52 protein-coding genes (1 of these 52 running past the window's edge) are annotated in these 57,671 nt (G+C 38.9%); 45 read left to right on the top strand and 7 right to left on the bottom strand.

Annotation, left to right across the window (positions count from 1 at the left end):
* From AB3I00_RS06625 to AB3I00_RS06615, 3 genes are all read left to right on the top strand, one after another.
* Positions 1-341: the 3' portion of a hemolysin family protein gene (locus AB3I00_RS06625; protein WP_002315296.1), read on the top strand. 1,036 nt of this gene lie to the left of the window's left edge; only the last 341 of its 1,377 coding nucleotides appear in the window; its start codon lies off the left edge, out of view; the stop codon is at positions 339-341.
* 395 nt (positions 342-736) lie between these two features.
* Entirely contained in the window at positions 737-2,317 is a 1,581-nt protein-coding gene (locus tag AB3I00_RS06620; protein ID WP_002343012.1) for a peptide chain release factor 3, read from the top strand.
* Between the two features lie 291 nt (positions 2,318-2,608).
* Positions 2,609-2,860: a hypothetical protein gene (locus AB3I00_RS06615; RefSeq protein WP_002315293.1), complete on the top strand. Its 252-nt coding sequence runs from the start codon at positions 2,609-2,611 to the stop codon at positions 2,858-2,860.
* Between the two features lie 40 nt (positions 2,861-2,900).
* On the opposite strand, the gene AB3I00_RS06610 is transcribed toward AB3I00_RS06615, so the two are convergent.
* Positions 2,901-3,221 (bottom strand): DUF1827 family protein, encoded by a 321-nt coding sequence (locus AB3I00_RS06610; RefSeq protein WP_002315292.1) that lies wholly within the window; start codon positions 3,219-3,221, stop codon positions 2,901-2,903.
* Positions 3,222-3,504: 283 nt separating this feature from the next.
* Complete coding sequence (locus AB3I00_RS06605; protein ID WP_368024971.1) at positions 3,505-5,739, bottom strand: AAA family ATPase; 2,235 nt, start codon at positions 5,737-5,739, stop codon at positions 3,505-3,507.
* A 476-nt stretch (positions 5,740-6,215) separates the two neighbouring features.
* On the opposite strand from AB3I00_RS06605, the gene AB3I00_RS06600 reads away from it, so the two are divergent.
* The 6 genes from AB3I00_RS06600 (at position 6,216) to AB3I00_RS06575 (ending at position 11,958) form a co-directional block, all read left to right on the top strand.
* Entirely contained in the window at positions 6,216-6,482 is a 267-nt protein-coding gene (locus AB3I00_RS06600) for a phosphocarrier protein HPr (RefSeq protein ID WP_002287602.1), read from the top strand.
* Positions 6,482-8,209: a phosphoenolpyruvate--protein phosphotransferase gene (gene ptsP / locus AB3I00_RS06595; protein ID WP_002341270.1), complete on the top strand. Its 1,728-nt coding sequence runs from the start codon at positions 6,482-6,484 to the stop codon at positions 8,207-8,209. The genes AB3I00_RS06600 and ptsP overlap by 1 nt, the downstream gene beginning before the upstream one ends.
* A gap of 170 nt (positions 8,210-8,379) precedes the next feature.
* Positions 8,380-9,426 carry a glycosyltransferase family 4 protein gene (locus AB3I00_RS06590; RefSeq protein WP_002315289.1) on the top strand — a complete coding sequence of 349 codons (1,047 nt, stop codon included), beginning with the start codon at positions 8,380-8,382 and terminating at the stop codon, positions 9,424-9,426.
* 16 nt (positions 9,427-9,442) lie between these two features.
* Positions 9,443-10,666: a glycosyltransferase family 4 protein gene (locus AB3I00_RS06585; protein ID WP_368024970.1), complete on the top strand. Its 1,224-nt coding sequence runs from the start codon at positions 9,443-9,445 to the stop codon at positions 10,664-10,666.
* Between the two features lie 88 nt (positions 10,667-10,754).
* Positions 10,755-11,642, top strand: coding sequence for an NAD(P)-dependent oxidoreductase (locus tag AB3I00_RS06580; protein WP_002341272.1), 888 nt, complete (start codon positions 10,755-10,757; stop codon positions 11,640-11,642).
* An 85-nt stretch (positions 11,643-11,727) separates the two neighbouring features.
* Entirely contained in the window at positions 11,728-11,958 is a 231-nt protein-coding gene (locus tag AB3I00_RS06575; protein ID WP_002287607.1) for a YkuJ family protein, read from the top strand.
* 56 nt (positions 11,959-12,014) lie between these two features.
* Here the strand turns inward: AB3I00_RS06575 and AB3I00_RS06570 are convergent, their stop codons facing one another.
* Positions 12,015-12,980, bottom strand: a complete 966-nt coding sequence (locus AB3I00_RS06570) for a GIY-YIG nuclease family protein (protein ID WP_002343008.1) — start codon at positions 12,978-12,980, stop codon at positions 12,015-12,017.
* Positions 12,981-13,285: 305 nt separating this feature from the next.
* Here AB3I00_RS06570 and AB3I00_RS06565 point away from each other — a divergent pair, with 305 nt between their 5' ends.
* The 21 genes from AB3I00_RS06565 to AB3I00_RS06465 all read left to right on the top strand — a co-directional run bounded on the left by AB3I00_RS06565 (position 13,286) and on the right by AB3I00_RS06465 (position 29,556).
* Complete coding sequence (locus tag AB3I00_RS06565; protein ID WP_002310362.1) at positions 13,286-13,726, top strand: MarR family winged helix-turn-helix transcriptional regulator; 441 nt, start codon at positions 13,286-13,288, stop codon at positions 13,724-13,726.
* A 9-nt stretch (positions 13,727-13,735) separates the two neighbouring features.
* Positions 13,736-14,698, top strand: coding sequence for a beta-ketoacyl-ACP synthase III (locus tag AB3I00_RS06560; protein WP_024635879.1), 963 nt, complete (start codon positions 13,736-13,738; stop codon positions 14,696-14,698).
* Between the two features lie 53 nt (positions 14,699-14,751).
* The gene (locus tag AB3I00_RS06555) at positions 14,752-14,976 is read left to right on the top strand and encodes an acyl carrier protein (protein ID WP_002287614.1); all 225 of its coding nucleotides are present in this window, start codon (positions 14,752-14,754) and stop codon (positions 14,974-14,976) included.
* Positions 14,977-15,082: 106 nt separating this feature from the next.
* Positions 15,083-16,000 (top strand): ACP S-malonyltransferase, encoded by a 918-nt coding sequence (fabD, locus tag AB3I00_RS06550; protein WP_002341275.1) that lies wholly within the window; start codon positions 15,083-15,085, stop codon positions 15,998-16,000.
* Between the two features lie 11 nt (positions 16,001-16,011).
* Positions 16,012-16,749, top strand: coding sequence for a 3-oxoacyl-[acyl-carrier-protein] reductase (fabG, locus tag AB3I00_RS06545; protein ID WP_002341276.1), 738 nt, complete (start codon positions 16,012-16,014; stop codon positions 16,747-16,749).
* An 18-nt stretch (positions 16,750-16,767) separates the two neighbouring features.
* Positions 16,768-18,003 carry a beta-ketoacyl-ACP synthase II gene (gene fabF / locus AB3I00_RS06540; RefSeq protein ID WP_002344091.1) on the top strand — a complete coding sequence of 412 codons (1,236 nt, stop codon included), beginning with the start codon at positions 16,768-16,770 and terminating at the stop codon, positions 18,001-18,003.
* 2 nt (positions 18,004-18,005) lie between these two features.
* Positions 18,006-18,482, top strand: coding sequence for an acetyl-CoA carboxylase biotin carboxyl carrier protein (gene accB, locus AB3I00_RS06535; protein WP_002341278.1), 477 nt, complete (start codon positions 18,006-18,008; stop codon positions 18,480-18,482).
* Positions 18,483-18,506: 24 nt separating this feature from the next.
* Entirely contained in the window at positions 18,507-18,926 is a 420-nt protein-coding gene (gene fabZ / locus AB3I00_RS06530; protein ID WP_002310367.1) for a 3-hydroxyacyl-ACP dehydratase FabZ, read from the top strand.
* 7 nt (positions 18,927-18,933) lie between these two features.
* Positions 18,934-20,313 (top strand): acetyl-CoA carboxylase biotin carboxylase subunit, encoded by a 1,380-nt coding sequence (locus AB3I00_RS06525; protein WP_202765263.1) that lies wholly within the window; start codon positions 18,934-18,936, stop codon positions 20,311-20,313.
* Positions 20,314-21,183 carry an acetyl-CoA carboxylase, carboxyltransferase subunit beta gene (accD, locus tag AB3I00_RS06520; RefSeq protein WP_002310370.1) on the top strand — a complete coding sequence of 290 codons (870 nt, stop codon included), beginning with the start codon at positions 20,314-20,316 and terminating at the stop codon, positions 21,181-21,183.
* A complete protein-coding gene (locus tag AB3I00_RS06515; protein WP_002310372.1) occupies positions 21,176-21,961 on the top strand; it encodes an acetyl-CoA carboxylase carboxyl transferase subunit alpha in 786 nt (261 codons plus the stop codon). The genes accD and AB3I00_RS06515 overlap by 8 nt, the downstream gene beginning before the upstream one ends.
* A gap of 227 nt (positions 21,962-22,188) precedes the next feature.
* On the top strand, positions 22,189-22,716 hold the full coding sequence (locus tag AB3I00_RS06510; RefSeq protein WP_002310373.1) for a YqeG family HAD IIIA-type phosphatase: 528 nt from the start codon (positions 22,189-22,191) through the stop codon (positions 22,714-22,716).
* Positions 22,713-23,822 carry a ribosome biogenesis GTPase YqeH gene (gene yqeH / locus AB3I00_RS06505; protein ID WP_002310374.1) on the top strand — a complete coding sequence of 370 codons (1,110 nt, stop codon included), beginning with the start codon at positions 22,713-22,715 and terminating at the stop codon, positions 23,820-23,822. Before AB3I00_RS06510 ends, yqeH begins: the two co-directional genes overlap by 4 nt.
* A 15-nt stretch (positions 23,823-23,837) precedes the next feature.
* Positions 23,838-24,149: a ribosome assembly RNA-binding protein YhbY gene (gene yhbY, locus AB3I00_RS06500; protein WP_002315279.1), complete on the top strand. Its 312-nt coding sequence runs from the start codon at positions 23,838-23,840 to the stop codon at positions 24,147-24,149.
* A gap of 9 nt (positions 24,150-24,158) precedes the next feature.
* Positions 24,159-24,809, top strand: a complete 651-nt coding sequence (locus AB3I00_RS06495; protein WP_368024969.1) for a nicotinate-nucleotide adenylyltransferase — start codon at positions 24,159-24,161, stop codon at positions 24,807-24,809.
* A complete protein-coding gene (yqeK, locus tag AB3I00_RS06490; RefSeq protein WP_002314176.1) occupies positions 24,793-25,386 on the top strand; it encodes a bis(5'-nucleosyl)-tetraphosphatase (symmetrical) YqeK in 594 nt (197 codons plus the stop codon). Before AB3I00_RS06495 ends, yqeK begins: the two co-directional genes overlap by 17 nt.
* A 24-nt stretch (positions 25,387-25,410) precedes the next feature.
* On the top strand, positions 25,411-25,767 hold the full coding sequence (gene rsfS, locus AB3I00_RS06485; RefSeq protein ID WP_063607045.1) for a ribosome silencing factor: 357 nt from the start codon (positions 25,411-25,413) through the stop codon (positions 25,765-25,767).
* 1 nt (position 25,768) lies between these two features.
* Entirely contained in the window at positions 25,769-26,509 is a 741-nt protein-coding gene (locus AB3I00_RS06480) for a class I SAM-dependent methyltransferase (protein WP_002315278.1), read from the top strand.
* Between the two features lie 219 nt (positions 26,510-26,728).
* Positions 26,729-27,880 carry a nucleotidyltransferase gene (locus AB3I00_RS06475; RefSeq protein ID WP_368024968.1) on the top strand — a complete coding sequence of 384 codons (1,152 nt, stop codon included), beginning with the start codon at positions 26,729-26,731 and terminating at the stop codon, positions 27,878-27,880.
* A gap of 130 nt (positions 27,881-28,010) precedes the next feature.
* The gene (locus AB3I00_RS06470; protein ID WP_002290860.1) at positions 28,011-28,730 is read left to right on the top strand and encodes a YebC/PmpR family DNA-binding transcriptional regulator; all 720 of its coding nucleotides are present in this window, start codon (positions 28,011-28,013) and stop codon (positions 28,728-28,730) included.
* 178 nt (positions 28,731-28,908) lie between these two features.
* Entirely contained in the window at positions 28,909-29,556 is a 648-nt protein-coding gene (locus AB3I00_RS06465; protein ID WP_002290861.1) for a hypothetical protein, read from the top strand.
* Between the two features lie 82 nt (positions 29,557-29,638).
* On the opposite strand, the gene helD is transcribed toward AB3I00_RS06465, so the two are convergent.
* On the bottom strand, positions 29,639-31,918 hold the full coding sequence (gene helD / locus AB3I00_RS06460) for an RNA polymerase recycling motor HelD (RefSeq protein WP_002342240.1): 2,280 nt from the start codon (positions 31,916-31,918) through the stop codon (positions 29,639-29,641).
* Positions 31,919-32,195: 277 nt separating this feature from the next.
* On the opposite strand from helD, the gene AB3I00_RS06455 reads away from it, so the two are divergent.
* From AB3I00_RS06455 to AB3I00_RS06435, 5 genes are all read left to right on the top strand, one after another.
* Positions 32,196-34,019 (top strand): heavy metal translocating P-type ATPase, encoded by a 1,824-nt coding sequence (locus AB3I00_RS06455; RefSeq protein WP_368024967.1) that lies wholly within the window; start codon positions 32,196-32,198, stop codon positions 34,017-34,019.
* Positions 34,020-34,065: 46 nt separating this feature from the next.
* Complete coding sequence (locus tag AB3I00_RS06450; RefSeq protein ID WP_002287649.1) at positions 34,066-34,245, top strand: 2-hydroxymuconate tautomerase; 180 nt, start codon at positions 34,066-34,068, stop codon at positions 34,243-34,245.
* A 335-nt stretch (positions 34,246-34,580) separates the two neighbouring features.
* Positions 34,581-36,524, top strand: coding sequence for a threonine--tRNA ligase (thrS, locus tag AB3I00_RS06445; RefSeq protein ID WP_002290867.1), 1,944 nt, complete (start codon positions 34,581-34,583; stop codon positions 36,522-36,524).
* Between the two features lie 221 nt (positions 36,525-36,745).
* Positions 36,746-37,594: a MurR/RpiR family transcriptional regulator gene (locus AB3I00_RS06440; RefSeq protein WP_368024966.1), complete on the top strand. Its 849-nt coding sequence runs from the start codon at positions 36,746-36,748 to the stop codon at positions 37,592-37,594.
* Positions 37,595-37,899: 305 nt separating this feature from the next.
* Positions 37,900-40,053, top strand: a complete 2,154-nt coding sequence (locus AB3I00_RS06435) for a penicillin-binding protein 2 (RefSeq protein WP_002341286.1) — start codon at positions 37,900-37,902, stop codon at positions 40,051-40,053.
* A 303-nt stretch (positions 40,054-40,356) separates the two neighbouring features.
* Here the strand turns inward: AB3I00_RS06435 and AB3I00_RS06430 are convergent, their stop codons facing one another.
* On the bottom strand, positions 40,357-41,169 hold the full coding sequence (locus AB3I00_RS06430; RefSeq protein WP_002314169.1) for a Cof-type HAD-IIB family hydrolase: 813 nt from the start codon (positions 41,167-41,169) through the stop codon (positions 40,357-40,359).
* A gap of 292 nt (positions 41,170-41,461) precedes the next feature.
* On the opposite strand from AB3I00_RS06430, the gene AB3I00_RS06425 reads away from it, so the two are divergent.
* Entirely contained in the window at positions 41,462-42,898 is a 1,437-nt protein-coding gene (locus tag AB3I00_RS06425; protein ID WP_002310391.1) for an NCS2 family permease, read from the top strand.
* A 169-nt stretch (positions 42,899-43,067) separates the two neighbouring features.
* Positions 43,068-44,264, top strand: a complete 1,197-nt coding sequence (locus AB3I00_RS06420; protein ID WP_002290958.1) for a multidrug efflux MFS transporter — start codon at positions 43,068-43,070, stop codon at positions 44,262-44,264.
* 60 nt (positions 44,265-44,324) lie between these two features.
* Here the strand turns inward: AB3I00_RS06420 and AB3I00_RS06415 are convergent, their stop codons facing one another.
* Positions 44,325-44,510 (bottom strand): YjzD family protein, encoded by a 186-nt coding sequence (locus tag AB3I00_RS06415; RefSeq protein WP_002290959.1) that lies wholly within the window; start codon positions 44,508-44,510, stop codon positions 44,325-44,327.
* A 229-nt stretch (positions 44,511-44,739) separates the two neighbouring features.
* Here AB3I00_RS06415 and dnaE point away from each other — a divergent pair, with 229 nt between their 5' ends.
* From dnaE to pyk, 3 genes are all read left to right on the top strand, one after another.
* Positions 44,740-48,051, top strand: a complete 3,312-nt coding sequence (dnaE, locus tag AB3I00_RS06410; RefSeq protein WP_368024965.1) for a DNA polymerase III subunit alpha — start codon at positions 44,740-44,742, stop codon at positions 48,049-48,051.
* A gap of 167 nt (positions 48,052-48,218) precedes the next feature.
* Complete coding sequence (pfkA, locus tag AB3I00_RS06405) at positions 48,219-49,181, top strand: 6-phosphofructokinase (RefSeq protein WP_002310395.1); 963 nt, start codon at positions 48,219-48,221, stop codon at positions 49,179-49,181.
* Positions 49,182-49,254: 73 nt separating this feature from the next.
* Entirely contained in the window at positions 49,255-51,039 is a 1,785-nt protein-coding gene (gene pyk / locus AB3I00_RS06400; protein WP_002290965.1) for a pyruvate kinase, read from the top strand.
* A 34-nt stretch (positions 51,040-51,073) separates the two neighbouring features.
* On the opposite strand, the gene AB3I00_RS06395 is transcribed toward pyk, so the two are convergent.
* On the bottom strand, positions 51,074-51,976 hold the full coding sequence (locus tag AB3I00_RS06395) for a LysR substrate-binding domain-containing protein (RefSeq protein WP_002329064.1): 903 nt from the start codon (positions 51,974-51,976) through the stop codon (positions 51,074-51,076).
* 185 nt (positions 51,977-52,161) lie between these two features.
* Between AB3I00_RS06395 and AB3I00_RS06390 the strand changes: the two genes are divergently transcribed.
* The 5 genes from AB3I00_RS06390 to AB3I00_RS06370 all read left to right on the top strand — a co-directional run bounded on the left by AB3I00_RS06390 (position 52,162) and on the right by AB3I00_RS06370 (position 56,939).
* Positions 52,162-52,731 (top strand): DUF177 domain-containing protein, encoded by a 570-nt coding sequence (locus tag AB3I00_RS06390; protein ID WP_002290967.1) that lies wholly within the window; start codon positions 52,162-52,164, stop codon positions 52,729-52,731.
* Between the two features lie 57 nt (positions 52,732-52,788).
* Positions 52,789-52,968, top strand: a complete 180-nt coding sequence (gene rpmF, locus AB3I00_RS06385) for a 50S ribosomal protein L32 (protein ID WP_002290970.1) — start codon at positions 52,789-52,791, stop codon at positions 52,966-52,968.
* 169 nt (positions 52,969-53,137) lie between these two features.
* Complete coding sequence (gene gndA, locus AB3I00_RS06380) at positions 53,138-54,559, top strand: NADP-dependent phosphogluconate dehydrogenase (protein WP_002290971.1); 1,422 nt, start codon at positions 53,138-53,140, stop codon at positions 54,557-54,559.
* Positions 54,560-54,750: 191 nt separating this feature from the next.
* A complete protein-coding gene (locus tag AB3I00_RS06375) occupies positions 54,751-55,437 on the top strand; it encodes a response regulator transcription factor (RefSeq protein WP_002290973.1) in 687 nt (228 codons plus the stop codon).
* On the top strand, positions 55,434-56,939 hold the full coding sequence (locus AB3I00_RS06370) for a HAMP domain-containing histidine kinase (protein ID WP_002310397.1): 1,506 nt from the start codon (positions 55,434-55,436) through the stop codon (positions 56,937-56,939). Before AB3I00_RS06375 ends, AB3I00_RS06370 begins: the two co-directional genes overlap by 4 nt.
* The last annotated feature ends 732 nt before the right edge of the window (positions 56,940-57,671 follow it).

Genomic DNA, 57,671 nt, shown 5'->3' with positions numbered 1-57,671 from the left:
AAGTTGAGAATCTTTATGAAAAAATCGATGAACACGAATATATTATCCAAGGACGAATGCTGATTGATGAATTCAATGAAGCTTTTGACAGTGATTTGCATATGAGTGATGTAGACACGATGGCTGGTTATTTGATTACAGCATTAGGCATGATTCCAGATGAAGGAGAAAAGTTATCGTTTGATGTCGATAATATTACGCTGGTTTCTGAAGAAATGGAAGGTTCTCGAATCCTTAAAATCCGTGTCATTTTTCATGATCCGGAAGAAACAGAAGCGGAACCTGAAGAAGAACGCCGATACTTCAGAAAAGAATTCGAAGATGACGAACCAAGAAGATAATTGGAAACTTGGTTATAAAAGAAAGACGTGTTGCTTGAATAAACAAGCAACATGTCTTTTCTTTAGTCAGCTGACAAAAATATTTGACTCTTATGATTTGGTGGCTTTTTCATTCGCTGAATCCATGCTATACTGATTCAGTTGTAGTAATTAACAGAGGTTGTAAAAAAGCTGGCCTGTATCAAGTAATAATAACAGCCAAGCAAAAACAGCTTCTCCTGTTTTTGGGTTGGTGGGGATTATTACCGATGCAAGCTTTTAAACACCGTTTACTCGGAAAAAGGGACGGCGACACGGCTTTTGCCACAGCCCTATATGAAATTGTCTTTCCTTAAGAGAACAGACAATCTGTCTAGAAAATATAAATAATTGAATGGAAGAAATGGAGTTAGGTTATGAATAATCCAGAATTAAAGCAGCAAGTGGACAATCGCAGAACATTTGCGATCATTTCCCATCCGGATGCGGGGAAAACAACGATTACAGAACAATTACTATTGTTTGGTGGAGCTATCCGTCAAGCTGGAACTGTAAAAGGAAAGAAAACAGGTAATTTTGCCAAATCAGACTGGATGGAAATCGAGAAACAACGTGGAATATCTGTCACTAGTTCTGTTATGCAGTTTGATTATCAAGGAAAACGAGTAAATATCTTGGACACGCCAGGACATGAAGATTTTTCTGAAGATACTTACCGTACTTTGATGGCCGTGGATAGTGCGGTCATGGTAATCGACAGTGCCAAAGGGATTGAAGCACAGACAAAGAAATTGTTTCAAGTGGTTAAAAAACGTGGCATCCCGATTTTTACTTTTATCAACAAACTAGATCGTGATGGTCGCGAACCATTAGAACTGTTAGAAGAATTAGAAGAGTTGTTAGATATCGAGTCTTATCCGATGAATTGGCCAATTGGTATGGGAAAAGGTTTAGAAGGTCTTTATGATATTTACCATAATCGTGTAGAGTTTTATCGTCCGGAAAATTATCAAGGAGAACGTTTAGTAGAATTGGATGAAGATGGTCTGCTTCCTGATAATCATCCTTTAACTGAAAATTCCTTATATGAACAAGTTTTAGAAGAAGTAGAACTACTTAAAGAAGCTGGAGATGCATTTAATCAAGAAAAAATTGCTCGTGGCGATCAGACACCAGTATTTTTTGGTTCTGCATTAACTAATTTCGGTGTACAGACTTTTTTAGAAACTTTCGTTGAATTAGCACCAGCTCCTTATGGGCATAAAACACAAGATGATCAGATGGTAAGCCCTTATGAAGAAGAATTTTCAGGTTTCGTATTCAAGATACAAGCAAATATGAACCCAGCCCATCGTGACCGAATCGCTTTTGTCCGAATCTGTTCTGGAACATTCGAGCGAGGAATGGATGTCTGGTTAGAACGTACAAATAAAAAATTGAAATTAAGCAATGTTACGCAATTTATGGCAGATTCGAGAGAGAATGTCGAAAAAGCAGTAGCAGGTGATATTATCGGTGTATATGATACTGGTAATTATCAGATTGGGGATACATTGTTCGAAGGTAAACTAAAAGTTGCTTATGAAGAACTTCCTTCATTTACTCCAGAGCTGTTCATGAAAGTGACTGCTAAAAATGTCATGAAACAAAAATCCTTCCATAAAGGAATCTATCAATTGGTTCAAGAAGGAGCGATTCAGCTTTATAAAACATATCTAACGGAAGAATATATCATTGGGGCTGTTGGTCAGTTGCAATTCGAAGTATTCCAATATCGTATGTTAAATGAGTACAATGCAGAAGTCATCATGTCTCCGATGGGGCACAAAATTGCTCGCTGGATTGATCCGGAAGATTTGGATGAGAAGATGAGTTCAAGCCGTAATATCTTAGCGCGTGATCGTTTTGATCAGCCGTTGTTCTTATTTGAGAACCAATTTGCGGAACGTTGGTTTGCGGATAAATATCCTAATGTAAAATTAAAAAGTTTGATGTAAAGAGGTTGTAAAAAAATTGCGTTGCATCAAGTAATAAAGAAAGCCAAACAAAAACAGTTTCTCCTGTTTTTGATTTGGTTGAATACCGTTTATCAAGAAACCACGAGTCTGCCACTCAGTTTCAAGTGCAAATAAAAAATTTTGAAAATAAATTCTTATACTTTGTTGATAGCCGTGACGGATTTTCCGTTACGGTTCTTTTTATCATTTAAAACTATAAAAAATGTCTAATCTAAAAAAATATAAAAATTACTTTGCGTACATACTATTAAAGAGAGGAGGGTTTGTGAAATGGAAACAGAATGGCAAAGGCGTCAAAGAAAAAAACAGAAAAAAGCAGAAATGTTACGATTATGTCGATTGTTGGATGTAAAAGACTGGGACAAAAACGAGCAGATTGCACAAGAAGTGCGATCAATCATCCAGAAAGAAGAAAAAGTAAAAAATAAAGATACGAGTAGATCAAAAAATGAAAAGAGAAAGACACAAAAGAAGCGTAAAAAAATAAAGAGCCAGAAAGCAAAAGAAACAAATGAGGCGTGAATCGTCTCATTTGCTTCTTTAATTATGTTCAAAAAGTTGATTAAACGGCTAACGTCGCGCCTAATTCGTGTTTTGGAATAGAGATTTCAACAAGCCCGGCCAATTCGATTACTTTGATTTCATCCTCGTGGTAAACAGCATCTTTGATTTTATCCAAGAAATAATTTTTAGCTTCTTCAATTTCTTTCGGCTGGATTTTACGTTTATCATTGATTAACAAAATTTCATTATGTTCAGGGGCTTCAGTGTAGACAATAGTGGTATTTCCGGCTGTGTAGACTTTGACCAGATGGGCATCAGTGTTTTCAAGCTGGTTCAATACAAGACGGGAATGGCTGTTTGTTACATTTACCAATTTCATGGCGCTCACCTCTTTTATGTATTTTTAATTGCTTGTTTCTCTTATTATAATTTCTTTTTTATAAAATGAACAGTATTTTGACTTTTCTGAAAAAAGAGAGCGTGGGACAAAAGTAAAGAACACTTTTATCTCACGCTCTAAACACGTATAAACGGCGGAAGCAGAAGCAACTCCTTCGGAAATAAGCTGAAATTCACAAAAATTTGAAAAGCAATTTTCGTGAATTCCTTCTTATTTCTTGGAGTTAAACGCTTCTGTCCCAGCCTCTATATACATACTAGGTTTACTCAGCCGTTTCTTCGGTTGATTCTTTTGCTAAACGTTCTGGTTTAGAAGTCACGATGATTTTTCCATCCTTATCCAATTTTGCTTTCAGCTCGTGAATAGAAGGGTGGTCAAGGTAAAATTCAGCGATGCCATCTTCGATTTGTTCTTGGATTGTTCGTCGAAGGGGACGAGCACCCATGGATGGATCATAACCTAAGTCAACTAATTTTTCTTTGACATTCGTAGGAACTTCGATATGAAGTTGCTGTGCTGTCAGCATTTGATTGACATCGTCTAGCATCAGTGTAACGATGGTCATCAAGTTTTCTTTTGACAAAGCACTGAATTCGATGATTCCGTCAAAACGATTTAGAAACTCTGGTGTAAAGTAATTATTCAATTGATTTAATACCGAACGAGTAACACCTTCACGTGCCGCACCAAAGCCAACATTTGCTTCTACTTTACCAGTACCGGCATTACTTGTCATAATGATGATCGTATCTTTAAAGCTGACGGTTCTTCCTTGTGCGTCCGTCAATCGGCCATCATCTAAGATTTGCAAGAACATGTGCAAAACATCTGGATGAGCTTTTTCAACTTCATCTAATAAGACAAGACTGTAAGGATTTCTCCGAACTTTTTCTGTTAATTGACCAGCTTCTTCGTATCCAACATAACCTGGAGGAGAACCAATCAATTTAGAGACACTGTGTTTTTCCATGTATTCAGACATATCGAAACGAATCATTGAATCTTGTGAACCGAATAATTCATAGGCAAGCTGTTTGGCAAGTTCTGTTTTACCTACACCGGTTGGTCCGACAAATAAGAAGGAGCCAATTGGACGATTCTGTTTGTTCAATCCAACACGGTTTCGGCGAATTGCTTTCGCTACACGGTCTACAGCGTTATCTTGACCAATGACATGAGCCTTCAAGTCATCTGCTAAGTTTTTCAATTGTGTCTGTTCTTTTTCTTTTAATTCACCCACCGGAATACCTGTTCGTTGTTCAACGATTTTTTCCATATCTTTTTCGGTGATGACAGGTGTTTCTTCTTCAGTGAGCTGGCGTTCTTTCATTTTTTGAAGTTTGTTGATCTGGTCACGGTAATAAGCCGCTTTTTCGAAATCTTCTTCTCGAGAAGCAAGAACTTTTTGTTCTTCCGCTTCTTGCAGTTTTTTCTCGATCGTTTTAGGATCAACGATTTGGATCGTTAAATTTTTCTTAGAACCTGTTTCATCTAGCAAATCGATGGCTTTATCCGGCAAGAAGCGATCTTGGACGTAACGATTGGATAAAGTTGCGGCTGCTTCGATGGCTTCATCAGTATATTTTACATGATGATAGTCTTCATAACGTTTTTGCAGTCCTTTCAAGATACTGATCGTTTCTTCGACAGTTGGTTCATCTACTCGTACCGGTTGCATACGACGCTCTAAGGCAGCATCTTTTTCGATGATGCGGTACTCGTTTAAGGTAGTAGCACCAACCATCTGCAATTCTCCTCGAGCTAAAGCAGGTTTTAAAATATTACCAGCATCCATGTTTCCGTCGCCTGCGGAACCAGCGCCGACGATTTCATGCACTTCATCTATAAATAGGATCACATTTTCTGCTTGACGAATTTCTTCAATCAATTTTTGCATACGTTCTTCAAATTGACCTCGTATACCAGTACCTTGGACTAAGGATACGACATCTAAACGAATGACTTCTTTGTCCATTAATTTTTGTGGGACATCGCCATCTACGATTTTTTGTGCTAACCCTTCAACAACTGCTGTTTTACCAACACCAGGTTCACCAATCAAGACAGGGTTGTTCTTAGTTCGGCGATTTAAAATTTCGATGACACGTTTGATTTCATCATCACGACCGATCACAGGGTCGATATCCCCTTGTCGAGCTTGTTCAGTGATGTTGATTCCGTATTCTCCTAGTAAACCTTCCGTATTTCCTTGAGGTGGTTGTCCACCATTGAAGTTGTTGTTTCCACCAAATTGTGTTGGCGGTGTTTGCTCATAGTTTCCTTGCTGTTGCATTTGGCGAGACATGGAACGGAAAAGATCGTCCAAACTGCCAAATCCAAATGGGTCGTTTTGGGCCATACTAGTTAGACCTCCATTTTGCTGATTTTTGATTTTTTGATAACAGCTCTGACAATAATCAAGTTGTGTCCGCTGACCATTGACAGTGGCATACAAGTGAATCGTTGCCTCATTCTTGCCGCAGTTTTGACAAAGCATGAATCATTCACGTCCTTTCACAAAAATGGGTACATCCATATTTTACATCTCGTTTTTCATGAGGTAAAAGAATAACCCCTATTTTTTAGGGATTTATGAGGTAGTAAAGGTAAAATGTCTGTTGACCATTCCTGACCTTTGATTCTTATTATACTAAAAATCGAAAGGGAAGCAAGTAATTCGTTTCATATAAAAACAAAGAAGGTCAAAGGAAAGAATGATGAACGTCAGGAGAAGAGAGAGCGACAAGAAAAAGAAAATAAACACGTTTGTTATAAAATGTGAAGAAAAGGATGAAAAAGAATCCGGAATAATTTGAATACTTTTATCTGAAATTGAATGAAAACTGTTGTATCTAACGAAAAAAAATGTTAATCTTTACAGATGAAAGGGTGACACTTGTTAGGATTCTCTGAATTACTAAAAAAGAAAACCCTCACATAAAAACAACACTCACTTAAAGGAGACCGATTAATATGGAAAAGAAAGAATTTCACGTAGTAGCAGAAACTGGGATCCACGCACGTCCAGCTACATTATTAGTACAAACAGCAAGCAAATTTAACTCTGATGTAAACTTAGAGTATAAAGGTAAATCAGTAAACTTGAAATCAATCATGGGCGTTATGTCTTTAGGTGTAGGTCAAGGTTCTGATGTTACTATCACTGCAGAAGGTGCTGACGAAGCTGACGCAATGGCAGCAATCGTTGAAACAATGAAGAAAGAAGGCTTATCTGAATAATGGTTGAAATGCTAAAAGGGATTGCCGCTAGTGACGGTGTAGCCGTTGCAAAAGCTTACCTGCTAGTTCAACCGGATTTAACATTCAGTAAGGCAACAGTAGAAGATACTGCGGCTGAAGAAGCTCGTTTGGATGCTGCATTAGCTAAATCTACTGAAGAATTGCAGCAAATTCGTGAAAAAGCAGCGCAAAGCTTAGGTGAAGCAGAAGCGCAAGTATTTGATGCCCATTTGATGGTTCTTTCAGATCCAGAAATGGTAGGTCAAATCAAGCAAAACATTAAAGACAACAGCGTAAATGCTGAATCAGCGCTAAAAGAAGTAACGGATATGTATATCGGTATGTTCGAAGCAATGGAAGACAATGCTTACATGCAAGAGCGTGCTGCAGATATTCGTGACGTTGCTAAACGTATTTTAGCGCACTTATTAGGCGTTACTTTACCAAATCCATCAATGATCAACGAAGAAGTGGTCGTTGTTGCACATGACTTGACTCCAAGTGATACAGCACAATTAGATCGCAATTTTGTAAAAGCGTTTGTAACAGATATTGGTGGACGTACTTCACATTCTGCTATCATGGCACGTTCTTTAGAAATCCCAGCGATCGTTGGGACAAAAGAAATCACTGCTAAAGTCAAAGAAGGCGATATGTTGGCTGTTAACGGGATCGAAGGCGATGTGATCATCGATCCTACAGAGGAACAAAAAGCTGAATTTGAAAAAGCAGGTGCGGATTACGCAGCACAAAAAGCAGAATGGGAAAAACTAAAAAATGCAGAAACTGTCACAGCTGACGGCAAGCATTTTGAATTAGCTGCAAACATCGGAACACCAAAAGATCTAGTTGGTGTTCATAACAATGGTGGAGAAGCAGTTGGTCTGTACCGTACTGAATTTCTATATATGGATTCTCCGGACTTCCCAACAGAAGATGACCAATACGAAGCTTACAAAGCTGTATTAGAAGGTATGGAAGGAAAACCAGTTGTTGTTCGTACAATGGACATCGGCGGGGATAAAGAACTACCATATCTGCAATTACCTCATGAAATGAATCCATTCTTAGGATATCGTGCATTACGTATCAGTTTATCTGAACAAGGTGACGAAATGTTCCGCACACAAATGCGTGCATTACTTCGTGCATCTGTTCATGGTAACTTACGTATCATGTTCCCTATGGTAGCTACGCTCAAAGAATTCCGCGCAGCAAAAGCGATCTTTGAAGAAGAAAAACAAAAATTGATCAGTGAAGGCAAGGAAGTATCTGATACAATCCAAGTCGGCATCATGATTGAGATTCCAGCAGCAGCAGTCTTAGCAGACAAGTTTGCAAAAGAAGTGGATTTCTTCTCCGTAGGTACGAACGATTTGATTCAATACACAATGGCAGCAGACCGTATGAATGAACGCGTTTCTTACTTGTACCAACCATATAACCCATCAATCTTACGTTTAATCAAAAATGTAATTGATGCAGCACACGCTGAAGGAAAATGGGCAGGTATGTGTGGAGAAATGGCTGGAGATCAAACCGCTGTTCCGTTGCTAGTAGGTATGGGTCTAGATGAGTTCTCAATGAGCGCGACATCTATTCTTAAAACACGCAGTTTAATGAAACGCTTGGACACAGCGAAAATGGCTGAACTTGCTGATCGTGCATTGAAAGAATGCGATACGATGGAAGAAGTCGTTGAACTTGTTCATGAATATGTAAAATAAACAACGTATCAAAAACTGGTGTAGCTTGTAAAAGAGCTACGCCAGCTTTTTTGTTTTCTGTTCTTTTTTAAGAAAACGTTTTTGTCAGCAAGATTAGACAAAAATAGGGCTTAAGTTTGAGTGACAGTTTGGAGGCTATGTTATACTATATAAATGAAGGGGGACGTAAGGTGAAGGTATTATTATATTTTGAAAGTGAAAAGATGCTTGCAAAATCTGGCATCGGGCGTGCGCTTGATCATCAAAAACGTGCTCTGACGGAAGTCGGTATCTCTTATACACTAGACGACAAAGATGATTATGACATCCTGCACATCAATACATACGGAATCAATAGTCATAATATGGTCAATAAAGCCAGAAGAGAAGGTAAAAAAGTTGTCTATCATGCGCATTCAACAGAGGAAGACTTCCGAAATTCCTTTATCGGATCGAACCAGCTTTCTCCTATTGTAAAAAAATATTTGGTGGGATTGTACCAAAAAGCGGACTATTTGATCACGCCAACACCTTATTCAAAACAGTTGTTGGAAAGCTATGGTATCCGTGTACCGATTCAAGCTATTTCCAATGGGATCGACCTAGAGAAATATCGCCCTGATCCAATGAAAGAACAAAAGTTCAGAGAGTATTTCAAACTATCTCCGGATCAAAAAGTAATCATTTGTGTCGGTTTGTTTTTCGAACGTAAAGGAATCATTGATTTCGTAGAAATTGCTAAGAAGATGCCCGACTATACATTCATTTGGTTTGGTCATGTTCCGATGTACTCGATTCCTCGAAACATCCGGAAAATTGTAAAAGAAGACCATCCTGAGAATGTTCTGTTTCCTGGATATATACGAGGGGAAATCATCGAAGGAGCATATTCTGGTGCAGATCTATTCTTTTTTCCTTCTTATGAAGAGACGGAAGGAATTGTTGTTTTAGAAGCTTTAGCAAGCAAGCAAAATGTACTTGTTCGAGATATTCCAGTGTATAATGGCTGGTTAGAAGATAGCAAGAACTGCTATATGGGGAAGACAAACGAAGCGTTTATCCAACTGATTCAACAGATTACCAATGAAGAGCTACCGAGTTTGACACAAGCCGGTTATCAAACAGCAAAAGAACGAAGTATCAATAAAATCGGTGAAGAACTAAAAAACGTATATGAAAGTGTGCTGAATGAAAAAGTCTCTAGCAAATTAAAAAAAGTACATCAGACAAAGGACTAGTTTGGAGGCGAAAAACATGAAAATCGGCTTTTTTACCGATACCTACTTTCCGCAAGTCAGCGGAGTGGCTACATCGATCAAAACATTAAAACAAGAATTAGAAAAACATGGGCATGAAGTCTATATCTTTACGACAACCGATCCTAATGCGGACAAGTTGGAAAAAGATGTGATTCGAATGCCAAGTGTACCGTTTATTTCTTTCAAGGATCGAAGAGTTGTTGTTAGAGGCATGTGGTATGCTTATTTGGTTGCCAAAGAACTAGAATTAGATCTGATCCATACCCATACAGAATTCGGAGCAGGAATACTCGGGAAGATGGTAGCTAAGAAGTTGAAAATACCCCTGATCCATACTTACCATACGATGTATGAAGATTACCTTCATTATATCGGTAAAGGAAAAGTAATCAGGCAATCCCATGTAAAATATTTATCCAGATTATTTGCCAATCATACGACAGGTGTAGTCTGTCCAAGTGAACGTGTTATTGATACATTACGTAGCTATGGTGTAGTAGCACCGCTTCGTGTGATTCCTACTGGTATCGACATTGAGAAGTTCAAACGTTCTGATATCACTCAGGAGGATATCAACAAATTAAGGGAGTCGTTAGGACTTCAGGAAAATCATCTGATGATTCTTTCTTTAAGCAGGATTTCTTATGAGAAAAATATCCAAGCATTGGTTAACGGATTTCCTCAGGTTATCTCGGCTTACCCTAATGCCAGATTAGTTATTGTAGGAAAAGGTCCTTATGTAGAAGAGTTAGAGGAATTGATTTCCGAACTGCAGTTAGAAGAATTTGTGCAGTTCACAGGAGAAGTGAACAATAATGATGTAGCCCTTTATTATAAAGCGGCAGATTATTTTGTCAGTGCTTCTACTTCAGAGACACAAGGGCTTACTTATACCGAAGCGATGGCAGCCGGCACGCCTTGTGTCGTAGAAGGAAATGCTTATTTGAACCGATTGTTCGATCATCCTTCATTAGGGAAAACTTTTGAAACCGATGAAGACTTTGCACCCGCACTTATTGATTATATTTCCAGTGAAGTCCCTAGAGATTCGAAGGTTTTAGAAGCCAAACTTTATGACATTTCGTCTACTCATTTCGGCGAAGCCATGATCGAATTTTATCAAGATATGGTTGTTTACCATGAAGAAGAGATGCGAAGAAAAGAAGAAGAAGATTCGATTGAACGAATCAAAATCAAATTAAATTCATTTAAAAGATAAAATTCAAACATTTTTTATAAAAAAATCCTTGTTTCTAGCGTATACTAGCATAGAAGCAAGGATTTTTGATTTTTAGGAGGTCGAAAGAATGAAACTAGGTTTTATCGGAACAGGCGTTATGGGAAGTGCTGTTGTACGCCATCTACTAGAAGCAGGTCACGAAGTCGCTGTTTATAATCGGACAAAAGCAAAAGCTGATCCTTTAGTAACAGAAGGAGCTGTCTGGGCGGATACACCAAAGGCTGTAGCAGAACAAAGCAATATTCTGTTCACAATGGTAGGTTATCCTAAAGATGTAGAAGAAATCTACTATGGAGAATCGGGGATTTTTTCTGCAGATGTCTCAGGACGTATTTTAGTTGATTTGACTACAAGTACACCAACTCTGGCAGAAAAAATTGCAAAAACAGCAAAAGAAAAAGGTGCAGATGCGTTAGATGCACCGGTGTCAGGCGGTGACTTAGGAGCAAAGAATGGCACACTGACAATCATGGTAGGTGGAGAAGAATCGGTCTATGATCAAGTACTTCCTTTATTCAAGGAATTTGGTACGACATTTACATTGCATGGCTCTGCTGGGAAAGGTCAGCATACGAAAATGGCCAATCAAATCATGATCGCAGGCACGATGACAGGAATGACGGAAATGCTTGTCTATGCACAAAAAAACGGTCTCGATTTAGAAAAAGTGATTGAGACACTTTCGGGAGGAAGTGCAGCTAACTGGTCTTTAAGTAATTATTCCCCACGTATCTTGAAAGAAGACTACACGCCTGGTTTTTTTGTCAAACATTTTATCAAAGATTTAAAGATTGCATTAGAAGAAGCAGAAAAAATGAACCTTGTATTGCCAGCAACCATCCAAGCATTGAAACTATATGAAGAGTTGGCAGATAAAGGTTTTGAGAATGACGGAACACAAGCGTTGATCAAACTTTGGTGGCCTGAAGGGAAAATACCAGAAAAAAAATCATAAAAAACGAGTTTTTTTAGAGAAAATCAATGCAAGTAGGCTATGCTTTTGATACAATATAACAGAAATAAGAAAAGGAGGACCTCCGATGACACATTCACAATTAGTCGCAATCATAAAACGACTGGAGGCTATGGTCGAGTCAGCAGATAATGAACTGCAAGTTCGCCGTTTTGAAAAAGAAGGCGTAGAAAAGTGTACAGTAACTTATGATAAAGCGACCGATACGTTTGAATTAACTGAAACAGATACTCATCAGCAATACGAATTCGATAATATCGATATCGTAGCGATGGAAATCTATGACTTAATCCAATAAATTTTAGGATAATTGACATTTGAAGTTGAAGATGCCTAAAAGAAGCCGAGAAGCAGCTAATTTAGTTGCTTTTCAGCTTCTTTTTTGTTTAATTGTTCCATTTCGATCTGTTCCTTTTCTAATTTTTTGCGGTAACTAATCAAAATTTGTACAGGATCGATTTCTTCTTTTGATAATTGGCGTTTCAAAGATAAATGAGCTTCTTTTTTTTCATAATAAAAGTCAGGTGGATTGTCCCCAGAAGCAATCATTGTTTCTGCAAGCTGTCCGTAACAAATAAGGTAGTGCTTTTTCTGACTTTCATCCGCTGCCAGTGGCATGCTGAATGTGAGGGATGGTGTTCTTAAAAACTGCTTTTGTTCTTGGATCCGTCTGATGAAATAAGTAACTAATTCGATATCTTTTTGAAGCATGCCAGCTTTTTCGAAATTCAGCTGATAGATGAAATGTTGTTGTCTCTTTTTCAAGTAAGTCAGCAGTTTTTTATTGCGACCCTGAAACAGTCCTTGGATCTCCTTCTTTTTCTGTTCAAAAGTCATTTCCTGTAAGTCTGGAAGCTGGACTCGCAAAGCTAATAAGCTGATTTCAGACAACCAAGGCATTTGATACGTTTCTTCCATTATACGCAAAATAGACGGCATTTTTTTATAGAGACGAAAAGGCCCGTATGTTCGAGCCGTAGGAGTATCTGTTAATACAAATCCCTTATTGGAAATATGTACATAATTGTAGTTACTGAAATAATTCATTTGTCGGTTATAAAAAGGACGGTAATGTTGGATCAGTTGACACTCAAGCAACAAAGCATCTAATTCTGTATCTACTACGACGAAATCAAAATCTGTTATATGATGAATCATACGTAATACTTTTTTTGAATGCTGTTTATTCTGATGAAAATAGCTGCTTACTCTATTTTTGAGCCGTTTTGCTTTACCAACATAGATGACCATCCCTTCTTGGTTTTTCATAAGATAGACACCCGGCAGCATGGGGAGATTTTTTATTTTTTCTTTTAACATAGGGTCTCCTTTCACGCTTTGAATAAAAAGACTATAACAAATTTTGAAATAATGGACAAGTTTTAGGAAATTGGATCATTCTATCAACAAGAAATACTTTGATAATCAAAATATGTCAGTATAATAGTTTTTCTAATAAAGTAAATAAAAAATGCTGATTTATCAGTTTTTTTAAATGAGTAAAATCTTAAAATAAACTCATATAGCAAAAAAATGAACTTTTACGGTTGCATTTTGAAAAAAGTTAAGATATAGTTTGAACATCAAAAGATTTGATAATCAAACTAATTAGTGGACGGTGGAACATGGAACCAGATTTAAAAACAGTAAATGATTATCTTGTTAGTGTCTTCAATGATATTTTGACAATCGAAGAGTCTGAGTTGAAAAAATCTCAATTCAAAGATCTGTCAATCACAGAGATGCACACGATCGAGGCAATCGGGATGTACAAGAAAAAAACAACTTCAGAAGTAGCCAAAGAACTATCAATTACTGTTGGGACCTTGACCACTGCTATTAACAAGTTAGTAAAAAAAGGCTATGTCGAACGTATCCGCAGTGAAGATGACCGTCGTGTTGTAAAGTTGGGACTAACGAAAAAAGGAAAGTTACTGTTTCGGGTCCATCAGCATTTTCATCGTGAAATGGTCAAGAACATCTTAGAAGGAATGGCTACGGAAGAACAGCATGCCTTGCTGGATGCACTGAAAAACTTGCATGACTTCTTGCAAGACTATAAGTGAGGATATTTAATGGAACAATTTGGAATGATTACTGCAACAGCCAGCGTCCTTCCTGAAAAGATCATTACGAATAATGATCTTTCCAAGATGATGGATACCTCGGATGAATGGATTTCATCAAGGACGGGTATTCGTGAACGAAGATGTGTAACAAATCAGGAGACATCTGATTTATGCATCTTAGTGGCGGAAAAATTGATGCAACAAAAAAAGCTGAACCCTAAAGATTTGGATTTTATCTTAGTAGCAACAATGTCGCCCGATTACACGACACCATCTGTAGCAGCACAAGTACAAGGAAAATTGGGAGCAGCTAATGCTATTGCTTTCGATATCAGCGCGGCATGCTCAGGATTTGTTTATGCGTTAAGCATGGCTGAAAAAATGATCCGCTGCGGCTCAACTAAAGGATTGGTAATTGGTGGTGAAACACTGTCTAAGCTAATCGATTGGTCTGATCGCACGACTGCTGTATTATTTGGTGATGGAGCAGGCGGGGTTCTCTTAGAAGCAAACCCACAAAAAAAATTGCTGAAAGAAAAATTAGCAACTGATGGTACCAGAAGTACCTCACTGACTGCTGGCTACCAGCAAAATAAAAACCCGTTCTATTCAGAAGATTCAGAAGGTTCGTATTATTTGCGAATGACCGGCAGAGATATTTTTGATTTCGCCGTTCGAGATGTTGCAAACAATATCCAAGAAGTCATGAAAGACACGCCAGTTGATTATCTGCTTTTGCATCAGGCAAATCTCAGGATCATTGAGAAAATCGCCCGAAAAGTAAAGATGCCGCAAGAAAAATTCCTGACCAATATGGATAAGTACGGGAATACCTCTGCTGCAAGTATCCCTATTTTATTGGATGAAGCAGTTTCTAGCGGAAAGATCACCTTGGGAAAACAACAGAAAGTAATATTTACAGGCTATGGCGGAGGTTTAACGTGGGGAAGTATCCTCATGGAGCTGTAAACTGTTAAATTATAAAAATAAAAAAGCAAACAATATCGGAGGAATATATTATTATGGTATTCGAAAAAATTCAAGAAATCATTGCAGAAGAATTAGGAAAAGAAACTGAAGAAATCAAATTGACTACTGACATCCAAGAAGACTTAGAAGCTGACAGCTTGGATTTATTCCAAATCATCAATGAAATTGAAGATGAATTTGATGTAAAAATCGAAACAGAAGACGGAATCAAAACGGTTCAAGATTTAGTGACTTACGTAGAAAAACAAACTGCATAATCATTAAAATTAGGTTGGGGGCTGGGACATTTCCTGAAATAGGGATGTCTCGGCCTTTTTGAATAAGAAGAATCAAACATATATTCTGGATATATTGGAGAAAAACATGAAAACAGCATTCTTATTTAGTGGCCAAGGTGCACAATATCAAGGTATGGGAAAAGATTTATATGAAGAAGCCGTTGTAAAGCAGACATTTGATGAAGCAAGTGAGATTCTCGGCTACGATATGGCCGACCTCTGCTTTTCAGAAAATGAACGTTTGGATCAGACACAATATACACAGCCAGCTATTCTAACAGTCAGCATTGCGTATTATCGCTTATTGAAGGAGCATGGAATCGTCCCAGATGCAGCTTTAGGACTGAGTTTAGGAGAATATTCGGCATTAGTAGCCAGTGATGCGTTATCCTTCACTGAAGCCGTTGCACTAGTAGCGAAGAGAGGCGCTTATATGACGGAAGCTGCCCCAGCTGGAAGCGGAAAAATGGTCGCAGTAATGAATGCACCGATTGAGACGATTGAGGAAAGCTGTCATGAAGCAAGCAAGTACGGCATCGTGTCTCCTGCTAATTACAATACACCTCAGCAGATCGTGATCGGTGGCGAAGAAAAAGCCGTAGATGAAGCTGTTTTGCTCTTAAAAGAAAAAGGAATCAAAAGGATGATCCCACTAAATGTCAGTGGACCTTTCCATACAGCTATTTTAGCACCAGCATCAAAAAAACTGGCGAAGGATCTAAGTCATATTCAATTTTCTGACCCTTCTTTTCCAGTCATCAGCAACACAACAACGGAAATAATGAAGAAAGAGACGATAGCGGGACTACTTGAACAGCAAGTCATGCAACCTGTTCGTTTCTACGAGAGTATCCATAAATTAAAAACAATCGGTATCGAGCAAGTCATTGAAGTCGGTCCCGGAAAAGTATTAAGCGGATTTATGAAAAAAATTGATAAAACGATACCAGTTCTGCGTGTTGAGAATAAGCAGACATTTGATGAAACAATAGCAAAATTATAAGGAGGAAGGTTATGGATGTAAAAGGGAAAAATGTATTTATCACAGGTAGCACAAGAGGAATTGGCAAAGCGATGGCCTTAGCTTTTGCAAAAGCTGGAGCAAATATTATTTTGAATGGGCGCGGAGAGATTCCAAAAGAAAAGATAGAAGAAATTGAAGCATTCGGTGTAAAATGCGTAGGAGTTTCCGGCGATATCTCTGATTATGAGAAAGCAGGACAAATGATCAAAGAAGCAGAAGAAAAGCTTGGATCGATCCATATCTTAGTAAACAATGCCGGAATCACAAATGACAAACTTGTGATGCGGATGGATGCAGAAGATTTCAAAAAATGTCTGGATATCAATTTGATCGGTACCTTCAATATGACACAGCACGTTTTGAAAAAAATGATGAAGCAGCGAGAAGGGGCCATCATCAATCTCTCTAGTGTATCTGGATTGATTGGAAATATCGGACAAGCAAATTATGCAGCTAGCAAAGCTGGTGTCGTAGGATTGACAAAATCGGTTGCACGAGAAGCTGCGACTAGAGGTATCACATGCAACGCCATTGCACCAGGATTCATCACAACTGATATGACGGAAGTTTTAGCAGATAAAGTCAAGGAGCAAGCGGAAAAGCAAATTCCAATGCAACGTTTCGGACAAGTAGAAGATGTTGCACAAACAGCAGTTTTCTTAGCACAAAATCCATATATTACCGGCCAAGTCATCAATGTCGATGGCGGATTGGTCATGCACGGATAAGAAAAGGAGAGCAAATAAATGAATCGAGTGGTAATTACTGGCTATGGAGTCACTTCACCTATTGGAAATGACGCAGACAGCTTTTTGAATAGCTTAAAAGAGGGTACGAATGGCATCGCACCAATCACTAAATTTGATGCTTCAGAAACAGGGATTACCTTAGCGGGTGAAGTCAAAGATTTCCCTTACGATAAATATTTTATTAAAAAAGATAGCAAACGAATGGATATGTTTTCGATCTATGGGATCTACGCTGCTTTAGAAGCAATGGAGATAAGCGGTTTAGATAAAGAAAAAATGAATCAAGACCGGTTTGGTGTCATCATCGGATCAGGAATCGGTGGTCTTCCGACAATCGAAAATCAAGTTATCCGTCTGCATGAAAAAGGCGCAAAACGAGTTTCTCCAATGTTCGTGCCAATGGCGATTGCCAACATGGCAGCTGGAAATATTGCTTTACGAGTAGGCGCAAAAGGTATCTGTACAGCTATCGTAACAGCTTGTGCTAGCGGAACGAATTCAATCGGTGAAGCATTCCGTAACATCAAACATGGTTATTCAGATGTCATTCTTGCTGGAGGAACAGAAGCAACGATTTGTGAGATGGGGATTGCTGGATTTGCAGCTTTAACTGCACTTTCGGAATCAACTGATCCTAATCGTGGTTCGATCCCGTTTGATGAAAATCGAAATGGTTTTGTGATGGGGGAAGGAGCAGGTGTTCTAGTTCTTGAATCTTTAGAGCATGCACAAGCTCGCGGTGCCAAAATCTATGGAGAAATCGTTGGATACGGTTCAAATTGTGATGCTTACCATATGACAGCCCCTACTCCAGATGGTTCTGGTGCGTCTAAAGCAATGAAGCTTGCGATGGAAGAAGCTGGTATACAGCCGGAGCAAGTTGGATATATCAATGCGCACGGAACGAGTACGCCAGCTAATGACCAGGCAGAAGCAAAAGCAATCCAACTCGCACTAGGTGAAAATTTCAGAGATACTTATGTCAGCAGTACGAAATCAATGACTGGACATTTATTGGGAGCAGCCGGCGGGATCGAAGCATTAGCCACTCTGATGGCATTGGAACATCAATTTATCCCACCTACGATCAATGTAGAAAAACAAGATCCTGAGATTGATTTGACAGTTGTCAAAAACGAAAGCAAACCTGCAAGCTTTACTTATGCAATGAGCAATTCATTAGGGTTTGGCGGACATAATGCGGTTCTTTGTATGAAACGCTGGGAGGAATAATTTTGGATATCAATGAAATTAGAGAATTAGTTAGTCAATTTGATCAATCTTCGCTAACGGAATTTGACTTGCGTGAAGGTCAATTTGAATTGTACATGAATAAAAATAAAACAAGTCGAGGCATGAATATGGTTCAAACAAACGAAACGTTGCCAGTTTCGGAGCCAGTTAACGCCATGCCTGAGCAAGCAACAACTGTTCCAGAACCAACGAAGGAAAAAGAATCGGTAGTATTTGATGGAATCGAGGTTGTTTCGCCAATCGTGGGAATCGTTTATCTGCAACCGGCACCAGACAAACCAGCTTTCAAAAAAGAAGGTGATCAAGTTGCCAAAGGAGAAGTTATCTGCATTATTGAAGCGATGAAACTAATGAATGAGATAACTAGTGAGGCCGACGGAGTAATCACAGAAATCCTTGTAGAAAACGAGTCAGTTGTTGAATATGGGCAGCCACTCTTTAGGATCCAGCCAAAATAAGCAAAGCAGGAAAGAGGGAAATAAATGAACATACAAGAAATCAAAGAAATTATTCCGCATCGTTATCCAATGCTTTTGATTGATCGAGTGGAAGAGATGGTTGAAGGAGAACGGATCATTGCTAAGAAAAATGTAACGATCAACGAGCCCTTTTTTCAAGGACATTTTCCAGAAGAGCCTGTTATGCCAGGGGTACTGATTGTTGAAGCAATGGCGCAAGCAGGAGCAGTCGCATTACTTTCTCTTGAACAGTTCAAGGGTAAAACGGCTTACTTCGGCGGATTAGACAAAGCAAAATTCCGTAAGAAAGTTACACCGGGCGATACCTTATATCTTGAAGTTGAGATATTGAAAGTGAAAGCCTCAGCCGGAATAGGCAAAGGAATCGCTAAGGTTGACGGTAAAAAAGTAGCCGAAGCGGAATTAACCTTTATGATTGGATAGGTGAAATATGTTTTCTAAAGTCTTGATAGCTAACCGTGGCGAAATCGCTGTGCGTATCATTCGTGCATGCCGCGAATTAGGGATCCAAACCGTAGCGATATATTCAGAGGCAGATGCCGAAGCACTTCATACACAGCTAGCAGATGAAGCAATCTGTATTGGTCCGGCAAAAGCGGTTGATTCATATCTGAATGTTCAAGAAGTACTGAGCGCTGCAATCGTAACAAAAGCTGAAGCAATTCATCCAGGTTTTGGATTTTTATCTGAAAATAGCCGGTTTGCCTCCATGTGTGAAGAGTGCAATATCACATTTATTGGTCCTAAAAGCGCAACAATTGATGCAATGGGGAATAAAATCAATGCGCGTCAATTGATGCAAGAAGCAAATGTCCCGGTCATCCCAGGAAGTACTGGTGTATTATCTACTGTAGAAGAAGCATTGGAAATAGCAGACAGGATCGGTTATCCAGTGATGCTGAAAGCAGCTGCAGGCGGTGGCGGGAAAGGCATTCGAAAAGTTCAATCAAAAGAAGAACTTCCACAGCATTTTTCTTCAGCTCAGCAAGAAGCAGCAGCGGCATTTGGAAATGATGATATGTATTTGGAAAAAATCATTTATCCTGCTCGTCATATAGAAGTTCAGATTTTAGGTGATCATTTTGGCAATGTCATTCATTTAGGTGAACGAGATTGTTCTTTGCAACGTAACAATCAAAAAGTACTGGAAGAATCTCCTTCTGTAGTGATCTCACAATCAAAAAGAGAAGCACTAGGAGACGCTGCTGTTCGAGCAGCTAAAGCAGTCAATTATGAAAATGCCGGAACGATCGAGTTTCTGATGGATGAAGCAGGCGATTTTTATTTCATGGAGATGAATACTCGAATCCAAGTGGAACATCCCGTCACAGAAATGGTCACAGGGATCGATTTAGTAAAAAAACAGGTGGAGATAGCAGCCGGCGAACCTTTGAATGTGCGTCAAGAAGAAGTAGTATTCCAAGGACACGCCATCGAGTGCCGAATCAATGCAGAAAATCCCGCTTTTCATTTTGCTCCTTCACCAGGGAAAATCCAAAACTTGCTACTTCCAGCAGGTGGGATGGGGTTGCGGGTAGACAGTGCGGTTTACCCAGGCTATACGATCCCGCCATATTATGATTCAATGATTGCGAAAATTATTGTCCATGGAAATACACGTTTTGAAGCATTGATGAAGATGCAGCGAGCCTTAAGTGAATTTATCACAGAAGGGGTCATTACGAACGCAGAATTTCAGATGGATTTGATTAGTCATCCAGCAGTAATAGCAGGTGATTACAGCACAGCATTTTTACAAGAAGAATTTTTACCGAATTGGACACCAGAAACGGAGATAGGAGGCGCATAGATGGCTCTGTTTAAGAAAAAGAAATATATTCGGATCAATCCTAATAGAGAGAGCAAACCTGCTAACTCGCCATCTGTTCCCGATAACATGTGGGCGAAGTGTCCAAATTGCAAACATATCCTTTATACGAAAGACATCGGTGAAGAAAAAGTATGCCCCCATTGCGGATACGCTTTTCGAATCGGTGCATGGCAGCGTCTAGCTTTGATCATTGATGAAAAAAGTTTTGAAGAATGGGATACGGATCTTGTAACCGAAGATCCGCTAGCATTTCCTGAATATACGGAAAAAATAAAAAAAATGCAAGATAAAACGGGGCTCCATGAAGCAGTCCTCACTGGTAAAGCAACCATTCAGGGAATCCCCTTCATTATTGGAGTGATGGATCCCAATTTTATCATGGGAAGTATGGGCACGATTGTTGGAGAAAAAATCACTAGGTTATTCGAACGAGCAACAAAGGAAAAACTCCCAGTCGTTTTGTTCACGGCTTCAGGAGGCGCTCGGATGCAAGAAGGCATCTTTTCTCTGATGCAGATGGCGAAAATCTCTGCTGCTGTCAAACGGCACAGTAATGAAGGCCTTTTTTATCTAACTGTTTTGACAGACCCGACGACCGGAGGAGTAACTGCCAGTTTTGCAATGGAAGGTGATATCATTTTAGCAGAACCCCAAAGCTTGATTGGTTTTGCTGGAAGACGTGTCATCGAACAGACGATCAAGCAGGAACTTCCAGAAGATTTCCAAAAGGCCGAATTCTTATTGTCTCATGGTTTCGTCGATCAGATTGTTCCCCGCATGGAATTGAAGCAGAAAATCCATACGCTTCTTGAATTGCATACACAGAAAGGATGGATAGATCGTGGATAAAACAGCACATGATGTCGTTCAGTTAGCAAGAGCTAAAGAACGATGGACTAGCTTGGACTTTTTTGAAGAGATCTTCGATTCTTTCGAGGAATGCCATGGTGACCGTTTATTTGCAGATGACGAAGCGATTGTTGGTGGCATCGCTCGATTAGATGGCAAACCGGTAACAGTGATAGGTATTCAAAAAGGAAGGGATCTGCAGGAAAATATCCGCAGAAATTTTGGTTCTCCTCATCCTGAAGGCTATCGCAAAGCTTTACGACTGATGAAGCAAGCGGAAAAGTTCAATAGACCGGTGATTACATTGATCAATACAGCAGGTGCCTATTGCGGTATAGGAGCAGAAGAGCGTGGCGAGGGAGAAGCAATTGCCAAAAATCTGCTCGAAATGTCTGATTTAAAAGTACCAATCATCGCCGTCATCATTGGTGAAGGTGGAAGTGGCGGTGCCCTTGCTCTAGGTTTAGCGGATGAAGTCTGGATGTTAGAAGAAACGATCTATGCTGTGCTTTCCCCAGAAGGGTTTGCTTCGATTTTATGGAAAGACGGCAGTCGCGCTGCAGAAGCAGCCGAGTTGATGAAAATTACTGCACCAGAACTACGTGAGCTAGGGATCGTGGATCGAGTGATTCCTGAAACGTTCAACGGCGAGCAGTTGCCACGGCAAAAAGTCGCTCACATCATGAAAAAAGCGTTGATTGAAAAATTAACGGAACTTGTTCGATTCGACCAGCATGAACTATTGGAAAAACGATACAAGAGGTTCCGACAATATTAGGTGTTTAACAACTAAGCAAAGAGTAAAGAATGATTCTTGCTCGCTTAGTTGTTTTTTGTTTCTAAATTTTTCTGTGATCAATCTTTATTTTGGGTCATTTTGTAAAGAAATGCTTTTTCTGAAAGAGGAACGAGTATAGAGGTAGTTTTTTTTGCTGATATGCAGTATAATACGGGGTTGAGGAGTACTTTATGTGCTCCTTCATTTTTTGCAGATGAGGAGACAACATGTTTTCAAATTACAAACCAACATGGATGGTAGAAGCCATCTATCAGATTACACCTGCCCAATTAAAGAATCTAGGCATTAAAGCAGTATTGACAGATTTAGACAATACGTTGATTGCATGGAATAATCCAGATGGAACAGAAGAGTTGCTTACTTGGATTTTAGAAATGAAAAATGCAGGAATCCCTGTTGTTGTTGTTTCAAACAATAATTCAAAACGTGTCGCGCGAGCGATTGAAAAATTTGATCTTTTGTATGTTGCACGAGCAATGAAACCTTTAGCAAGAGGGATCAATATAGCAAAGAAACAATTGGATTTAGCAGATGATGAGATAGTAATGGTAGGCGATCAGATCATGACTGATATACGTGGAGCCAACCGTGCAGGGATACGTAGCATCCTTGTAAAACCCATCATCGCAACAGATAGTTGGAAGACACAATTTAATCGTTTTTGGGAAAAAAGAATTATGGCCTATCTATTAGCAAAATACCCTGATATGGGCTGGCGAGGTGGAATCGAATGACAGAAGAATTACAATGTATCGGCTGTGGTGCCGTTATACAAACAAGCAAACCCGGTGAATTAGGATACACGCCGCAAACGGCTTTGGAAAAAGGGTTAGCTTCCGGGGAAGTCTATTGTCAGCGTTGTTTCAGATTACGCCATTATAATGAGATCCAAGATGTCTCATTGACGGATGACGACTTTTTACGCTTACTGAATGAATTAGGGCAAAAAGATGCATTGATTGTCAATGTGGTGGATATTTTTGACTTCAATGGTTCACTGATTCCAGGACTACACCGTTTTGTCGGTGATAATCCAGTACTTTTAGTGGGAAACAAAGTGGATATATTACCGAAATCATTGAAAAAACCTAAATTAACACAATGGATGAAGGAACGTGCTCACGAAGCAGGGATTCGTCCAGTAGATGTATTACTAACTAGTGCTAAGAAATCTCATGAGATGACGGAACTATTAGAAAAAATTGAAGAATACCGCGATGGACGGGATGTCTATATCGTCGGAGTAACAAACGTAGGGAAATCAACGCTTATCAATCAAATCATCAAAAATACAGCGGGAGTACAAGATGTGATCACAACCTCACAGTTTCCCGGAACGACCTTGGATAAAATCGAGATTCCTTTAGATGATGGACATTTTTTGATTGATACACCAGGAATCATCCATCGTCATCAAATGGCGCACTACTTAGGTAAAAAAGATTTGCGGATCATTGCCCCGTTAAAAGAAATCAAACCTAAAGTTTATCAGCTGAATGAAGGGCAAACACTTTTCTTGGGTGGACTTGCCAGATTTGATTTTATCAGCGGCAATCGTGCTTCATTTATTGCTTATGTGTCAAATGATGTAAATATTCATCGAACGAAACTGGAAAAAGCAGACGAATTTTACCAAAAACATGTAGGTGGATTATTACAGCCTCCTCGTCCTGATGAAGTCGAGGCATTTCCGGAGCTTGTTCGTTTTGAGTTTTCTGTGAAAGAAAAAACAGACATCGTTTTTGCCGGTCTAGGCTGGATCACTGTAACAGCGCCAGCAGTAATTGCGGGCTGGGCGCCAAAGGGTGTAGATGTATTGAAACGCAAAGCATTGATTTAAGGAAGAAGGAAAATTATGAGTTTAAGAGGAAAACAAAAGCGTTTTTTACGTAGCAAAGCGCATCATCTTCAGCCGATTTTTCAAATCGGTAAAGGTGGAATTAATTCAGCAATGATCGTCCAAATTGAAGAAGCTTTAGAAAAAAGAGAACTGATCAAAGTATCTCTACTTCAAAATACAGATGAGGTTGCAGAAGAAGCAGCTCAAGTATTAGAAAAAGAAATCGACTGTGAAATCGTCCAAATCATTGGACGAGTGATCGTATTATACAAACCTTCTACAAAAGAAAAGTATCAAAGGTTATCAAATGAAGTAAAAGCAATATAAGGAGTGACCATGATGAATACGCAAGCTAAGACATTTGTTCATTCACAACTATTTCCTAAAGAAATGCCTCAATTCTTAGAGAAGAAAAAGCAAGTAGGGATCCTAGGTGGAACGTTCAATCCCGTTCACCTTGCTCATTTAGTGATGGCTGAACAAGCTGGCCGGAATTTAGGTCTTGACCGCGTATTTTTAATGCCTTCTTATCAGCCGCCTCATGTTGATGAGAAAGAGACGATTGATGCAAAACACCGACTCAACATGTTGGAATTAGCGGTGGAAGACAACCCTTTTTTGCAGATTGAAACGAGCGAATTAGCTCGTGGTGGGAAAAGCTACACCTATGATACGATGAAGGAATTGACACAAAACAATCCGGATACAGATTATTACTTTATTATCGGCGGGGATATGGTAGAATATTTGCCAAAATGGTATAAAATCGATGAGTTGACTTCGATGGTCAATTTTGTGGGCATACGTCGACCAGGTTACACAACAGATACGCCATATCCTGTGATTTGGGTAGATGTACCTGAAATCGACATCAGTTCCACAAAAATACGTCAAAAGATCAAAGAAGGCTGTTCTATCCGCTATCTTGTTCCAGATAAAGTAATTGATTATATCCAAAATGAAGGGTTGTATGAAGATGGACTATAGTAATGAATATACTGCTTATTCTAGAGAAAACCTGATGCAAAAAATACAGATGAGAATGAGCGAACAACGCTTCAAGCACGTGCTTGGAGTAGAAGAAACAGCTGTTGCTCTTGCCAAAAAATACGGTGCTTCTCCTGAAAAAGCTAGTATCGCTGCATTGACACACGATTATGCGAAAGAACGACCAGATGAGGAGTTCAAAATGGTGATCGTAAGAGACGGTTTTGATCCAGAATTATTGAATTATAATAATGCTATCTGGCATGGGCTTGTTGGTGCTTCATTTGTAGAACGGGAATTAGGAATCACTGATTCAGAGATTCTTCACGCGATACGAGTGCATACGACTGGCGCTGCTAAAATGAGTCTCCTGGACAAAATCATTTATGTAGCAGATTATATTGAACCAGGTCGGGATTTTCCTGGGGTGCAAGATGCACGGACAATTGCATGGGTTGATCTAGATGAAGCAGTAGCATTTGAAACAAAACATACGCTATCCCATCTACTTGCACAAGAACAACAGATTTATCCAAAAACAATCGAAACATATAATTACTGGGTAGCAAAAAAATAAGCCACTCAATATTAGGAGGAAATCATCATAGATAGTAAAGAACAATTAAAAATTGCGGTTAAAGCAGCAGATTCAAAACGGGCAGAAGACATTATCGCTTTAGACGTTCGAAATGTTTCCTTGTTAGCAGATTATTTCATGATCTGTTCAGCAAATAGTGAACGTCAAATCAACGCAATTACAGAAGAAATCATTGATAAAGAAGAAGAAAACAAATATGAAGTAAAACGTATTGAAGGAAAAGAAGGCGGAAAATGGGTATTGATCGACCTTGGAGATTTGATCGTACATGTTTTCCATGCGCCAGAACGAAGCTTCTATAATTTGGAAAAACTATGGTCAGATGCGCCGTTAGTCGATCTTAATGAATGGTTGGATTAACATGGCTTATGAAACATTTGCTTTCATTTACGATGAAGTGATGGACGAAATGCTTTACCAGCAGTGGTTAGCTTTTTCGAAACGTCATTTGCAAGAAGACACAAAAAATATTTTGGAACTGGCGTGCGGTACTGGAGCATTAGCGGTTGCCTTTGCAAAAGATGGATATGAAGTGACAGGGTTAGACCTTTCAGAAGAGATGTTGATGATCGCAAGCCAGCGAGCATATGAAGAAGACGCATCAATCCAATTTGTAGAAGGCAATATGCTCGATTTATCAGAAATCGGTCAATATCAAGCAATTACTTGTTTTTCTGATTCGTTGTGCTACATGAAAAATAGACAAGAGGTACAGCAAGTTTTTGATGAAGTCTATCAAGCGTTAGAAGAAAATGGCCGATTTTTATTTGACGTGCACTCCACCTATCAAGTAGACGAGGTTTTTCCAGAATATAGCTATCATTATCAAGGGGATAATTTTGCTTTTTTGTGGGATAGCTATCCAGGAAGTGAGAAACACAGCATCGAACATTTTCTGACTTTTTTCGTTGAGGAACCAGAAGGATCTGGGCGATTTATCCGTGAAGATGAACTACATGAAGAGCGTACCTATCCATTGGAAAGCTATTTAAGAATGCTGGAAAACAGTGGGTTTTCGAAAGTCGAAGCATTTTCTGATTTTACAGACGAAGCAGCATCAGAGAAATCAAAGCGCTGGTTCTTCGTAGCATACAAAGACTAGCAATTTTGCCTGCTCGAGTTAACAAGAAAAAGAATAAATCTTCAACATAAATTATATATCCGAACGATATAGGCATTGCTCTTGCGGTGCAGCTTTTCTTCGCAGAAGTATTGTGTTTGCGAGAATAGTTTATATAGTTCGGGTATTTTTTCTGATTTTTGACTTTTCCTTACTTGTCTCTAGTGTTTTTTTATCGATAAACTATGAAGGAGGACGGACATGAAAAGCTGCGGGATTATCGTAGAGTACAATCCATTTCACAATGGACATCGCTATCATGCTGAAATGGCACGAAAAACAACAGGAGCAGAGGTCGTCATTGCTGTAATGAGCGGGAATTTTTTGCAACGAGGCGAACCAGCTATCATCGATAAATGGCATCGTGCGAATGAAGCCTTGCAAAATGGTGTGGATTTAGTAGTAGAGCTTCCTGTCGAATGGGCGGTTCAGTCAGCTGATTATTTTGCCAAAGGTGCAGTGAAAATCTTGCAAGCATTGGACTGTGACAGTTTGTGTTTTGGAACAGAAGAAGAGACCTCGTTTGACTATGGTAGTTTCGGCCGATTTGTTCAACAGAATCAAGATAAGATAGAAGAGTCTTTTCACGAACTGTCTGATCAAACGTATAGTTATCCGCAAAAAATGACTGCAGTTTTTCGCAGTCTGTATCCCGATATTGCGCTTGATTTTTCTTCACCCAATCATATTTTAGGATTAAGTTATGCAAAAGAAAATGCTAAGTATATCCACCCTATGGAGTTACATCCGATCCAGCGTAAAAGTGCAGGCTATCATGAAAAAACAATCACAGATCAAACAATAGCCAGTGCAACAGCCATTCGTCATGCGTTAGAAAAAGGAAAAAGGATCGCTGGACTTGTGCCATTTCAGACAGAAGAAGATCTTTCCACTTGTTCGTTACAGACTTGGGAATCCTATTGGCCGTATTTGCGTTATCGGTTGTTATCTTCTACTTTGATGGAATTGACAGATATCTATCAGATGACCGAAGGAATAGAAACTCGCATGAAGACAGCAGCTGCAACAGCTAACGGTTTTGCGGATTTTGTGTCAAAAGTAAAAACAAAGAGATATACATGGACGCGGATCCAAAGATTATCTTGTTATGTCTTGCTGAATATCAAAAAGCAAGAGATTCCTACCCAACAAAATAAAAACTATCTTCGACTACTTGGATTTACCGATGCTGGAAGAAGATTCTTAAAAGAAAAAAAAGAGATTTCTATTTATTCCCGAATCGGAAAAAAAGAGGCACAAGAAGCGGAACTGTTAGTTAGAAGTGATCAAATCTATCAATTGGGAGGCAATATTCCAGAACAGAATTTCGGACAAATCCCAATCCAAGTATAGACCTTTGACTGAAAATGAGAAGAATGAAGGAAGAAAGAAAAAAAGCTTCACAGAATCGTGATTCACAAGTATAATGGAACAGGACGTTTTTGCGTTATGAAACTATCAAATCAGAAAGCGAAGTGAAAATATGGGACGTAAATGGGCAAATATCGTAGCAAAGAAAACTGCTAAAGATGCTAATAATAGCCGGATTTATGCAAAATTTGGGATTGAAATCTACGCGGCAGCAAAATCAGGTGATCCTGATCCGCATGCAAACCAAAAACTACGTTTCGTCATTGATCGCGCTAAAACTTATAATGTACCAAAACATATTATTGACCGAGCAATCGAAAAAGCAAAAGGTGCAGGAGATGAAACATACTCTGAATTACGTTATGAAGGATTTGGACCAAGCGGCTCAATGGTGATCGTTGATACATTGACAAACAATGTGAATCGAACAGCAGCAGACGTACGAGCAGCTTTTGGGAAAAATGGCGGGAACATGGGTGTTTCTGGAGCGGTTTCTTATATGTTTGACAATACAGCGATCTTTGCATTTGCAGGAGAAGACGCTGATGAGATCCTTGAATATCTAATGGAAAAAGACATCGACGTTCGTGATGTGATGGAAGAAGATGGACAAATCATCGTTTACGGTGAAGTAGCGGATTTCCATAGTATCCAAGAAGCATTAAAAGAAAAAGGAATCACTGATTTTTCAATTGCTGAGATCCAAATGATTCCTCAAACCGAAGTTACATTATCTTCAGAAGACCAAGAAACATTTGAAAAAATGATTGATGCGCTAGAAGATCTAGAAGATGTACAGCATGTGTTCCATAATGTGGCATTAGAAGACTAAGCAATCAGTTTTAACGAAAAGCATTCAGTCTTTTTCAAAAAGCAGGACAATCTCACTAACAGATTGTCTTGTTTTTTTGTGTGATTTATTTTCTATTCTAATTCAACCTGTGGTATGATGAGAGCATAAGTATCATATGAAATGATATGAAGTATGTGGAAGATGGACGGGGAAGAATATGGAAGCAAAAATCACTTTAGAACCTTTTGAACGTATCTTAAGCGGTTACCGCAAAGTAGAAGAGTTAGCAGTGAACGTAACTGATTGTTCAAAATTAGCGCAAAAATACGCAAGATTCGGCGTTGAAGGCTATCGATTAGGAAACTATGTCGGTACAGGGTATCTGAACCGTTATTTAGAGTGTATGGTGGACCGCGCACCAATGCTGATTTATAGACAAAAATATTTGATTCCGCTGCTTTTTCGTCGTTCTGATTCAGCCTTTCGGTTATTTGAAGAAGAGTATCGGATGGAGGCTTTCTTTCTACTATTGGAGTGGAGCTTAAAGCATCATCCTGAAAAAATTCTCATCGAAAGAAATGAGAAGATAGATACGAAAAAAAATAAAGTGGTCGATAGTGCATACCTAGCATTTCGTGTATCAGAGATTTTGGATTGTGGGGGTTATCCAATCAGCAATTTCCAATCAATCGATCAGTTCATTGAATGGAACCGAATTTACCGATTGATCGACAATGGCGGTATTGGACGTCATAGTAAGGTATTTGACCCAGAATATCCAGAAAACATGGAAGAACTGAAAATGATTATTTCGCTTGTCAAATTAAAATATCCTGAAACAGATTTGGATTTATATATAGAATAAATGATAGAATTACTTTTTCTGCAATTATTACTGTAACTAAAAAGACAACTGCTAACATTAACGATAGCAGTTGTCTTTTTAGTTACAATACTTTTTTCTCATAAGATGAAATATCCATATTGTTTAACAAAGGACTTTCATTATTGGATGTAAAAAGTGTCAATTCATGCATCGCGCGTGTACACATGGTGTAAAGGATCAATTTGTCTTGTTGAGAAGAAAAATGATCTGCATCTACATCCCACAAGAAAACTCGGTCAAACTCCAGACCTTTTGCTAAAAAGGCCGGAAGTAAAATAATGGAACGCTTCATAAAATCACTCTCATTTAAAATCAGCTGGACTTGTTGTTTCAACTCGTCTGGCAGTTGAGCATAAAGAGTCTCGCATTCTTCTTGGGTTTTAGCAATGATTGCTGTACGCCAATACCGGGCTTTTCCCTGAGTCGTTCGAATGGTATCTGCTAACCAATTCAGTTTGACATCATCAGTTGTTCCTTGGATGAGCAAAGGCAAATCGCCTTTTCTTGCTGTAGTCTCTACTTGATGTTCTTTTGCAATAAAGTGATTAGCAAAATCAGTGATTTCTTTTGTGGAACGATAGCTTGTCGTTAATTGGAAACGGGTGACTTCACGGTCCACGAAAAGTTCTTCCAATGATCCCACGATCGTTTCATTTCCAAAGACATTTTGATTTAGATCTCCACAGAAAGTCAAATTTGCTTTTGGGAACAAGGCTTGCAACAATGCGACTTGTGATGGTGCGAAATCCTGCATTTCATCAATAAAGATATAGCGAGCTTTGTGTGTGACCGTCACCGGATACGTTCGGCGCATCAGTAAAAAGAATAGGACAGCATCCTCTTGGGGCAACTCTCTTTGACGCAAATGTGTACGAATAGTTGCTAAATGTTCTTGCCATCTGGTCTCGCTGATTTTATGCCGTGTCAGAAGAGAAAGTGGCACAGTTTGTAAAAAGTGGAGATATTGTTTCGTTATATTGACAAATTGATAATTCATGATTCCTCGATGAATTCGACGGAATCGTTTACGTACGATTTGGTTAGCCAGTTTTTTACGTAAGGAACGCTCCTTTTGTTCTGTATATTCAAGATTAGGATCTGTTGCGTATAGTTCTTGGAGCTGCTCTTCCGCGAGATCTTTGACCCATTGTTGACGTGTTTCATCTTTTTGCAGACCGCCTAATTTTTTCAGTAGTTTCGTTTGTAATAGAGAGAGTCTGTGGTGTAAGGGAAGTTGTTCATTGGTTTCTTTATACCATTGGCGAATCGATTCCTTTGATAGGATCGTACGGCCATTTATTTTCATATCACGGAACAAGGGACCGTAGCTTGTGATGCTTTGGATATAGCGATCAATCTGATCCACTAAGGTCAATCCGCTTTTCATCACTTGTATCGGATCTTTTTCGCCTAGCAAAAACCCACTTTCCTGTTGCTGTTCGTCTAATAAAGAAAACTCTGGCAACAGCTGTGAAATATAATTTTTGAATGTTTGTGTAGGCACACCGCTTTCACCTAATGAAGGCAATACAGTCGAGATATAATCAGAAAACAAATGGTTTGGTGAAAATAGAAGCACGTTTTCTGCCTCTAGCCATTTGCGATTATGATACAACAGAAAAGCAATACGTTGAAGCAGAGCAGACGTTTTTCCGCTTCCGGCGATTCCTTCAATCAGCATCACTTTACTTGTTGTGTCCCGAATGATTGCATTTTGTGCTTTTTGTATCGTAGAGACGATATTTTTCATATGGTTGCTTGATGCTTCGTCCAATATCTCTAGCAAAAAGTCATCGTTGATTACTTCCGACGTATCTACCATAGATAAAATACGTCCTTCTTGGATTTTAAATTGTCGTTTCAACTGCAGATCGACATCTATTCTATCTGTTTCAGTTTCATAAAATGCGGGACCAATCTCACCTTCATAATAAAGGTTGGCAATTGGTGCGCGCCAGTCAATAACGATTGTTTCTTCTGCTAGATCTCTTAAAGAAGCGATACCTAGATACAATGTTTCTGTTTCACGGTCTTCTTTAAAATCGATACGGGCAAAGTAAGGACTGTCTTTCATAACAGACAACGTTTGTAGGCGTTTTTGCTGCGCCTCAAGAGTATGATATTTTAAAAGCAATTCTTGCTCATGTTGGCGATATTCAACAGCAGATTCATAAAAAGCTTCATTGGAACCAGCTCGAATCTTGTGATTAGCTGTGTCTTTTGTCGAATGATTCATTTCCTGAGTCAATTCTCGTTGTTTTGTATCCAGCATATTTTGTTCGATCTGGATTAGTTCGATCGTTTCATCCACGTGCGTTTGTTCTAGTTGTTTCTCATTCATCACATGTTTGCTCCTTCCGCCGTAAATAACGAATTAAAAGTATAGCACAGTTTTTCGAAAAAAGGTACTTTTTAACGGATGAATCGAAAAAAGTCCTCTTTGCTCGATAGATTCGTTTGTCGGACTGGCGACTATTGGAAACGCTGATAGTGATAGTTGTTTTCAATTAAGGCCTATTGTTTTAAAAAGTGTTAAGCAAGGACTATGCTTAAGAGAAAGAGAGGCAATTGAAGATGGATGACTAACCTCTAAGTCACAAAAAAGAGGAGAAGAAACTATGACACATTTTAAAAAATTTTTACTTACTTTATTTATTGGCGGAGTAGCTTTGTTAAGTGAATTTGTTTTCCATCAGCCGGGACTTGCTTTTATGATTGTTGCATTTACTGGAGGGATTCTCGCCTTCTTGATGTTTTTGGAAATGATCAAAACATTGCGTTCAGGAAGATATGGTGTAGATATATTAGCGATTACCGCAATCCTTGCAACATTAGCCGTCAAAGAATATTGGGCTAGTTTGATGATATTGATCATGCTTACAGGTGGAGATAGTCTAGAAGATTACGCGAATAAACGAGCAGGTAAAGAATTGCAATCTTTATTAGACAACACCCCAAGAATCGCCCATCGATTCAAAGAAGGAAGATGGCAGGATATAGTAATTGATGAAATAAATGTGGATGATCAGCTGCTAGTCAAGCCTGGCGAGCTTGTACCAGTTGATGGTCGAGTGATCAAAGGAGAATCATCAGTCGATGAATCTTCTTTGACAGGAGAGTCTCGTCCAGAAACAAAGAAACCTGGAGATCAGATCATGTCTGGGTCTTTAAATGGAGACGGATCAATCCAAATGATTGCTGAAAAACGCGCTGCAGATAGCCAATATCAAATGATCATTAAATTAGTCGAAGAATCAAAAGAAAAACCTGCTCGATTCGTCCGTTTAGCTGATCGTTATGCGGTTCCCTTTACATTGATCGCATATTTGATTGGCGGTATTTCTTGGTGGTTCTCAAAAGATCCTTTGCGTTTTGCAGAAGTATTGGTCGTAGCATCGCCTTGTCCATTGATTTTAGCTGCGCCAATCGCTTTAGTTGCCGGGATGAGCCGTTCAAGTAAAAACGGGATTGTTGTTAAAACTGGAACAACAATTGAGAAGCTCGCACGTACAAAAACGATTGCTTTTGATAAAACAGGAACGCTTACCAAAGGAATATTAGAAGTAGAGGCGATTCAACCAGTCAATGGAATGAAAAAAGAAGAGCTACTTATGTATGCAGCAAGTGCAGAACAGGAATCTAGCCATATCTTAGCTCGTTCGTTAGTGAACAACGTGAAAAACAGCCAACTGTATCCTGTTAGTCAACTGAAAGAAGTGACAGGTCAAGGAATCCAAGCAGTAGTCAATAATCATGACGTAAAGATTGGACGCGCTTCTTTTGTTTCAGTGGAAGAAATCGAGACTTCTGAAACAGCAATCTATGTAGCCGTTGATCAATCCTTTGCAGGAACCATCCTATTTTCGGATCAGATTCGCTCAGAAGCAGCAAAGACAATCAAAGAGCTAAGAAATCTTGGTGTGAAAAATTTGATGATGATTACCGGAGATGGATCAGCCATTGCTCAAGCGATTGCAGAAAAAGTCCAATTAGATTCTGTACATGCCCGTTGCTTGCCTCCAGATAAACTGACCATTTTAGAAAGTATCCCTAAAGATCAACGACCTGTGGCGATGGTAGGAGACGGCGTGAATGACGCACCAGCACTTGCTGCTGCAGATATCGGCATTGCAATGGGCGCTCATGGTTCTACAGCTGCTAGTGAAAGTGCAGATGCGGTCATCTTGAAAGATGATCTTTTACGTGTAGCAAAAGCAGTAGTGATCTCAAAAGATACGATGAGAATAGCGAAACAATCTGTACTGATTGGCATCTTTATTTGTATTTTTTTGATGTTAATTGCAAGTACGGGTCTGGTTCCTGCGTTATTCGGGGCTGTTTTGCAAGAAGTCGTGGATACGGTCTCTATCCTGAGTGCGCTGAGAGCAAAAAAAGACCCAGCCATTTTTCCGGATTCAGTACCCAAGACAAACATAGTATGATAGAATCGAGATGAAAAAAGAACGATCAGAAAGAGGAGAGAACATTATGCCATTCGTACATGTCGAATTAGTAGAAGGTCGCAGTCCGGAACAATTAGAAAATATGATGAAAGATATCACGGAAGCTGTTCATAAAAACACGCAAGCACCAAAAGAACACATCCATGTTATCATCAACGAGATGAAAAAAGGAACATACGGTGTAAATGGGGAATGGAAAAAATAAGTTTGGTTTCACACTTGATTTTTCTATTTATTAGTGGTTAAATAAACACATAATTGATTGATGAGAAAGCCAACTGAATTTGAGAGTCTTCGATAAGAGAGGAAAAGCTAGGCTGAAACTTTTCCAGGAGAAAACCAAAGGATGACCACTTTCGAAACCCTTGTTGAAGCAAGGGCGGTCGGACCGTTACAACGTTTGAGGAACGCATGTGCGTTTGAACATTAGGTGGAACCACGAACTTTTCGTCCTAGTATCTCTTTTCAAGAGATGCTAGGATTTTTTGTTTTTCAGCTTGATGATCTGATCAATCAAAACATTTCAAGGAGGAAACTATTATGATAAAAATTACTTTTCCAGATGGTGCAGTCAAAGAATTTGAGGCTGGTACAACAACATTGGCAATCGCTGAAAGTATTTCAAAAAGCTTAGCAAAAAAAGCTTTAGCTGGTAAAGTGAACGGCAAACTTATTGATTTGACTCGTCCAATCGAGGAAGATGCAAGTATTGAGATCGTCACACCAGACCATGAAGATGCACTTGGATTAGTCCGACATTCAGCAGCTCATTTGATGGCTCAAGCAATGCGCCGCCTCTATCCAAATATCCACTTTGGTGTTGGGCCAGCTATTGATTCAGGGTTTTACTATGATACAGACAATGGACAAAATCAAGTAACTGCAGAAGATCTTCCCGCAATCGAAGCAGAGATGATGAAAATCGTCAAAGAAAATCTGCCAATCGAACGCCGTGTTCTTTCGAAACAAGAAGCATTAGAAATTTTTGCAAGTGACCCGTACAAAGTAGAACTGATTAGTGAATTGCCAGAAGAAGAAGTGATTACTGCCTATCAACAAGGTGAATTCATCGATTTGTGCCGTGGACCACATGTTCCGTCTACTGGTCGTATACAAGTATTCAAATTATTATCAGTGGCAGGTGCTTACTGGCGTGGAAACTCAAACAATCAAATGATGCAACGAGTTTACGGAACAGCCTTTTTTGATAAAAAAGCTTTGAAAGAATATATCCGTCTGCGTGAAGAAGCAAAAGAAAGAGATCATCGTAAACTAGGGAAAGAACTTGACTTGTTTATGGTTTCTCCAGAAGTTGGTTCTGGTTTGCCATTCTGGCTTCCAAAAGGGGCAACAATCCGACGTACGATCGAACGTTATATCGTAGACAAAGAAGTTAGTCTAGGTTACCAACATGTGTATACACCGATCATGGGAGATGTTGAGTTGTACAAAACATCTGGACACTGGGATCATTATCAAGAAGACATGTTCCCGCCAATGGATATGGGAGATGGCGAAATGCTTGTTCTTCGTCCAATGAACTGCCCTCATCACATGATGGTCTACAAAAACGCCATCCATTCTTACCGTGAATTACCAATTCGTATCGCTGAATTAGGAATGATGCACCGCTATGAAAAATCAGGTGCTTTGTCAGGTTTACAACGTGTACGAGAAATGACGTTGAACGATGGTCATACATTTGTTCGTCCTGACCAAATCAAAGATGAATTTAAGCGTACGCTTGAATTGATGGTCGCAGTATATGCTGACTTCAATATTACAGATTATCGTTTCCGCTTAAGCTACCGCGATCCAAACAATACAGATAAATATTTTGATGATGATGCAATGTGGGAAAAAGCCCAAGCAATGCTGAAAGCTGCTATGGATGAATTAGAGCTAGATTACTTTGAAGCAGAAGGTGAAGCAGCCTTTTACGGCCCAAAATTAGATGTCCAAGTCAAAACAGCTCTTGGGACAGAAGAAACATTGTCAACTATACAATTAGACTTCTTATTGCCGGAACGTTTTGATTTGACATATGTTGGAGAAGATGGGGAAAATACGCATCGTCCAGTGGTTATCCACCGCGGAATCGTTTCTACGATGGAACGTTTTGTCGCCTATTTGACAGAAGTATACAAAGGCGCTTTTCCAACATGGCTAGCACCAATACAAGCGACAATCATCCCTGTTTCTGTTGATGCACATGGCGATTATGCTTATGAAATCAAAGAACGCTTGCAAATGAAAGGTTTACGTGTAGAAGTCGATGACCGCAATGAAAAAATGGGCTATAAGATTCGTGCCTCTCAAACACAAAAAATTCCTTACCAATTAGTTGTCGGTGATAAAGAATTGGAAGATGCAACAGTGAATGTACGTCGTTACGGAAGCAAAGAAACAGCTGTAGAAGATTTGAATATCTTTATTGATGCTATGGAAGCAGAAGTCAAAAATTACAGCAGAGAAAACAAATAGATAAATCATCTATAAAAAAGCACTAAATAAAAAACAATCCAAACAATAGAGAACAGATATTCCACAATCCCACAGATGGTCAATAGAATTTGCGGGATTGATGGAATGAGCTATCCTATTGTGCGGATTGTTTTTTTGTTTTTTTATCCAGTACACGACCGTTAACAAGGAACTGATATGGTATACTTACATAGACGATTATTAAAAGGATGGAGGAACTTATGAGCGTAATTAGTCGTATTGAAAGTATGATGGAAGATTATTCTTCAGCAGAAAAAAAGTTGGCCAACTACATTATTGGAAATATTGAGAAGGTCCCCACAATGACAGCTAATGAATTAGCGGAGGCTTCAGGTTTGAGTGCGCCGACAGTTGTACGTTTTTCAAAAAAAATCGGGTTTCAAAGTTTGACAGACTTCAAAATCACGATTTCAACAGAATTACAGACTGGAATCGATGAAGGATTTAGCGATATCGAAGCAAATGAGTCCTTTTACTCTATCAAAAACAAACTTGGGAACAATGCGCAAGTAGCGATAAAAGAAACAGTAGATATTCTGGAAGAAGAAACGATCCAAAAAGTCGTAGAATGTTTGGAAACGGCTGAGTCTGTTTTTTTATATGGTGTGGGTGCCTCTTCTTTAGTGGTAGAAGACATTCTGCAAAAATGGTCTCGTGTCGGTAAGCCAATCATTTTTGAAAAAGATATCCATGTCTTGCTCCCACAACTTGTCAGCAATGAGAAGAAGAAAGTACTTTGGCTTGTTTCGAACTCAGGGAGAAGCGCAGATGTAGTTGCATTAGCTGAGCTAGCAAAAAATATGAATATCGAGATCATTGCGTTGACGCAATTTGGAAATAACCCACTTACCAAGATAGCCGATGTACTCGTACAAACATCAAGACCAAAAGAAATCACCAATCGAAGTGCGGCAACCAATTCACTTTTGGCCCAATTCGCTACGATTGATATCATTTTTTATTTTTATATGGCTAAAAACGAATCACTTAGTGAAAAAGTGAAAAAAACAAGAGAAGCAATCCAAGACTATTTTATGGATTCAAAATAAAAAAACTAAATTTACCTTACTATTTTTGATATAAGTTTTTTTAGAATAACAACTTATAGTTTTCCACAAAGAAATGTTCTATTAAAGTGTTTCACGACTTTAGAAAGCATAATTTTCAAAAATAAGTTTAGTTTTTAATGAAAAAAATAGTTGGATATGCAACTTCAGAGGTTTGCTGTGAAACAAAAAGTTGATTTTATCTTGAAATTAGGTAAAGAATTTCTTGCTCCGCTCATTTTTTCTTTTTTATTAAGAAGTTTTTGGGTACAATGAAGCATGAATGTAAATAGGCGGAAGGATAGGAAATGATGAAAGATTTTATGAAAAAAATAGTAAATACTTCTTGGATAGAAAAAATAAGAAAAGGGGCACAAGAGCCTAAAAACAAAACGTTTCGCCGGTCGCATGTTCCTTTTCGCTTAAATTTTCTTTTTTTCATTATATTTACGTTATTTGTTGCGTTGATTGCTCGATTGGGCTATTTGCAGATCGTGAATGGTGAAGAGATGGAAGCGCGAGTGAAATCTACTTCTACGATTACAGTCCAAGAAAGTACCCCTCGTGGAATGATCTACGATTCCACAGGAAAAGCGTTAGTCACAAATAAAGCGAATCAGGCAATCACCTATACGAGGGGCACACAAGTGACGGCTAAAGACCTACTTGAAATCGCAACGAAGCTGAACTCGCTGATTGATGTGCCGGCAGATGAAAATCTGACAGATAGAGATAAAAAAGATTTTTGGCTGGCTGATCCGGAACATTTGAAGGAAGCCACAAAAAGACTTTCGGCAAAAGAAAAGCAATTAGGAAACAGCGAACAATACAGCGCGATGGTCAATAAAGTAACAGATGATGAGATCAACTTGAACGAGGAACAATTAAAGATTGCTACCATCTTTAAACGGATGAACAGTGCATATGAATTAAACACAGTCTATATCAAGAACTCTGGTGTTACTGACCAAGAATTAGCTGTTGTGGCGGAACGTGCTTCTGAGCTTCCAGGAGTTTCGACAGGCACAGACTGGACACGCGAATATAACGCAGCAGATTCACTGAAAAGTATTTTAGGTAGTGTGACGACTGAAAAACAAGGTCTTCCGGCAGATGAAGCAGAGAAGTATTTAGCAAAAGGGTATTCTCGAAATGATCGTGTGGGACAAAGTTATTTGGAAAAACAATATGAAGATGTCCTACAAGGAACCAAAACCCAATATGAAGTTTCTCTTGATAATGAAGGCAATGTTTCGAATCAAAAAGAAATCTTCTCTGGGGAAAAAGGTTCTAATTTAATGTTATCGATGAATGCAGAATTCCAATCGAAAGTAGAAGAAATCTTAAAAAGAAATTATCAAACATTGATCAATAACGGTAAAGCACAGTACTCGCCTGGTGCTTATGCAGTAGCCATGAATCCTCAGACAGGAGAAGTGTTAGCCATGACTGGTTTCAGTCATGAGCAAGGTTCCAAGGAAATCACCGAGAATGCTTTGGGCACAATCACTAGCGCTTTTGCTCCAGGGTCTGTAGTCAAGGCCGGTACTTTGACAGCAGGTTGGGCAAGTAACGCGATCAGCGGAAATCAAGTGTTGATTGATGAACCGATTCGTCTACAAGGTGCTTCAGAAAAAAGCTCTGTCTTTAACCGAAACGGACAAGTTGCTCTTGATGCAGTCAAAGCATTGGAATTGTCTTCTAATACGTATATGATCAAAGTGGCATTAAAGATGCTAGGGCTAGACTATACTCCTGGAATGGGACTACCTAGTTTAGACGAAGAAGCTAAAGCTTATCAACAATTGAGAGACTCTTTCAAAGAGTTTGGTCTTGGTACAACGACTGGGATCGATTTGCCGAATGAATCTCCTGGGATTTCACGCTCTGTTGAGTATATGAAGAAGTTCAATGCGGATAATGGCAAAGAATGGTATACTCCAGGTAACTTTACCGATTTGGCATTTGGACAGTTTGACACATATACACCGATCCAATTAGCTCAATATGCTTCAACAGTCGCTAATGGCGGGAAACGAGTACAGCCTCACCTAGTCAAAGCAATCTATGGCAATGACGAAAATGGGAATTTGGGTGAAGTGAAAAAAGAAATTGGCACGACAGTAGAAAATACGGTCAATATATCTGCAGAAAATATGGCAATCCTCCGTGAAGGATTCCATCAGGTTGTTCATGGTACCGACCCTTACACAACAGCTAAACCATTAGCCAGTGCGAAAATGGACCTTTCTGCAAAAACAGGGACTGCAGAAACGGTTGCGGAAGGTCACCCAGATATTACGACAGTCAATAGTAATATTGTGGCATACGGACCAACAGACAATCCGGAAATCGCAATCAGTGTTGTCTTGCCGAACTTATTAGATGAACAAGACCACATGAACTTGACGATTGCTAAAGAAATAATGGACGCGTATTATGATATGTTCATGGCAAAATAAAAAAGAGGTCGTGAAAAAGCCGCTTAGTTTCGAGTATGAAGAAAAATTTTGTGAAAATAGCTTCTCACATTTTTGCTTAAAATTGACTTCATATCGAGAAACTGGCTTTTGAACACCGTTTAAGGAAGAGGTTGTGAAATCAGCGCCCTGACCTGAGTATTAGAGAAACAAAACGGCAAAATAGCTTCTCATATTTTGCCGTTTTTGAGCTAATACCGAAGGACAGCTGATTGAGCACCGTTTACTCGGCAAAAAAGGTTGTGACAAAAATTGTCACAACCTTTTTTAGTGGAATCTAATTCTCTATTGTAGTTTAAGTAATTTTTCCAGATAAACAGCTAAACCGTCTTCTTGATTGCTCAAAGGAGTGACATCATTTGCGATGCCTTTGAGCTGATCAGTACCATTAGCCATAGCCACTCCCCATCCTGCATAATCCAGCAGTTCCAAATCGTTATGCTCATCACCAAAAGCAATCACGTCTTGTTGATCAATCGATAGGTAGTTAGCAATCTCTTGCACACCTTTTGCTTTTTGGATTCCTTTTGAAACAATCTCTAAGATCGCCGTGGGACCGCCCCATGTACGAACATCCACATAACTGCCAAATTGACGTGTTAATTCAGCAGATACAGCTTCTGCAAAACGCTTGTCTGTTCGGACAAGCAAAGATGTAGGATTTGTCGTCAGATTTTTAGGAGAAAGCAAGTTTTTTTCTCCAGGACGTGAAGAAGCAAAAATTTTTTCATCAAAGAAGTCAAAGCTGTCGATAAAAAAAGTATCCCGATTTTCAGCAGCGATAAAGTCTAGATTCAATTGTTTTTTTTGCGATAAGATTTCAAAAGCAATTTCACGATTAATCAATGTTTCTCTTTCGCCATCCCAATGTTGATTAGGGATATGCACCAGTGCGCCGTTAAAATTAACCATCGGTGTTGTTAACTCTAATTGTTGGTAAAATTGATGGCTCATTCGAAATGGGCGTCCAGTAGCGATACTGACATGATGACCAGCATTGATTGCTTTTTTCAGGGTCTCTTTTGTTTTAGAGGTAATCATCGAATCTTGATTGAGGGTGGTTCCGTCCAGATCGATGGCAATTAATTTTTTATTCAATAAAGGTCCTTCCTTCCTCAACTAGCATTTGTTTTAGTCTAGCATATTTTAGGTAATTAACAAGAGCAATCAGTTATTCCTAACAAAAAATACAGTTATGGCTATGTAAATAAATGAATACGAGCTAAACACGAACATTAAGTATTGTTTTCGGTTTTTTTGTTAAAAAAACGTTGAAAAACGAATGAAACGTCTATATAATTTGAAATTGTTCGATGGATTTGCCATATTTTGCATATTTATTATTATTATAGTTTTCCATCAGAAAAAAATTCAGGGAGTGGAACTTTTTATGGAAAAGTTTTTCGGTTTAAAGAAAAACAATACAAATGTATCAACTGAAATAATGGCGGGAGTAACGACATTCTTTGCCATGAGTTATATCTTATTCGTAAATCCGACGATTTTATCAGCATCAGGTATGCCGTTCCAAGCAGTATTTCTAGCCACAATCATTGCATCAATCATTGGTACGCTAGTCATGGGATTGTTCGCGAATGTCCCATATGCTCAGGCACCTGGTATGGGATTGAACGCATTTTTCACTTTTACGGTCGTTTTCGGGCTTGGCTATTCTTGGCAACAAGCCCTGGCAATGGTTTTTATTTGCGGATTAATCAATATTTTTATTACTGTTACAAATATCCGAAAGATGATCATTCGGGCGATTCCTGAAAGTCTTCAACATGCGATTGGTGGCGGAATCGGTATTTTCGTTGCGTATGTCGGGATCAAAAATGCAGGATTCTTATCTTTTTCAGCAGACCAATCTGCTATTTCGAGTTCTGTCGTTGAAGGTGGAAAAGCAACAAATGTTACGATAAATGGCGGAATCGTTCCCGCGTTAGCCAATTTTGACAACGCACCTATCTTGTTAGCCGTGATTGGTTTGGTACTGACAGCCATTTTAGTTGTAAAAAACGTCCGTGGTGCTATTCTTATCGGTATCGTAGCGACCACAGTCCTTGGGATTTTTATGGGTGTTGTTGATTTAAGTTCCATTGATTGGCAAACGAATTCGTTAGGCAATTCATTTAAAGAATTAGGAACAACGTTCGGTGCAGCATTTGGTTCTGAAGGAATGCAATCTTTATTCAGTGATTCTTCCAAGATCCCTCAAGTATTGATGACAATCATCGCATTCAGTTTATCTGATACATTCGATACGATCGGAACATTTATCGGTACAGGACGCCGCACAGGTATTTTCTCAAAAGAGGACGAGATCGCATTGGAAGATGGTCGCGGGTTCAAAACAAAAATGGATAAAGCGCTATTTGCCGATGCAATCGCTACTTCCGTAGGTGCTATCTTTGGTACATCGAATACAACAACTTATGTCGAATCTGCAGCTGGGATCGGGGCCGGTGGACGTACTGGTTTGACTTCAGTAGTAGTGGCAGTGCTATTCGCATTAAGTAGTTTGTTCTCCCCGCTGATCGCTATCGTACCAAATCAAGCAACTGCGCCAGCACTGATTTTGGTCGGGGTAATGATGATGGCTTCTTTTGCAGACATCAAATGGCTAGATATGGAAGAAGCTTTACCAGCCTTCTTTGCATCGATCTTTATGGGATTGTGCTATAGCATTTCTTATGGGATTGCAGCAGGATTTATTTTCTATACAATTGTCAAAGTAATCAAAGGAAAATTCAATGAAGTTTCTGTTGCTTTGTGGATTGTTGATATTTTATTCATCATCAACTTCATCATTCTAGCAACGATTTAAATAAAGAGAAGGGATTGGAACAGCATTTGTTCTGGTCTCTTTTTGTTTTACATAAAAAGAACGTTACATATAAAATGATCTTTGCGGGATTTTTCTCTTTTTACTAGCGAGATCGTTGCTTGTTTATTCGAAAATAGGTATGATAAAAGAGACGAAAGAGGGATGATAGATGGAGATTAATTGGAGAAAAAATTTAGTGATTGCGTGGATTGGCTGTTTTTTCACTGGTGCAAGTATTAGTTTAGTTATGCCATTCATACCAGTTTATGTTGAGCAACTAGGAACACCAAAAGATCAAATCGAATTGTTTTCGGGACTAGCAATCTCTGTTACTGCTTTTGCATCTGCCGTGGTTGCACCAATCTGGGGAAATCTAGCTGATCGAAAAGGTCGAAAACTCATGATGATCCGTGCAGCAGCTGGGATGACGTTGACGATGGGTTCTTTAGCTTTTGTGCCGAACGCGTATTGGCTTTTGATCATGCGTTTTTGGAACGGGATTTTGTCTGGGTATATTCCAAATGCAACAGCAATGATTGCTTCACAAGCGCCTCGAGAAAAGAGCGGATGGGCGTTAGGAACATTATCCACCGGAGCGATTGCGGGGAATCTGATCGGACCTTCAATGGGCGGTGCATTGGCTCAGTGGTTTGGTATGGAAAATGTATTCTTGATCACAGGGGCTTTGTTGATGATCACAACGGTGCTGACCATCTTCTTAGTCAAAGAAGATTTCCATCCAATCGAGAAAAAGGATCTGATAAGCACCAAAGAAATTTTTTCAAAAATGGATCATCTCTCTATTTTGATTGGTCTCTTCATCACGACCTTGATTTTACAGATAGGGATCACTACGATCAGCCCTATTTTGACCTTATATATTCGTGAATTAAGCGGAAGTACAGAAAATATCCTGTTTGTCAGCGGCTTGATTGTTTCGATAGCTGGTGTTTCTGCAGTCTTTTCTTCACCAAAACTAGGAAAACTAGGGGATAAGATTGGGAATCAAAAAGTTTTAATTGGCGGACTCATCTTATCATTTTGCTGTTATTTGCCCATGGCGTTTGTCACGACACCACTCCAATTAGGTATACTTCGTTTTATTTTAGGCTTTTCAACTGGTGCTTTGATGCCTTCTGTCAATACACTGATCAGTAAGATCACGCCACAAGAAGGGGTTAGCCGAATCTATAGCTATAATCAGATGTTCAGTAACTTTGGACAGGTTCTAGGACCAATGCTGGGGTCGACAGTTGCGCATGCTTATAATTACAGTGCTGTTTTTATTGTGACAAGTTTATTCGTCCTGTCAAATATTCTTCTTTCTCTATTCAATTTTCGTAAAGTTCTTCGCAGTAGATTATAATAGTGGTGAAAATTGGAAATAAAAAAGAGCTTGAGATATCTCAAGCTCTTGGCTGGTTTTTTACGAATGGGCAGAGGTTTCTTTTCTTGGCGCAACTGCACCAATCAAAAGGATAATGACACCCGCAATTAATGAAATGATTGTTGTCAAAGTAAAATCATATGTTCCGCTTGTTAATGCAGCACCAATATAACCGACTACTTGACCTAGAACGACAGCCCAGAATAATGTAACGATATATCGCATAAAGAACACCTCTTTTCTATCTTAATTTTACCAGATTTTCTTTGAATGTAAAGAAACGAGACTAAATCTCAATAAAATTCGAGTTCTTGTGAAAGAACTCATTCCTACAGACTAGAAGCAAGCAAATGAAGTAGAACAATCAACTTCAGCACTTGTTATTTAATGAAAGTAAAAGGATCAGACCTTTTAACGCTAGTGAATTTTAACGAAAAAAAAGGCGGAATGCAAGATGTTTTTCCCACAACTTTATACAATTACTTCTTATTCTCTTTTACAAAGTACGATCCGTATTCGAGAATATGTACAAGAAGCAAAAAAACAAGGCTACACTTCATTAGCCATAACGGATAAAGATGTCTTATACGGTGCACCTGAATTCTATCGTATTTGTGTAGAAGAAGGAATACAGCCAATCATTGGATTACATCTTAGTTATACTTATGAAGAAAAAAATTATGGTTTGCTTGCGTACGCAAAAGATGAGACAGGTTATCAGCAGCTGATGAAACTTTCCAGTCGAAAAATGATCCAAGAAAAAATGGCACTTGATGATATGATAGAAACCGACCATCTAGTGTTTGTCGTTCCGGCAAATCATTCTGTTTCTGAGGCTTTCAATAAAGAGGAACATTTTTTCAGTCATTGGCAGTTTTTGCTTGAAAATGTTTTTACTAAAGATTTTTATATCGGATTGTCAGAAAATACGCCTGATCAATTGCCTGAATGGTATCAGTATGTGACAAAAGAAAATTATCCGCTTTGTGCATTGCATCCAATCGCTAGTTTACAGCAAGAAGACCTTTTTGCGCTTGAAGTGATGAAGCATATCAAAGAGGGAAGTCAGATGCCTTTAGAAAGTTTATCTGCACCTTTACCACCAGCAAATGGTTACCTGATTTCAGAACAAGAAATGATCAAACGATTCGAAGAAGCAGGTCTTTCACAAGCTGTAATAGGTGCTCAGCGCTTAGCCGAATCGATTTCATTTGAATTTCAGTTTCATCAGAAATTACTCCCACACTATCCTGTCCCTCAAGGAAAACAAGCTGGAGAATATTTAAGAGAGCTATGCTACTCGCAAGTAGAACATCGGATCGTTGATTATACAAAGGAGTACCGAGAACGTTTGGACTATGAGTTATCTGTCATCCATCAAATGGGATTCGATGATTATTTCCTGATCGTATGGGATGTAATGGCTTTTGCTCATAGAAATAAAATCGTTACCGGTGCAGGCCGTGGTTCTGCTGCTGGTTCATTAGTAGCCTATGTGTTAGAAATCACAGATGTGGATCCATTAGAGTATGACTTGCTATTCGAACGATTTTTAAATCCTGAACGTTTTACGATGCCGGATATTGATTTGGATATTCCTGACAACCGACGTGAGGAAGTATTGAATTATGTTCGAGAAAAGTATGGACAATATCACATGGCGCAAATCGCGACATTTGGTACAATGGCTGCAAAAATGGTTCTTAGAGATGCAGCTAGAGTGTTTGGTCTGTCACAAAGTGAAGCAAACCGCTGGTCAAAAGCAATACCAAACCAGCTGAAAATCACATTGACCCAAGCCTACAAAACATCGCGTCAACTAGTAGAATTAGTTCAGGCAAGCGAAAAAAACCAGCTTTTATTCAAAACCGCAGTGATTTTAGAAGGATTGCCAAGACACGTTTCGACTCACGCAGCAGGGGTAGTTATCAGCGATAGGAATCTACTTGAATTAGTACCGCTCCAACGCGGTTCTGATGAAGCTTTACTGACCCAGTATACGATGAATGAGGTAGAAGCCATCGGTCTTTTGAAAATGGACTTTCTAGGACTACGCAATTTATCGATTATTGATTTTACTTTAAAGGCTGTTAAGCGAGTAGAAGGGCAGGAAATCCGATTAAAAGAGATTCCATTAAATGATGCAAAAACGCTACTCTTGTTTCAACGAGGCGAAACCTCAGGAGTATTTCAATTTGAATCTGCTGGTATTCGAAACGTTTTACGAAGATTAGGACCAGAAAACATCGAAGATATTGCCGCAGTCAATGCGTTGTATCGTCCAGGTCCTATGCAAAATATCGATACCTTCATTGCCAGAAAAAAAGGAAAAGAAGCTATTCGCTACCCCGATGATTCACTGATCCCGATTTTGAAAAACACATACGGGGTGATTGTCTATCAGGAACAAATCATGCAGATCGCCTCGACTATGGCTGGATTTACATTAGGACAGTCAGATATTTTGAGGCGGGCAGTTAGTAAAAAGAAAAAAGACGTATTAGATGAAGAAAAGTCGCATTTTGTATCAGGAGCATTACAACAAGGATATTCGGAAAAAACAGCAGTGACTGTATATGAATATATTGAAAAATTTGCAAACTATGGATTCAATCGGTCGCATGCATTTGCTTATTCCTTCGTGGGATTCCAAATGGCATATCTAAAGGCTCATCATCCAGGGGCTTTCTTCACTAGTCTAATGAATTCTGTTCGGCATAACACAACGAAATTGAAAGAATATATTGCTGAAGCACGTAAAAATAAACTCAAACTTTCTTCACCATCCATCAATCAAAGCAATTATAGTTTTGAGTTGGTCAATAAGGAAGAAATCAGATTCGGGCTGACAGCGATAAAAGGCATCCGACGTGATTTTGTAGAAGATGTATTGAATGAAAGAAAACAAAATGGCCCGTTCAAGTCAGTAGATCAATTCCTCATACGGATCGATAAGCGGTGGCTGAAATTAGAGTTGCTGCAATCACTGACAGCAGTAGGCGTTTTTGATGAATTATCTCCTAACAGGAAACAATTGATGCTTGATCTAGAAGGAAAAATCCAAAATATCGTTTACAGTGGTGGCAGTCTAGATTTGCTAGGAATCATGGCATTAAAAGAAGAAGAAGTCGCTGACTATACACTAGAAGAACGACTGAAGCTGGAAGAGGAATACTTAGGTGTTTATTTGTCAGGGCATCCTGCAGAAGGGTTTGACCGGCTTCGTTTAGCTAAACAGGTTCAGCTGATTACAGATATCATTCCTAATCAACCAGTCAATTTACTATTGATGATAAAGGAAGTTAGAGAGATTCGGACAAAAAAAGGCGAACTGATGGCCTTCGTGGAAGGAACCGATAGTAGCGGAGAAATTTCTGTCACGGTTTTTCCAACTCTTTATCGAAAATATCGTAACCTGTTTGCAGTTGATCAAGTGATCTTTGTTCAAGGGCGTAGCGAAATCAGCAAATATAACCAGGAACTACAATTGATTGGAGAAAGCTTTGCTGATCCTCGTCAGTTAGAAACACAGTATCCTTCACAAACGTGCTATTTGCGCATAACAGAAGAACGGGAAGACCCTGAGATAATGAAACAATTACAAGGGATTTTTCAGAAACACCCAGGATATATTCCAGTAATTATGTACCACGAAAAAACACAACGAAAAGTTGTTCTGTCAGATGCTTATTGGGTGGATGACAGCAAGAGTATAAAGGGACAACTTGTTTCTCTACTTGGCGAAGATAATGTGGTTTTCAAATAACTTACGGTAAAAAATACTACTTGCTTTCATTTTTTTTCATTTTTTTATCCGTAAATCAAGACAAGCGAGAAAAATAATGTTAGAATGTTAGTCGTGGTTAACGCAAAAATGGTTGTAAACCTAAGTTATACTTAGGATAAAGTATTTTAATGAGGTGAATGTTTATTATGAAACGCATCGGAATTTTGACCAGTGGCGGAGACGCACCTGGAATGAATGCAGCTGTTCGTGCCGTTGTTCGTAAAGGTATTTACGAAGGACTGGAAGTATACGGGATCAATTATGGATTTGCCGGTTTAGTTGCTGGAGATATTCGTCGTCTTGATGTGGCAGATGTAGGTGACAAGATCCAACGTGGTGGTACATTCTTGTATTCTGCACGTTATCCAGAATTTGCAACTGAAGAAGGTCAATTAAAAGGAATCGAACAATTGAAAAAATTCGGGATCGAAGGTCTAGTGGTTATCGGAGGAGACGGTTCTTATCATGGCGCAATGGCTTTGACAAAACGTGGATTCCCAGCAGTAGGTATTCCTGGAACAATCGATAATGATATTCCTGGTACTGACTTCACAATCGGTTTTGATACAGCAATCAATACAGTGCTAGAATCAATTGACCGTATTCGTGACACAGCGACTTCTCATGTTCGTACATTCGTTATCGAAGTAATGGGACGCAATGCAGGTGACATCGCTTTATGGTCAGGTGTAGCTGGCGGAGCAGATGAAATCATCATCCCAGAACATGATTTTGATATGGCTTCAGTTGCTAAAAAAATCCAAGAAGGCCGTGATCGTGGGAAGAAACATTGCTTGATCATCTTGGCTGAAGGTGTAATGGGCGGAAATGAATTCGCTGAAAAACTTTCAGAATTTGGCGACTATCATACACGTGTATCTATCTTGGGACACGTTGTCCGTGGTGGAGCACCAAGCGCACGCGACCGCGTCTTAGCAAGTAAATTCGGTGCTTACGCTGTCGAATTGCTTCAAGAAGGAAAAGGTGGATTATGTGTCGGTATCCATGACAACGAAATCGTTGCAGCTGACATCATTGATACACTAGAAAACAACAAGCATAAACCAGACTTATCATTATATGATCTAAATAATTCACTTTCATTTTAAGAGTGAAAGAAACCAAGCTATTTAAGCTGTGTACAGCTTTAAATAAACAAAATTGAATGGGAGAGTTTTTTAAATGAAAAAAACCAAAATCGTTAGTACATTAGGACCAGCAAGTAACTCAGTAGAAATTATTTCTCAATTGATTGAATCTGGGGCAAATGTCTTCCGCTTTAACTTTTCTCATGGTGACCATGAAGAACAATTATCACGTATGACTATGGTCCGTGAAGCAGTTAAAAAGACAGGAAAAGATGTCGGTATTCTTTTAGATACAAAAGGAGCTGAAATCCGTACAACTGTTCAAGGCACAACAGAAGCTGATTTTGGTCGTGCAGGATACATTAAATTTGAAGTAGGAGATCAAACACGCATCTCTATGGATCCTGAACATGTAGGTTCAAAAGAAAAAATCGCGGTTACTTACCCAGGATTATTTGACGATGTTCACGTAGGCGGACACGTTTTATTCGATGATGGCTTGATCGACATGGAAATCATTGAAAAAGACGAAGCAAACCGTGAATTAGTCGTAGAAGTTAAAAATGCAGGTATGCTAGGATCACGTAAAGGGGTAAATGCACCAGGCGTTTCTATCAGTTTGCCAGGTATTACTCCAAAAGATGCGGACGATATTCGTTTTGGTTTAGACAACGATATCGACTTTATCGCTGCAAGTTTTGTACGTAAAGCACAAGACGTTCTAGATATTCGCGAAATTTTAGAAGAAAAAGACATGACTCATGTTCAAATCTTCCCTAAAATCGAATCTCAAGAAGGTATCGACAACATTGACGAAATCATCAAAGTTTCTGACGGTGTTATGATTGCCCGTGGAGATATGGGTGTGGAAATCCCAGCTGAACTAGTACCAATGGTTCAAAAACGTATCATCAAAAAATGTAACGCTGCTGGTATCCCAGTTATCACTGCTACACAAATGTTAGAATCAATGCAAGAAAACCCACGTCCAACACGTGCGGAAGCTTCTGACGTTGCCAATGCTGTATTTGACGGAACAGATGCAACAATGTTATCTGGTGAATCTGCAAACGGAGACTACCCAGTTGAAGCTGTTTCAACAATGGCACGTATCGACCAAGAAGCTGAAAATGCATTATCAGAATTAGGTACATTCCAATTGAACGAATTCGATAAAACAGATGTAACTGAAACAATCGGTTTATCTGTAGCTCGTGCTGCAAAAAATCTAGGCGTCAAAACAATCGTTGCTGCAACTGAATCAGGCTACACTGCAAAAATGATTTCAAAATATCGCCCAGATGCAGATATCTTGGCTGTTACTTTTGACGAACGCACAAAACGCGGTTTGATGTTAAACTGGGGTGTTTACCCAACAGTTGCTGAAAAACCATCAACAACTGATGAAATGTTTGAACTAGCAGCTAAAAAAGCTGTTGAATTAGGTTTCGCATCAGAAGGCGATTTAATCTTGATCACTGCTGGTGTACCAGTTGGCGAACGCGGAACAACTAACGTGATGAAAATTCAAATGATTGGTTCTAAATTATTAGAAGCTCAAGGCGTTGGACAAAAATCTGTCGTTGCAAATGCAGTTATTGCTTCATCTGCTGAAGAAGCTGTAAAAAAAGCAAAAGACGGAATGGTTCTAGTTGTACCATCAACTGACAAAGAATACATGCCTGCAATCGAAAAAGCAGCTGCTGTTATCGTTGAAGAAGGCGGATTGACTTCTCACGCTGCAGTTGTAGGAATTGCACAAGATATTCCTGTAATCGTTGGTGCTAAAGGCGCAACAACAACAATTACTGATGGCGAATTGATTACTGTTGATTCACGTCGCGGCATCGTTTACCGTGGCGAAACAACAGCTATCTAATTTAGCTTAATACAAAATAAAAACAGCTCTTCATTTACGAAGAGCTGTTTTTTTGTGCTGTAACGAATTCATGGATGACTTGGACTACTTGTTCTTGAAGCGGTGTGACAAGCTGTTGTGTTCGTTTTGCCAATGAAATCAAGAAGCGAGGCTGAACTTCATCTGAAAGTGGCAGGCAAACTAAATGATCTTCAGGATGGACAGCAATCTCTGCCAAAAAACCGATACCAACATTTTCACGGATCATACTCTTTAAAATCGTCAAATCATTGCTTTGATAAACAACTTTTGGTTGAGTATGTGTTTGTTTAGAAAGTTTAGTGAATGCTGCTGGGTGGACATAATGTTCGTTCAATAACACAAACTGTTCATCTGATATATCTTTGAAAGAGACTGCCTTCTGCTGGGCAAGAGGGTGAGTAGGCGGAACGACGATCATGAAACGTTTATCCAAAAGTAATTCTGTTTCTAAATATTGATCTACGATTGGCTGTGTTGAGCCTAATACGGCTAAATCGATCCTCCCTTGACGAATCATTCCATATAAGTCCCGAGAGCCTCCATCGGTGATTTCAATCTGATTCATCAATTCATGCTTGATAAAGTAACCTGACAGTTTTGGAAAGTACTCATTGCCGATAATAGGCGGCATGCCAAAACGCAGCTTTTTCTTTTGTAACTGAGTGATTTCAGCCCTTGCAGTAGAAATCTCTTGGAGAATAGCTTGTGCATGGAGAAACAGCTGCTTTCCAGAAGGTGTGACGATTAATTCGTGATGCGAACGATCTCTTGTAATAAGTATGGCGTCAAACTCTTTTTCAAGACGTTGTAATGCATATGTAATAGTAGGTTGGCTCACACGGAAATAATTAGCCACTTTCGTAAAGTTTTTTTGTTTGACGATTTGGACATAGTATTCAATATCTTTCGTGTTCATAAAGATCATCCGCTCCTTTGATAGAATAATGATTATTGTAAATGATTCTGAAGATGATAGCAAACAGAGGCTTTCTGTTAAAGATATTTCTGTCTTTTTATGAACTGCAAGGTGTCAAGAAAATTTCATTGACAACATGGTTTTTGCCCTGTATAATTGCTTTTGTTGCTTAGGAGTGATGAAAAATGAAATGGTCTTTATTGGAATTGAGAAAATACCAGGAGACACCGTTAACTTTTCATGAGACGCTCGACTTGAAAGCCGCTCTCATGAAGCGAGACAATTTAATACTTGATGTTGCGCCAGTGGAAGTCGAAGGTTTGGTCTCAGTTGATAAGAAAGGCTATATCGTTCATTACACTGTGCAGACGACTTTGACAGTTCCTTCAACACGTTCGCTAGAACCTGTTGAACTGCCGATGGATTTTTCTGTAGACGAAGTATTCATGACAGAAGAACAATTCCAAAGCAGAGATGAGCAAATGTCTGCAGATGAGATTTTGCTGATTGAAGGTCCGTTATTGAATTTAGCAGAGTCAATTGAAGACAACATCTTATTGGCGATTCCGATGCGGGTATTGACAAAAGAAGAGGAAGCAGCGACAGAACTTCCAAAAGGCAATGATTGGGAAGTTGTTTCCGAAGAAGAATACCAACGCAGAAAAATGGAAGAAGCCGAGAATAAAATTGATCCTCGTCTTGCAAAACTATCTGAACTTTTTGATTCTGAATCAAAAAACGACGATAACAAGTAAGATTGGAATATATTGTATCTATTATAGGTGCAAGACTTTACAAGGAGGTGTAGCAAAATGGCAGTACCAGCTAGAAGAACATCAAAAGCTAAAAAAGCAAAACGTCGTACACACTACAAGTTGACAATCAAAGGATTAAACGAATGTCCAAACTGTGGTGAAATGAAAAAAAGCCATCACGTATGTGCAAATTGTGGTTACTATGATGGTAAGGACGTAATGTCAAAAGAAGCTTAATACATTTTAATTAGAAAATGTAAAACCTCAAGGCTAACCATGGAGCCTTGAGGTTTATTTTTTTATAAGCGGTAAATAAAAAATATGTTGTTCTTTAGTTTGCAATGTAGCCGTGTTAAGCTATAATGTAAGAGATTAGGGAGAAATCCCGTATGTAGGAGGAGTTCATATGTCAAAACAACAAATCGGCGTTGTCGGTATGGCCGTTATGGGTAAAAATCTAGCCTTGAATATAGAAAGCCGCGGCTATTCAGTGGCTTTATTCAACCGTACAGGGGCTAAAACAACCGCTGTAGTAGAAGAACACCCAGATAAAAATTTCAAAGCAACGTACACAATCGAAGAATTTGTAGAATCAATCGAAAAACCGCGTCGGATTCTTCTGATGGTCAAAGCAGGACCGGCAACAGATGCAACAATCCAAGAGTTGCTTCCTCACCTTGATAAAGGCGATATTCTGATTGACGGAGGAAATACATTCTTTAAAGATACGATGCGTCGTAATGAAGAATTAGCCAACTCTGGTATTAACTTTATCGGTACAGGCGTTTCCGGCGGTGAAGAAGGAGCTTTAAAAGGACCTTCAATCATGCCTGGTGGACAAAAAGAAGCGTATGAGCTAGTTGCACCAATCTTAGAGCAAATTTCTGCAAAAGCAGAAGACGGAGCACCATGTGTTACCTATATTGGCCCAAATGGAGCCGGACACTATGTGAAAATGGTACACAATGGTATTGAGTATGGAGATATGCAACTGATTGCTGAATCTTATGACTTGATGAAGAATATTTTAGACCTTTCAGTAGAAGAAATGGCTGATATCTTTAAAGAATGGAATCAAGGCGAATTAGACAGCTACCTGATCGAAATCACAGCTGACATCCTGACTCGAAAAGACGATGAAGGCACAGGTAAACCAGTCGTAGATGTGATCCTTGATGCAGCTGGAAATAAAGGAACAGGTAAATGGACAAGCCAAAGTGCGCTTGACTTAGGCGTGCCACTTCCATTGATTACTGAATCTGTATTTGCCCGTTACATTTCTGCTTATAAAGAAGAACGCGTACAAGCAAGTAAAATTTTGTCTCGTACGAACGATTTTGAGTTCACAGGAGACAAAAAAGAATTGGTCGAAAAAATCCGAGAAGCGTTGTATTTCAGTAAAATCATGAGTTATGCCCAAGGATTTGCTCAATTACGTGTCGCTTCAAAAGAATTTGATTGGGATTTGCCATTTGGCGAAATCGCAAAAATCTGGCGTGCTGGATGTATCATCCGAGCTCGATTCTTGCAAAAAATCACGGATGCTTATGACAAAAATCCTGAGATCGAAAATTTATTGCTAGATGATTATTTCGTTGAAATCACGAAAAAATATCAGCAATCAGTCCGAGACGTCGTTGCCTTGGCTGTCCAAGCTGGCGTACCTGTACCAACTTTCTCATCAGCCATCGCTTACTTCGATTCATACAGAGCAGAACGTCTGCCTGCAAATATAATCCAAGCCCAACGCGATTACTTTGGCGCACACACATATGAACGTGTCGACAAAGAAGGAATCTTCCATTACTCATGGTACCATGAAGAATAATAGTCTTTCGGCTGTTAGGAAATGAGAAAATAAAAAGAGGACGAAAGAGCTGAAGTCGATTGTTATGAGTAGACTTCAGCTCTTTTTTAAAACTGCTATTCATGATAAAATGACTATAGATTTTTAAGCAGATTATCGGTATAATGATAGAGTTTTTAAAAAGCCAGTAGATAGAAAGGATAAAATAATAAATGAGTAATATTCTAATCATTGAAGATGAAAAGAACTTAGCTCGATTTGTCGAGCTAGAGTTGAAGCATGAAGGGTATAACGCAGAAGTCCATTACAACGGTCGTACTGGTTTAGATGCGGCATTAAATAATGAGTGGGATGCCATATTGTTGGACCTGATGCTTCCAGAATTGAACGGTTTAGAAGTCTGCAGACGCGTACGCCAAGTCAAAAATACACCAATCATTATGATGACTGCAAGAGATTCTGTAATCGATCGTGTATCGGGACTTGACCATGGAGCAGATGACTACATCGTCAAACCATTTGCTATCGAAGAACTATTAGCGCGTCTTCGAGCATTGTTGCGTCGAATCGATATTGAAGGTGACAAAAATGTGGCAAAACAAACCACTATTACTTATCGTGATTTGACTATCGAAAAAGAAAACCGTGTCGTACGTCGCGGAAACGAAGTAATTGAACTAACAAAAAGAGAATACGAATTGCTACTTACTTTAATGGAAAACGTGAACGTGGTATTAGCACGTGATGTTTTACTAAATAAAGTGTGGGGATACGAAACGGAAGTTGAAACAAACGTAGTGGATGTATATATTCGTTATCTTCGCAATAAAATTGACGTTCCAGGGGAGGAAAGCTATATCCAAACTGTCCGCGGAACAGGTTATGTGATGCGCTCGTGATAAAGCCGAAAAAATCGGAAAAAAGAGAACTGAAAGGGCCCTCCTTGACAATCAAGTGGGCCTTTGCGAGTTCTTTCTTCATATTCGTCGTGTTTACAATTTTTGCGGTCATTACCTATAAATCATCTATCAATCTGATTGTTGCAAAAGAAAGAAACAATGTAGAACGTACGATTTCAGAAGTAGCCTCTCGTTTGGCTAACTCGGATGAAGAACTGACATTAGTGAATACGTATCGTAATCTGACAAAAGCGACAAATGACGGAGATGAGGTCATAGATCATACTTCACTGGTCGAAGGAAACTTAATGAAGATTGATTCCTTTATAGCTGAGCTAGGGCAGCCTTCGATGGATCTTTATGTGTATGATTTAGATGAGAACTTGATTTTCAAAACTCACGAAAACAGTCGAAACTTGATCCAAACAACACGTAAAGTGCCAACGATTGTTACACTAGAAGGGAAAACTGGCTTTTTATCTATACAGCCTATATATTCTAAAGGAACAAGAGAAAAGATTGGTTATGCGCAAAGCTTCTATGAATTATCTTCTTTCTATGATATCCGAAATAAGCTATTATTGACTCTTATTGTTTTAGAAGTCGTTTCTTTGATTTTAAGTAGTATTTTAGGTTTCTTTTTATCTTCTTACTTCTTGAAACCACTCAAGGTACTCAGAGATACAATGGATACTATACGTAAAGATCCGCAATCAGATATCCACATGCCTGAAATCGACACGAATGATGAATTGGCAGATTTAGCTGAAATATTCAATGAGATGCTTGACCGCATGCGTTTGTATATCGAACAACAAGAGCAGTTCGTGGAAGACGTCTCTCATGAGTTAAGAACTCCTGTAGCAATCATTGAAGGGCATCTTAGTCTGCTAAATCGTTGGGGGAAAGATGATCCTGAAATATTGGAAGAATCATTAAGCGCCAGCATGCAAGAAATCAGCCGCATGAAAAGCTTAGTTCAAGAGATGCTAGACTTATCTAGAGCAGAACAAGTAGATGTCCATTATGCAAATGAAACAACTAAAGGAAAAGAAGTCACCTATCAAGTTTATAATAATTTCAAGATATTATACCCGGACTATGTGATTACTTTAGATGATGATTTGACAAAAGAAGTGACCCTGCAAATTTATCGTAATCACTTTGAGCAATTAATCATTATCATATTGGATAACGCAGTAAAATATTCAACTACACGAAAGGAAGTCCATATCTCTATTTCTTCTACTCTGAATGAATTTGAGATTGCTATACAGGACTTTGGTGAAGGAATACCCAAAGAAGACCTTAATAAGATCTTCAATCGTTTTTATCGTGTGGATAAAGCGAGGGCTAGAACGAAGGGCGGAAATGGTCTGGGATTGTCTATCGCAAAACAATTGGTTGAAAACTACAAAGGTCGTATCTTAGCAGAAAGCGTAGTTGGGCAAGGAACTATCTTTAGAATTTTTATTCCTATCGCAAAAACAGAAGACAAGTAAAGCATGTGCTTTGCTTGTTTTTTTATATTATCCATTAAGAAAGAAGAAGCCAAATACAAGCAGATAAGAAATTTGGGATGGTCATTATAAAGAAATTTAGCGAACAATAAAATAGAATAACATTCGTTGGTAAATTGTAAATAGCTTTTAGGTGAACAAAAAACAATAAAAATACTTTAATATTCGTCTTTAAAAATAATAAAGAAAAATAGGAAATTTTCTATTGCAATTTTATAAAGAGATTGCTATATTATTATTTGTTCTAAATGATTCCCTTAAGGTGTCGCTAAAAATTATAAAAAATAGTGTTGACGCATTTTTGATATCATGTTATAATAACAAAGTCGCTTAGATGAGAAAGCTTATAAAGCTTGATTTTATCGAAAAAAACTTTAAAAAAGTTATTGACAAATAACAATCGAAATGATATGATAATCAAGTCGCTGCTAATGAGCGATAAAGACATTTAGAAAAAATAAACAAAAAAAGTTGTTGACATTCTCTTCTGAATCTGATAAGATTAAAGAGTTGTTGAAACAAAAAAGATTAGACCTTTGAAAACTGAACAAAGTAAGACAAACCAAATGTGTAGGGCGTCTTGATACAATTCAAGACAACAAACATTTTTAACAAGCAAGCAATATGCTAGCAAACAAATTGAGCTTAACAATCGTAAGATTGTTCGAACTTTTTATGAGAGTTTGATCCTGGCTCAGGACGAACGCTGGCGGC

The sequence above is a fragment of the Enterococcus sp. C76 genome, from assembly GCF_040886985.1.
Classification (GTDB): Bacteria; Bacillota; Bacilli; order Lactobacillales; family Enterococcaceae; genus Enterococcus_B; species Enterococcus_B lactis.
Note: the sequence above shows the minus strand (reverse complement) of the source record. Positions and strands in the feature narration are given on the sequence as shown.

Coding starts and splice junctions, on each gene's coding strand:
- AB3I00_RS06620 (WP_002343012.1), top strand. CDS start 737: ATGAATAATCCAGAATTAAAGCAGCAAGTGGACAATCGCAGAACATTT.
- AB3I00_RS06615 (WP_002315293.1), top strand. CDS start 2,609: ATGGAAACAGAATGGCAAAGGCGTCAAAGAAAAAAACAGAAAAAAGCA.
- AB3I00_RS06610 (WP_002315292.1), bottom strand. CDS start 3,221: ATGAAATTGGTAAATGTAACAAACAGCCATTCCCGTCTTGTATTGAAC.
- AB3I00_RS06605 (WP_368024971.1), bottom strand. CDS start 5,739: ATGCTTTGTCAAAACTGCGGCAAGAATGAGGCAACGATTCACTTGTAT.
- AB3I00_RS06600 (WP_002287602.1), top strand. CDS start 6,216: ATGGAAAAGAAAGAATTTCACGTAGTAGCAGAAACTGGGATCCACGCA.
- ptsP (WP_002341270.1), top strand. CDS start 6,482: ATGGTTGAAATGCTAAAAGGGATTGCCGCTAGTGACGGTGTAGCCGTT.
- AB3I00_RS06585 (WP_368024970.1), top strand. CDS start 9,443: ATGAAAATCGGCTTTTTTACCGATACCTACTTTCCGCAAGTCAGCGGA.
- AB3I00_RS06580 (WP_002341272.1), top strand. CDS start 10,755: ATGAAACTAGGTTTTATCGGAACAGGCGTTATGGGAAGTGCTGTTGTA.
- AB3I00_RS06575 (WP_002287607.1), top strand. CDS start 11,728: ATGACACATTCACAATTAGTCGCAATCATAAAACGACTGGAGGCTATG.
- AB3I00_RS06570 (WP_002343008.1), bottom strand. CDS start 12,980: ATGTTAAAAGAAAAAATAAAAAATCTCCCCATGCTGCCGGGTGTCTAT.
- AB3I00_RS06565 (WP_002310362.1), top strand. CDS start 13,286: ATGGAACCAGATTTAAAAACAGTAAATGATTATCTTGTTAGTGTCTTC.
- AB3I00_RS06560 (WP_024635879.1), top strand. CDS start 13,736: ATGGAACAATTTGGAATGATTACTGCAACAGCCAGCGTCCTTCCTGAA.
- AB3I00_RS06555 (WP_002287614.1), top strand. CDS start 14,752: ATGGTATTCGAAAAAATTCAAGAAATCATTGCAGAAGAATTAGGAAAA.
- fabD (WP_002341275.1), top strand. CDS start 15,083: ATGAAAACAGCATTCTTATTTAGTGGCCAAGGTGCACAATATCAAGGT.
- fabG (WP_002341276.1), top strand. CDS start 16,012: ATGGATGTAAAAGGGAAAAATGTATTTATCACAGGTAGCACAAGAGGA.
- fabF (WP_002344091.1), top strand. CDS start 16,768: ATGAATCGAGTGGTAATTACTGGCTATGGAGTCACTTCACCTATTGGA.
- fabZ (WP_002310367.1), top strand. CDS start 18,507: ATGAACATACAAGAAATCAAAGAAATTATTCCGCATCGTTATCCAATG.
- AB3I00_RS06525 (WP_202765263.1), top strand. CDS start 18,934: ATGTTTTCTAAAGTCTTGATAGCTAACCGTGGCGAAATCGCTGTGCGT.
- accD (WP_002310370.1), top strand. CDS start 20,314: ATGGCTCTGTTTAAGAAAAAGAAATATATTCGGATCAATCCTAATAGA.
- AB3I00_RS06510 (WP_002310373.1), top strand. CDS start 22,189: ATGTTTTCAAATTACAAACCAACATGGATGGTAGAAGCCATCTATCAG.
- yqeH (WP_002310374.1), top strand. CDS start 22,713: ATGACAGAAGAATTACAATGTATCGGCTGTGGTGCCGTTATACAAACA.
- yhbY (WP_002315279.1), top strand. CDS start 23,838: ATGAGTTTAAGAGGAAAACAAAAGCGTTTTTTACGTAGCAAAGCGCAT.
- AB3I00_RS06495 (WP_368024969.1), top strand. CDS start 24,159: ATGATGAATACGCAAGCTAAGACATTTGTTCATTCACAACTATTTCCT.
- yqeK (WP_002314176.1), top strand. CDS start 24,793: ATGAAGATGGACTATAGTAATGAATATACTGCTTATTCTAGAGAAAAC.
- AB3I00_RS06480 (WP_002315278.1), top strand. CDS start 25,769: ATGGCTTATGAAACATTTGCTTTCATTTACGATGAAGTGATGGACGAA.
- AB3I00_RS06475 (WP_368024968.1), top strand. CDS start 26,729: ATGAAAAGCTGCGGGATTATCGTAGAGTACAATCCATTTCACAATGGA.
- AB3I00_RS06470 (WP_002290860.1), top strand. CDS start 28,011: ATGGGACGTAAATGGGCAAATATCGTAGCAAAGAAAACTGCTAAAGAT.
- AB3I00_RS06465 (WP_002290861.1), top strand. CDS start 28,909: ATGGAAGCAAAAATCACTTTAGAACCTTTTGAACGTATCTTAAGCGGT.
- helD (WP_002342240.1), bottom strand. CDS start 31,918: ATGAATGAGAAACAACTAGAACAAACGCACGTGGATGAAACGATCGAA.
- AB3I00_RS06455 (WP_368024967.1), top strand. CDS start 32,196: ATGACACATTTTAAAAAATTTTTACTTACTTTATTTATTGGCGGAGTA.
- AB3I00_RS06450 (WP_002287649.1), top strand. CDS start 34,066: ATGCCATTCGTACATGTCGAATTAGTAGAAGGTCGCAGTCCGGAACAA.
- thrS (WP_002290867.1), top strand. CDS start 34,581: ATGATAAAAATTACTTTTCCAGATGGTGCAGTCAAAGAATTTGAGGCT.
- AB3I00_RS06440 (WP_368024966.1), top strand. CDS start 36,746: ATGAGCGTAATTAGTCGTATTGAAAGTATGATGGAAGATTATTCTTCA.
- AB3I00_RS06435 (WP_002341286.1), top strand. CDS start 37,900: ATGATGAAAGATTTTATGAAAAAAATAGTAAATACTTCTTGGATAGAA.
- AB3I00_RS06425 (WP_002310391.1), top strand. CDS start 41,462: ATGGAAAAGTTTTTCGGTTTAAAGAAAAACAATACAAATGTATCAACT.
- AB3I00_RS06420 (WP_002290958.1), top strand. CDS start 43,068: ATGGAGATTAATTGGAGAAAAAATTTAGTGATTGCGTGGATTGGCTGT.
- AB3I00_RS06415 (WP_002290959.1), bottom strand. CDS start 44,510: ATGCGATATATCGTTACATTATTCTGGGCTGTCGTTCTAGGTCAAGTA.
- dnaE (WP_368024965.1), top strand. CDS start 44,740: ATGTTTTTCCCACAACTTTATACAATTACTTCTTATTCTCTTTTACAA.
- pfkA (WP_002310395.1), top strand. CDS start 48,219: ATGAAACGCATCGGAATTTTGACCAGTGGCGGAGACGCACCTGGAATG.
- pyk (WP_002290965.1), top strand. CDS start 49,255: ATGAAAAAAACCAAAATCGTTAGTACATTAGGACCAGCAAGTAACTCA.
- AB3I00_RS06395 (WP_002329064.1), bottom strand. CDS start 51,976: ATGAACACGAAAGATATTGAATACTATGTCCAAATCGTCAAACAAAAA.
- AB3I00_RS06390 (WP_002290967.1), top strand. CDS start 52,162: ATGAAATGGTCTTTATTGGAATTGAGAAAATACCAGGAGACACCGTTA.
- rpmF (WP_002290970.1), top strand. CDS start 52,789: ATGGCAGTACCAGCTAGAAGAACATCAAAAGCTAAAAAAGCAAAACGT.
- gndA (WP_002290971.1), top strand. CDS start 53,138: ATGTCAAAACAACAAATCGGCGTTGTCGGTATGGCCGTTATGGGTAAA.
- AB3I00_RS06375 (WP_002290973.1), top strand. CDS start 54,751: ATGAGTAATATTCTAATCATTGAAGATGAAAAGAACTTAGCTCGATTT.